Source organism: Micromonospora sp. CNZ285 (genome assembly GCF_004637285.1).
Genome location: NZ_SPQD01000001.1, coordinates 3,980,502 through 4,035,532 on the forward strand (window position 1 = coordinate 3,980,502; position 55,031 = coordinate 4,035,532).

The 55,031-nt window shown below is 72.8% G+C and carries 56 protein-coding genes, 1 tRNA gene and 2 pseudogenes (2 of these 59 cut by a window edge); 24 read left to right on the forward strand and 35 right to left on the reverse strand.

Going from position 1 to position 55,031, the window contains the following annotated elements; all coding sequences use genetic code 11:
- Together CLT75_RS17985 and otsB are read left to right on the forward strand one after the other, a co-directional pair.
- Positions 1-437, forward strand: the 3' end of a protein-coding gene (locus tag CLT75_RS17985) for an alpha,alpha-trehalose-phosphate synthase (UDP-forming) (protein ID WP_013288079.1). Its footprint begins 964 nt before the window's first position; only the last 437 of its 1,401 coding nucleotides appear in the window; its start codon lies beyond the left edge, outside the window; its stop codon occupies positions 435-437.
- Entirely contained in the window at positions 434-3,034 is a 2,601-nt protein-coding gene (gene otsB / locus CLT75_RS17990; protein ID WP_135241669.1) for a trehalose-phosphatase, read from the forward strand. Before CLT75_RS17985 ends, otsB begins: the two co-directional genes overlap by 4 nt.
- A 194-nt stretch (positions 3,035-3,228) precedes the next feature.
- Here otsB and CLT75_RS17995 read toward each other — a convergent pair whose 3' ends face one another.
- From CLT75_RS17995 to cobC, 4 genes are all read right to left on the reverse strand, one after another.
- Entirely contained in the window at positions 3,229-4,365 is a 1,137-nt protein-coding gene (locus CLT75_RS17995; protein WP_486485212.1) for an IS110 family RNA-guided transposase, read from the reverse strand.
- A 230-nt stretch (positions 4,366-4,595) separates the two neighbouring features.
- Complete coding sequence (gene cobA / locus CLT75_RS18000; RefSeq protein ID WP_135241670.1) at positions 4,596-5,891, reverse strand: uroporphyrinogen-III C-methyltransferase; 1,296 nt, start codon at positions 5,889-5,891, stop codon at positions 4,596-4,598.
- Positions 5,888-6,958 (reverse strand): nicotinate-nucleotide--dimethylbenzimidazole phosphoribosyltransferase, encoded by a 1,071-nt coding sequence (gene cobT / locus CLT75_RS18005; protein ID WP_135244052.1) that lies wholly within the window; start codon positions 6,956-6,958, stop codon positions 5,888-5,890. The genes cobA and cobT overlap by 4 nt, the downstream gene beginning before the upstream one ends.
- A complete protein-coding gene (cobC, locus tag CLT75_RS18010) occupies positions 6,958-8,040 on the reverse strand; it encodes an Rv2231c family histidinol phosphate aminotransferase CobC (protein WP_135241671.1) in 1,083 nt (360 codons plus the stop codon). Before cobC ends, cobT begins: the two co-directional genes overlap by 1 nt.
- Positions 8,041-8,161: 121 nt before the next feature.
- On the opposite strand from cobC, the gene CLT75_RS18015 reads away from it, so the two are divergent.
- The gene (locus CLT75_RS18015; RefSeq protein WP_135241672.1) at positions 8,162-10,294 is read left to right on the forward strand and encodes a transglycosylase domain-containing protein; all 2,133 of its coding nucleotides are present in this window, start codon (positions 8,162-8,164) and stop codon (positions 10,292-10,294) included.
- 122 nt (positions 10,295-10,416) lie between these two features.
- On the opposite strand, the gene CLT75_RS18020 is transcribed toward CLT75_RS18015, so the two are convergent.
- Entirely contained in the window at positions 10,417-10,986 is a 570-nt protein-coding gene (locus tag CLT75_RS18020) for a GNAT family N-acetyltransferase (RefSeq protein WP_135241673.1), read from the reverse strand.
- Positions 10,983-12,353 carry a cobyrinic acid a,c-diamide synthase CobB gene (locus CLT75_RS18025; protein ID WP_135241674.1) on the reverse strand — a complete coding sequence of 457 codons (1,371 nt, stop codon included), beginning with the start codon at positions 12,351-12,353 and terminating at the stop codon, positions 10,983-10,985. The genes CLT75_RS18020 and CLT75_RS18025 overlap by 4 nt, the downstream gene beginning before the upstream one ends.
- Before the next feature lie 134 nt (positions 12,354-12,487).
- On the opposite strand from CLT75_RS18025, the gene CLT75_RS18030 reads away from it, so the two are divergent.
- The gene (locus tag CLT75_RS18030) at positions 12,488-13,306 is read left to right on the forward strand and encodes an SURF1 family cytochrome oxidase biogenesis protein (RefSeq protein ID WP_135241675.1); all 819 of its coding nucleotides are present in this window, start codon (positions 12,488-12,490) and stop codon (positions 13,304-13,306) included.
- 81 nt (positions 13,307-13,387) lie between these two features.
- Positions 13,388-14,194, forward strand: a complete 807-nt coding sequence (locus tag CLT75_RS18035; protein WP_135241676.1) for a hypothetical protein — start codon at positions 13,388-13,390, stop codon at positions 14,192-14,194.
- A gap of 4 nt (positions 14,195-14,198) precedes the next feature.
- Here CLT75_RS18035 and CLT75_RS18040 read toward each other — a convergent pair whose 3' ends face one another.
- The 4 genes from CLT75_RS18040 to CLT75_RS18055 all read right to left on the reverse strand — a co-directional run bounded on the left by CLT75_RS18040 (position 14,199) and on the right by CLT75_RS18055 (position 18,196).
- Positions 14,199-15,782 carry an ATP-dependent DNA ligase gene (locus tag CLT75_RS18040; RefSeq protein ID WP_135241677.1) on the reverse strand — a complete coding sequence of 528 codons (1,584 nt, stop codon included), beginning with the start codon at positions 15,780-15,782 and terminating at the stop codon, positions 14,199-14,201.
- 89 nt (positions 15,783-15,871) lie between these two features.
- Positions 15,872-16,078 (reverse strand): hypothetical protein, encoded by a 207-nt coding sequence (locus CLT75_RS18045; protein WP_030273275.1) that lies wholly within the window; start codon positions 16,076-16,078, stop codon positions 15,872-15,874.
- A 78-nt stretch (positions 16,079-16,156) separates the two neighbouring features.
- The gene (locus tag CLT75_RS18050) at positions 16,157-17,521 is read right to left on the reverse strand and encodes a dipeptidase (protein ID WP_135241678.1); all 1,365 of its coding nucleotides are present in this window, start codon (positions 17,519-17,521) and stop codon (positions 16,157-16,159) included.
- Between the two features lie 21 nt (positions 17,522-17,542).
- Positions 17,543-18,196 (reverse strand): hypothetical protein, encoded by a 654-nt coding sequence (locus CLT75_RS18055; protein ID WP_209310343.1) that lies wholly within the window; start codon positions 18,194-18,196, stop codon positions 17,543-17,545.
- 111 nt (positions 18,197-18,307) lie between these two features.
- On the opposite strand from CLT75_RS18055, the gene CLT75_RS18060 reads away from it, so the two are divergent.
- Positions 18,308-18,709: a rhodanese-like domain-containing protein gene (locus tag CLT75_RS18060; protein ID WP_135244054.1), complete on the forward strand. Its 402-nt coding sequence runs from the start codon at positions 18,308-18,310 to the stop codon at positions 18,707-18,709.
- Here CLT75_RS18060 and CLT75_RS18065 read toward each other — a convergent pair.
- From CLT75_RS18065 to ssb, 3 genes are all read right to left on the reverse strand, one after another.
- On the reverse strand, positions 18,703-20,247 hold the full coding sequence (locus CLT75_RS18065) for a cobyric acid synthase (RefSeq protein WP_135241679.1): 1,545 nt from the start codon (positions 20,245-20,247) through the stop codon (positions 18,703-18,705). The two genes, CLT75_RS18060 and CLT75_RS18065, sit on opposite strands and share 7 nt — an antisense overlap.
- Positions 20,244-21,269: a CobD/CbiB family cobalamin biosynthesis protein gene (locus tag CLT75_RS18070; protein WP_486485213.1), complete on the reverse strand. Its 1,026-nt coding sequence runs from the start codon at positions 21,267-21,269 to the stop codon at positions 20,244-20,246. Before CLT75_RS18070 ends, CLT75_RS18065 begins: the two co-directional genes overlap by 4 nt.
- 87 nt (positions 21,270-21,356) lie before the next feature.
- A complete protein-coding gene (ssb, locus tag CLT75_RS18075; protein ID WP_135241680.1) occupies positions 21,357-22,187 on the reverse strand; it encodes a single-stranded DNA-binding protein in 831 nt (276 codons plus the stop codon).
- Positions 22,188-22,472: 285 nt separating this feature from the next.
- Between ssb and CLT75_RS18080 the strand changes: the two genes are divergently transcribed.
- Positions 22,473-22,883 (forward strand): HPF/RaiA family ribosome-associated protein, encoded by a 411-nt coding sequence (locus CLT75_RS18080; protein WP_135241681.1) that lies wholly within the window; start codon positions 22,473-22,475, stop codon positions 22,881-22,883.
- A gap of 123 nt (positions 22,884-23,006) precedes the next feature.
- On the forward strand, positions 23,007-24,023 hold the full coding sequence (locus tag CLT75_RS18085) for an alpha/beta hydrolase (protein ID WP_030273265.1): 1,017 nt from the start codon (positions 23,007-23,009) through the stop codon (positions 24,021-24,023).
- A gap of 64 nt (positions 24,024-24,087) precedes the next feature.
- On the opposite strand, the gene CLT75_RS18090 is transcribed toward CLT75_RS18085, so the two are convergent.
- Entirely contained in the window at positions 24,088-24,822 is a 735-nt protein-coding gene (locus tag CLT75_RS18090; RefSeq protein WP_135241682.1) for a hypothetical protein, read from the reverse strand.
- A 170-nt stretch (positions 24,823-24,992) separates the two neighbouring features.
- Between CLT75_RS18090 and CLT75_RS18095 the strand changes: the two genes are divergently transcribed.
- Positions 24,993-25,065: transfer RNA gene (locus tag CLT75_RS18095), tRNA-Arg, on the forward strand.
- 189 nt (positions 25,066-25,254) lie between these two features.
- On the opposite strand, the gene CLT75_RS18100 is transcribed toward CLT75_RS18095, so the two are convergent.
- Positions 25,255-26,574 (reverse strand): IS701 family transposase, encoded by a 1,320-nt coding sequence (locus CLT75_RS18100; protein WP_420891099.1) that lies wholly within the window; start codon positions 26,572-26,574, stop codon positions 25,255-25,257.
- A 232-nt stretch (positions 26,575-26,806) separates the two neighbouring features.
- On the opposite strand from CLT75_RS18100, the gene CLT75_RS18105 reads away from it, so the two are divergent.
- Positions 26,807-27,724 carry an IS5 family transposase gene (locus CLT75_RS18105; RefSeq protein ID WP_135240956.1) on the forward strand — a complete coding sequence of 306 codons (918 nt, stop codon included), beginning with the start codon at positions 26,807-26,809 and terminating at the stop codon, positions 27,722-27,724.
- Here CLT75_RS18105 and CLT75_RS18110 read toward each other — a convergent pair.
- Positions 27,719-29,164, reverse strand: coding sequence for a site-specific integrase (locus tag CLT75_RS18110; RefSeq protein ID WP_135241683.1), 1,446 nt, complete (start codon positions 29,162-29,164; stop codon positions 27,719-27,721). The genes CLT75_RS18105 and CLT75_RS18110 overlap by 6 nt on opposite strands.
- A gap of 74 nt (positions 29,165-29,238) precedes the next feature.
- On the opposite strand from CLT75_RS18110, the gene CLT75_RS18115 reads away from it, so the two are divergent.
- Entirely contained in the window at positions 29,239-29,475 is a 237-nt protein-coding gene (locus CLT75_RS18115; RefSeq protein ID WP_135241684.1) for a hypothetical protein, read from the forward strand.
- A 153-nt stretch (positions 29,476-29,628) separates the two neighbouring features.
- Here the strand turns inward: CLT75_RS18115 and CLT75_RS18120 are convergent, their stop codons facing one another.
- The 4 genes from CLT75_RS18120 to CLT75_RS18135 all read right to left on the reverse strand — a co-directional run bounded on the left by CLT75_RS18120 (position 29,629) and on the right by CLT75_RS18135 (position 31,886).
- Positions 29,629-30,126: a DUF5956 family protein gene (locus CLT75_RS18120; protein WP_135241685.1), complete on the reverse strand. Its 498-nt coding sequence runs from the start codon at positions 30,124-30,126 to the stop codon at positions 29,629-29,631.
- 116 nt (positions 30,127-30,242) lie between these two features.
- Positions 30,243-31,028 carry a hypothetical protein gene (locus CLT75_RS18125; protein WP_135241686.1) on the reverse strand — a complete coding sequence of 262 codons (786 nt, stop codon included), beginning with the start codon at positions 31,026-31,028 and terminating at the stop codon, positions 30,243-30,245.
- 175 nt (positions 31,029-31,203) lie between these two features.
- Complete coding sequence (locus CLT75_RS18130; RefSeq protein ID WP_135241687.1) at positions 31,204-31,482, reverse strand: hypothetical protein; 279 nt, start codon at positions 31,480-31,482, stop codon at positions 31,204-31,206.
- Positions 31,470-31,886, reverse strand: coding sequence for a helix-turn-helix domain-containing protein (locus tag CLT75_RS18135; protein ID WP_135241688.1), 417 nt, complete (start codon positions 31,884-31,886; stop codon positions 31,470-31,472). The genes CLT75_RS18130 and CLT75_RS18135 overlap by 13 nt, the downstream gene beginning before the upstream one ends.
- Before the next feature lie 581 nt (positions 31,887-32,467).
- On the opposite strand from CLT75_RS18135, the gene CLT75_RS18140 reads away from it, so the two are divergent.
- Positions 32,468-33,535 (forward strand): helix-turn-helix domain-containing protein, encoded by a 1,068-nt coding sequence (locus CLT75_RS18140; protein WP_135241689.1) that lies wholly within the window; start codon positions 32,468-32,470, stop codon positions 33,533-33,535.
- 298 nt (positions 33,536-33,833) lie between these two features.
- On the opposite strand, the gene CLT75_RS18145 is transcribed toward CLT75_RS18140, so the two are convergent.
- Positions 33,834-34,193: a hypothetical protein gene (locus CLT75_RS18145; RefSeq protein ID WP_135241690.1), complete on the reverse strand. Its 360-nt coding sequence runs from the start codon at positions 34,191-34,193 to the stop codon at positions 33,834-33,836.
- On the opposite strand from CLT75_RS18145, the pseudogene CLT75_RS18150 reads away from it, so the two are divergent.
- Positions 34,184-35,418: pseudogene (locus tag CLT75_RS18150) on the forward strand (IS3 family transposase). The gene CLT75_RS18145 and the pseudogene CLT75_RS18150 overlap by 10 nt on opposite strands.
- Positions 35,419-35,429: 11 nt before the next feature.
- On the opposite strand, the gene CLT75_RS18155 reads toward CLT75_RS18150, so the two are convergent.
- Positions 35,430-35,693, reverse strand: coding sequence for a hypothetical protein (locus CLT75_RS18155; RefSeq protein WP_135241691.1), 264 nt, complete (start codon positions 35,691-35,693; stop codon positions 35,430-35,432).
- Positions 35,694-35,800: 107 nt separating this feature from the next.
- On the opposite strand from CLT75_RS18155, the gene CLT75_RS18160 reads away from it, so the two are divergent.
- On the forward strand, positions 35,801-36,268 hold the full coding sequence (locus CLT75_RS18160) for an NUDIX domain-containing protein (RefSeq protein ID WP_135241692.1): 468 nt from the start codon (positions 35,801-35,803) through the stop codon (positions 36,266-36,268).
- Positions 36,269-36,396: 128 nt separating this feature from the next.
- On the opposite strand, the gene CLT75_RS18165 is transcribed toward CLT75_RS18160, so the two are convergent.
- Positions 36,397-37,125, reverse strand: coding sequence for an SDR family oxidoreductase (locus tag CLT75_RS18165; protein WP_135241693.1), 729 nt, complete (start codon positions 37,123-37,125; stop codon positions 36,397-36,399).
- A gap of 75 nt (positions 37,126-37,200) precedes the next feature.
- Between CLT75_RS18165 and CLT75_RS18170 the strand changes: the two genes are divergently transcribed.
- Positions 37,201-37,560 carry a MerR family transcriptional regulator gene (locus CLT75_RS18170; RefSeq protein WP_209310344.1) on the forward strand — a complete coding sequence of 120 codons (360 nt, stop codon included), beginning with the start codon at positions 37,201-37,203 and terminating at the stop codon, positions 37,558-37,560.
- A gap of 7 nt (positions 37,561-37,567) precedes the next feature.
- Here CLT75_RS18170 and CLT75_RS18175 read toward each other — a convergent pair whose 3' ends face one another.
- Positions 37,568-38,422, reverse strand: a complete 855-nt coding sequence (locus CLT75_RS18175) for an LptF/LptG permease family protein (RefSeq protein ID WP_135241695.1) — start codon at positions 38,420-38,422, stop codon at positions 37,568-37,570.
- Positions 38,423-38,545: 123 nt separating this feature from the next.
- Here CLT75_RS18175 and CLT75_RS18180 point away from each other — a divergent pair, with 123 nt between their 5' ends.
- Positions 38,546-38,992 carry a hypothetical protein gene (locus CLT75_RS18180; protein ID WP_135241696.1) on the forward strand — a complete coding sequence of 149 codons (447 nt, stop codon included), beginning with the start codon at positions 38,546-38,548 and terminating at the stop codon, positions 38,990-38,992.
- Here the strand turns inward: CLT75_RS18180 and CLT75_RS18185 are convergent.
- The 3 genes and pseudogenes from CLT75_RS18185 to CLT75_RS18190 all read right to left on the reverse strand — a co-directional run bounded on the left by CLT75_RS18185 (position 38,989) and on the right by CLT75_RS18190 (position 39,881).
- A complete protein-coding gene (locus CLT75_RS18185; protein WP_486485214.1) occupies positions 38,989-39,255 on the reverse strand; it encodes a hypothetical protein in 267 nt (88 codons plus the stop codon). The two genes, CLT75_RS18180 and CLT75_RS18185, sit on opposite strands and share 4 nt — an antisense overlap.
- Before the next feature lie 5 nt (positions 39,256-39,260).
- Positions 39,261-39,398, reverse strand: a pseudogene (locus tag CLT75_RS33350) (pyridoxamine 5'-phosphate oxidase family protein); the annotation flags it as partial.
- A gap of 42 nt (positions 39,399-39,440) precedes the next feature.
- Positions 39,441-39,881 (reverse strand): Rv0361 family membrane protein, encoded by a 441-nt coding sequence (locus CLT75_RS18190; RefSeq protein ID WP_135241697.1) that lies wholly within the window; start codon positions 39,879-39,881, stop codon positions 39,441-39,443.
- Positions 39,882-39,954: 73 nt separating this feature from the next.
- Here CLT75_RS18190 and CLT75_RS18195 point away from each other — a divergent pair, with 73 nt between their 5' ends.
- The 5 genes from CLT75_RS18195 to CLT75_RS18215 all read left to right on the forward strand — a co-directional run bounded on the left by CLT75_RS18195 (position 39,955) and on the right by CLT75_RS18215 (position 44,759).
- Positions 39,955-40,755: a class I SAM-dependent methyltransferase gene (locus CLT75_RS18195; RefSeq protein ID WP_135241698.1), complete on the forward strand. Its 801-nt coding sequence runs from the start codon at positions 39,955-39,957 to the stop codon at positions 40,753-40,755.
- A 147-nt stretch (positions 40,756-40,902) separates the two neighbouring features.
- Positions 40,903-42,078, forward strand: coding sequence for an ATP-binding protein (locus tag CLT75_RS18200; RefSeq protein ID WP_135241699.1), 1,176 nt, complete (start codon positions 40,903-40,905; stop codon positions 42,076-42,078).
- A complete protein-coding gene (locus CLT75_RS18205; RefSeq protein ID WP_135241700.1) occupies positions 42,068-43,264 on the forward strand; it encodes a hypothetical protein in 1,197 nt (398 codons plus the stop codon). Before CLT75_RS18200 ends, CLT75_RS18205 begins: the two co-directional genes overlap by 11 nt.
- Positions 43,234-43,950: a response regulator transcription factor gene (locus CLT75_RS18210; RefSeq protein ID WP_013288128.1), complete on the forward strand. Its 717-nt coding sequence runs from the start codon at positions 43,234-43,236 to the stop codon at positions 43,948-43,950. Before CLT75_RS18205 ends, CLT75_RS18210 begins: the two co-directional genes overlap by 31 nt.
- A 74-nt stretch (positions 43,951-44,024) precedes the next feature.
- Entirely contained in the window at positions 44,025-44,759 is a 735-nt protein-coding gene (locus tag CLT75_RS18215) for a hypothetical protein (protein WP_135241701.1), read from the forward strand.
- A gap of 40 nt (positions 44,760-44,799) precedes the next feature.
- Here CLT75_RS18215 and CLT75_RS18220 read toward each other — a convergent pair whose 3' ends face one another.
- The gene (locus CLT75_RS18220) at positions 44,800-45,552 is read right to left on the reverse strand and encodes a lysophospholipid acyltransferase family protein (protein WP_135241702.1); all 753 of its coding nucleotides are present in this window, start codon (positions 45,550-45,552) and stop codon (positions 44,800-44,802) included.
- 99 nt (positions 45,553-45,651) lie between these two features.
- On the opposite strand from CLT75_RS18220, the gene CLT75_RS18225 reads away from it, so the two are divergent.
- Together CLT75_RS18225 and CLT75_RS18230 are read left to right on the forward strand one after the other, a co-directional pair.
- Positions 45,652-46,311 carry an alpha/beta hydrolase gene (locus CLT75_RS18225; protein ID WP_135241703.1) on the forward strand — a complete coding sequence of 220 codons (660 nt, stop codon included), beginning with the start codon at positions 45,652-45,654 and terminating at the stop codon, positions 46,309-46,311.
- Between the two features lie 9 nt (positions 46,312-46,320).
- Positions 46,321-46,710, forward strand: coding sequence for a VOC family protein (locus CLT75_RS18230; RefSeq protein WP_135241704.1), 390 nt, complete (start codon positions 46,321-46,323; stop codon positions 46,708-46,710).
- A 6-nt stretch (positions 46,711-46,716) separates the two neighbouring features.
- Here the strand turns inward: CLT75_RS18230 and CLT75_RS18235 are convergent, their stop codons facing one another.
- The 7 genes from CLT75_RS18235 to CLT75_RS18265 all read right to left on the reverse strand — a co-directional run bounded on the left by CLT75_RS18235 (position 46,717) and on the right by CLT75_RS18265 (position 54,323).
- Complete coding sequence (locus CLT75_RS18235; protein WP_135241705.1) at positions 46,717-48,780, reverse strand: glycogen debranching N-terminal domain-containing protein; 2,064 nt, start codon at positions 48,778-48,780, stop codon at positions 46,717-46,719.
- Positions 48,780-49,151, reverse strand: a complete 372-nt coding sequence (locus CLT75_RS18240) for an SCP2 sterol-binding domain-containing protein (protein WP_135241706.1) — start codon at positions 49,149-49,151, stop codon at positions 48,780-48,782. The genes CLT75_RS18235 and CLT75_RS18240 overlap by 1 nt, the downstream gene beginning before the upstream one ends.
- 153 nt (positions 49,152-49,304) lie before the next feature.
- Positions 49,305-49,721, reverse strand: a complete 417-nt coding sequence (locus CLT75_RS18245) for a CBS domain-containing protein (RefSeq protein ID WP_135241707.1) — start codon at positions 49,719-49,721, stop codon at positions 49,305-49,307.
- Positions 49,722-49,786: 65 nt separating this feature from the next.
- Positions 49,787-50,464, reverse strand: a complete 678-nt coding sequence (locus CLT75_RS18250; RefSeq protein ID WP_135241708.1) for a TMEM175 family protein — start codon at positions 50,462-50,464, stop codon at positions 49,787-49,789.
- A 106-nt stretch (positions 50,465-50,570) separates the two neighbouring features.
- Positions 50,571-51,593, reverse strand: a complete 1,023-nt coding sequence (locus CLT75_RS18255; RefSeq protein ID WP_135241709.1) for an aspartate-semialdehyde dehydrogenase — start codon at positions 51,591-51,593, stop codon at positions 50,571-50,573.
- Positions 51,594-51,690: 97 nt separating this feature from the next.
- The gene (locus CLT75_RS18260) at positions 51,691-53,034 is read right to left on the reverse strand and encodes a M16 family metallopeptidase (RefSeq protein ID WP_135241710.1); all 1,344 of its coding nucleotides are present in this window, start codon (positions 53,032-53,034) and stop codon (positions 51,691-51,693) included.
- On the reverse strand, positions 53,034-54,323 hold the full coding sequence (locus CLT75_RS18265) for a M16 family metallopeptidase (protein ID WP_135241711.1): 1,290 nt from the start codon (positions 54,321-54,323) through the stop codon (positions 53,034-53,036). Before CLT75_RS18265 ends, CLT75_RS18260 begins: the two co-directional genes overlap by 1 nt.
- Positions 54,324-54,408: 85 nt before the next feature.
- Here CLT75_RS18265 and CLT75_RS18270 point away from each other — a divergent pair, with 85 nt between their 5' ends.
- Positions 54,409-55,031, forward strand: the 5' portion of a protein-coding gene (locus CLT75_RS18270; protein ID WP_135241712.1) for a phosphodiesterase. It continues 91 nt past the right edge of the window; the window shows 623 of its 714 coding nt (coding positions 1-623); its start codon is at positions 54,409-54,411; its stop codon lies off the right edge, out of view.

Below are 55,031 nucleotides of genomic sequence, written 5' to 3' on the forward strand. Positions count from 1 at the left end.
TGGAACGCGAGGTTGGCCGGATCAATGGTGAATTCGGCCGGGTCGGCGTGCCTGCAGTGCATTACCTGCATCAGTCGTACAGTCGCTCCGAACTGGCCGCGATGTACGTCGCGGCCGACGTGATGATGGTGACCCCGCTGCGAGACGGAATGAATCTGGTGGCCAAGGAGTACGTCGCATCGCGCGCCGACCAGGGCGGCGCGCTCGTGCTCAGTGAGTTCGCCGGCGCCGCGACAGAGCTGCGCCAGGCGTTCCTGTGTAATCCGCACGACCCGGACGCGGTGAAGGACGCGTTGCTGCGGGCCGTGCATGTCGAAAAGCCCGAAGCCCGCCGCCGGATGCGCGTCATGCAGCGCCATCTGCGCAGCCACGACGTGGGCCACTGGGCCAAGTCGTTCCTCAGCGAGCTCGGCGTCCCCGATACGGAGGCTGCGTGACCTCGCCCGCCCCCGCCGCCGCCCACGGCGGCGTGCTGGACCCCGAACTGCGTGCCGCCATCGGCCGTATCGCCCGGGTTCCGCAACTCCTGGTCGCCTGCGACTACGACGGCACGCTGGCGCCGATCGTCGAGGACCCCAGCAAGGCGGTGCCGCTGCCCGAGTCGGTGGCAGCCGTACGCGCGCTCGCCGCACTGCCGCAGACGAGCGTCGCGGTCGTCTCCGGCCGCGCGCTGCGCGACCTGGCCACACTCTCCCGGCTGCCGAGCGAGGTGCACCTGGTCGGCAGCCACGGCTCGGAGTTCGACATCGGCTTCGTCGAGCGGCTCACCCCCGAGCTGATCGCGGTCCGGCACCGGCTCCGCGAGGCGCTGCGCGAGATCGCCGCCGAGCACCCCGGCATCCGCCTGGAACGCAAGCCGGCCAGCGTCGCCGTGCACACCCGCGGCGTCGACCCGCACGTCGCCGCCCGGGCCGTCGAGGCGGTCCGCAACGGCCCCGCGACCTGGGAGGGCGTGACAGTCACCCAGGGCAAGGAGGTCATCGAGCTGTCTGTGGTGGTGACGAACAAGGGCACCGCCGTCGACCAGCTCCGTACCCAGCTCGCCGCGAGCGCGGTCCTGTTCATCGGCGACGACGTCACCGACGAGAACGCGTTCGGCAACCTGGCCGGGCCGGACGTCGGCATCAAGATCGGCCCCGGGGAGACCCGCGCCGACTACCGGGTGGCCGAGCCGATCGAGGCGGCCCGGGCGCTCGGGCTGCTGCTGGAGACGCGGCGGCACTGGCTGTTCGGCGAGCGGGCGGTGCCGATCGAGCGGCACTCGATGCTCGCCAACGGCCGTACCGTCGCGCTCGTCACTCCGGAAGCCAAGATCACCTGGCTGTGCCACCCGAAGCCCGACTCGGCGGCGATCTTCGCCGACCTGGTCGGCGGCAGCCCGGCCGGGCACTTCACGGTCGGCCCGGAGCGCGGCGGCATCCCGCTGGGCCAGCGCTACCGCAGCAACACGATGACCGTCGAGACCCGCTGGTCCGGCCTGACCGTGACCGACTGGCTCGACCTTCCGGTACGGGAGACCACGCCGGACGACCCCGCAGTGGTCAGCGGCGACTCGACACTGGTCCGGGTGCTCAGCGGCACCGGGCGGGCCCGGGTCGAGTTCGCGCCGCGCCCCGAGTTCGGTCAGGTGGCGGTGCAGCTCCAGCCGCTCGACGACGGGCTGCTGGTGCTCGGCTCCAATGAGCCGGTCGCGCTGCACTCCCCCGGCGTCGAGTGGGAGGTCACCAACGACGCCGGGTACGAGACCGCGAAGGCGGTGGTCGACCTGTCCGCGGCCGGCGGCCAGGTGGTGCTGGAGCTGCGCTTCGGCACGCAGAGCCTGGAGCCGCACCGGCTGCCGGTGCACGAGCGGCAGGCCGCCGCCGAGCAGCCCTGGAAGGACTGGGTGGCCTCGCTGCGGCTACCAGCCACCGCCCGGGACCTGGTCGCCCGCAGCGCGCTGACGCTGCGCGGGCTCTGCCACGAGCCGACCGGCTCGATCCTCGCCGCGGCCACCACGTCGCTGCCCGAGGAGCTTGGCGGTGTCCGCAACTGGGACTACCGCTACTGCTGGCTGCGGGACGCCGCGATGACCGCCCGCGCGCTTGTCGACCTCGGCTCGACCGAGGAGGCCGAAGGGCTGCTGCGCTGGATCGACGGCGTGGTCGACCGCACCGGCGGGCACCCGGAGCGGCTGCACCCGCTCTACACGGTGGACGGCTTCGAGCTGGGCGCCGAGGCGGTCATCGACACGCTGCCCGGCTACGCCGGCTCCCGGCCGGTACGGGTCGGCAACCTCGCCAACCACCAGCTCCAGCTCGACGTCTTCGGCCCGGTCGCGGACCTGATCGCGGCGGTGGCCGACGCCCGTGGCTCGATCCGCGACGACGAGTGGCGGGTGCTGGAGAACATGGTCGAGGCGGTACGCCGCCGCTGGCACGAGCCCGACCACGGCATCTGGGAGGCCCGCCTCCCCCCGCGGCACCACGTCTTCTCCAAGGTCATGCTCTGGATGACGGTGGACCGCGCGCTGCACGTCGTCCGCCGGCACGGCGGCGAGGACCGGCCCGAGTGGGTCGAGCTGCGCGACCGGATCGCCTCGAACGTGCTGGAGCACGGCTGGCACCCGGAGGCCGAGGCGTACAGCGTCGCCTACGGGTACGAGGAGATGGACGCCTCGTCGCTGTGGATCGGCATCTCCGGGCTGCTCGCCGGCGACGACCCGCGCTTCCTCTCCACCGTGCTCAAGATCGAGGCGGAGTTGCGCAGCGGCCCGGTCGTCTACCGGTACCACTGGGACGACGGCCTGCCCGGCCGGGAGGGCGGCTTCCACATCTGCACGTCGTGGCTGATCGAGGCGTACCTGCGCACCGGCCGCCGCAGCGACGCCGAGGAGCTGTTCACCCAGATGGTCGACACGGCCGGGCCGACCGGGCTGCTGCCGGAGCAGTACGACCCGCTGGCCGAGCGCGGGCTGGGCAACCACCCGCAGGCGTACAGCCACCTCGGCCTGATCCGCTGCGCCCTGCTGCTGGACAACATGCTCAAGCAGTGACCTGACCGAAGCACGTAGACGGCGGCGGGGACCCACGGTCCCCGCCGCCGTCCCCGTCCCACCCGCCCCGCCCCGGCCCCGGCCCCGGCCCCGGCCCCGGCCCCGGCCCCGGCGATCTTGCACTTTCTGCCCCGGCAAATGGGCCGTATCGGGCACCTGGCGGGCGCCAAGTGCAAGATCTGTGAAGGTTGGTGTCAAGTGGTGGCTTCGAGGGTGCGCCAGATTTGGCGGGCTATGTAGCGTTTGAGGCTGCGGGTGATCTCGGCTGGGGTGCGGCCTTCGGTGGTGCGGCGGTTGATGTAGTCCTTGGTGGGCTGGTGGCATCGTTGGCGGGTTTTGGCGATGGTGTGCAGGGCGGCGTTGAGGGTGCGGTCGCCGCCTCGGTTGAGGCGGTGGCGGGTGATGCGGCCGGAGCTGGCGGGGACGGGGCTGACGCCGGCGAGTGAGGCGAAGGCGGCTTCGTTGCGGAACCGGCCGGGGTGTGACCAGGCGGTCAGCGCGATCGCGGCGGTGACGGGGCCGATGCCGGGTTGGTCGAGCAGGGTGGGGCAGAGTTTGTCGACCAGGGTGCGGATCTCGGTGAGGTTGGCTTTCAGGAGTTGGTCGAGGGTCTGGATCTGCTCGGCGAGGGCTGCCAGGTGAGTGCGGCGCACCCGGTCGAGACCGCTGCCGTTGCTCGTGGTGGTGAGGGTGGTGGCGTGCTGGACCTGCCGCAGGGTGCTCAGTCCTCGCATCTGTGCGCGTAGGTCGTCGTCGGCGGTGAGGATCACCGATTTGAACAAGTTGATGGTGGCGGTGCGGGTGTCGCTGTAGTGACGGCGGCAGACGTGCAGCAGGCGCAGGGCTTCCCGGTCGCCGTCGGCGCGGGGTGAGGCGACGTGGTCGGCGGCCAGCACGCCACGAGCGGCGTGCACGGCGTCCAGCGCATCGGACTTGCCGCCTCGACGGCAGCGCCCCGCAGCGGGTTTAGGTGCTTCCAGGACGTCCTCACCCGCGGCACGCAGGACGCGCAGCAGACCGACACCGTGACAACGAGCGCCGTCCAGGGCCCAGGCCCGCCGGCCCGTTCCCAGCCCGGTCGTCTGCCGGCCGGCCCAGGCCAGCAGCACAGCGGCGCCGTCGTTGGTGGCCGGCACGGTGATCTCCGCCAGCACGGTCCCGACCACAGTGAGCACCACGGCGGTGTGCGTATCGGTATGGGTATCCACACCGATGACCGCGTCGACACGCTCGGCCAGACGTTCTGCCAGGATAGGAAACACGGACGGTTCTCCCTTGCACGGGACGACGTTCGGACGGCGTCGGCCCGGGAGACGATCAACCAGCGGCACATCTGTGATGAGTCACGCGACACGGGCTGCACACCCTCCGCGGACAGGCTTCTGATCAGGCCAACAAGGTGGGCCGGGCCGACGCCGGCAATCCACGAGGACACGTCGACGCCACGGCACACCAACTGACGGCGGCCAGATCTTGCATGAGTCACTCATAGATCACCAACGTCGAACCCTACCGATACCAACCTCCCGGAACCGGCCCACTTATAGAAGCGTCGGCGCTATCAGGCGGGCGGCGTCGGGCGAGGGCGCGAGGGCGACGGGTCAGGCGGGGGCGGCGGGGTCAGGGCGTGGACCACGTCGCCGAGCACCACGATCGCGGGCGGGCGCAGCGCGGCGGCCTCCACGTCGGCGGCGACCGCGCCCAGAGTGGAGCGCAGCATCCGCTGGGCGGCTGTGGTGCCCTCCTGGATCACCGCGGCGGGAGTCTCCGCCGGCTTGCCGTACGCGATCAGCGTGGCGCTGATCGCGGCGAGGTTCTTCAGGCCCATCAGGATCACGAGCGTGCCCCGCAGCCCGGCCAGGGCGTCCCAGCGCACCAGCGACGCGGGCGCGTCGGGCGCGAGGTGCCCGGACACCACTGTGAACTCGTGCGCCACGCCCCGGTGCGTCACCGGCACGCCGGCCACCTCGGGCACCGCGATCGCGCTCGTCACGCCGGGCACGACTGTCACCGGCACGCCCGCCTCGGCGCAGGCCAGCAGTTCCTCGCCACCACGCCCGAAGACGTACGGGTCGCCGCCCTTGAGCCGTACCACCACCTTGCCGGCCCGCGCCCGGTCCACCAGGATCCGGTTGATCTCCTCCTGGGCACGCGACGGCCCGTACGGGATCTTGGAGGCGTCGACCAGCTCGACGTCCGGCCGCAGTTCGTCCAGGAGCAGGCCGGGCACGAGCCGGTCGGCGACGACGACCTCGGCCTCGGTGAGCAGCCGCCACCCCTTCACGGTGATCAGCTCCGGGTCACCCGGTCCGGCGCCGACGAGCGCGACCCGTCCCCCGGCGGCGCCTCCCGCCTCGGGCGACGGCGGGAAGCCGGGGCCCGTCCGCGCGCCCAGCAGATCCCGCACGGCGTCGCGGACGCCCATCGCTCGGCGGGGGTCGCCACCGCCGAGGACCGCCACGGTGACCGGGCCGTGCCGGGTCACCGCCGGGGTCCACGCGCTCGCCGCCGTCCGGTCGTCGGCGCGTACGCAGAAGATCCGCCGCTCGGCCGCTGCCGCGCTGACCGCGGCGGCGGCGGCCCGGTCGTCCACCGCCACCTGGACCAGCCACGCGCCGTCCAGGTCGCCGGGGACGAACCGGCGCGGCTCCCAGTGCAGCCGCCCGGCGTCGACGTGCGCGCGCAGCGCCGGGGTCAGCTCGGGCGACACCAGCAGCACGTCCGCGCCGGCGTCGAGCAGCGCGGGAACCCGCCGGGTGGCGACCGCTCCCCCGCCCACGACCACCACGCGCCGTCCGTCCAGCCGCAACCCGAGGGGGTACGGGCTGGGCGGCGTCGGCCCGGCCGGCTCGGTCACTTCTCCGCCACCCCGGCGGAGTCGAACGTGGCGACCTCGTGCAGTACCCGGACCGCGCCGGTGACCACCGGCAGGGCGAGCAGCGCTCCGGTGCCCTCGCCGAGCCGCAGCCCCAGGTCGATCAGCGGCTCCAGGCCGAGGTGCCGCAGCGCCGCGGTGGCGCCCGGCTCGGCGCTGCGGTGCCCGGCGACCATGGCGCCCACGGCGTCCGGCGCGAACGCGGCGGCGGCGACCGCGGCGCTGACGGCGATCACGCCGTCGAGCAGCACCGGCACCCGGCGCGCGGCGGCGCCGAGGATCAGGCCGGTCAGCGCGGCGTGCTCCAGCCCGCCGACGGCGGCCAGCACGCCCAGCGGGTCGGCCGGGTCGGGCTCGTGCCGGGCCAGCGCAGCCCGCACCACAGCCACCTTGCGGGCGTACGTCTCGTCGTCGACCCCGGTGCCCCGCCCGGTGGCCGCCTCGGCGTCCACGCCGGAGAACGCGGCGATGAGCGTGGCGGACGGGGTGGTGTTGCCGATGCCCATGTCGCCGGTGAGCAGGATGCCCGCCCCGGCGTCGATCAGCTCGCCGGCGACCCGGATGCCGGTCTCGACGGCCGTGCGGGCCTCGTCCCGGGTGAGCGCCGCGGTGACAGTCATGTCGCGGGTGCCGGGGCGGACGTTCGCGGACACCAGACGCGGCCCGGCCGGGTCGGCGGATTCGGCGCCCGGGATCGGGGTGGCCACGCCGACGTCCACCACCGTGACCGAGGCGCCGGCCTGGCGGGCGAACGCGTTGACGACCGCGCCGCCGGCCAGGAAGTTGGCGATCATCTGGGCGGTGACCTCCTGCGGCCACGGGGTCACGCCCTGGGCGTGCACGCCGTGGTCACCGGCGAAGATCGCCACCGCGGCCGGCTCGGGCAGCGGCGGCGGGCAGGCGCCGGCCAGCCCGGCGAGGCGTACCGAGAGCGGCTCCAGGGCGCCGAGCGAGCCGGCGGGCTTGGTCAGCCGCCCCTGCAACTCGCGGGCCGCCGCCATGGCGACCTCGTCCAGCGGCCGGATCGCCGCGACTGTGGACTCCAGCATCATGCCTCCAGGATCCGTGCCAGCGTCTCGATGAACGCGTCTGTGGTGCCCCGGTCGCGTACGGCGATCCGGAGCCAGTCCGGGCCGAGCCCGGGGAAGGTGTCGCCCCGGCGTACCGCCCAGCCGTGTGCGCGCAGCCGCTCGCGTACGTCGGCGGCGCCGGCCACGTGGATCAGGACGAAGGCGGCGGCGGGCCGGCCCGCCACGCGTACCCCCGGCAGGCCGGACAGGCGGGCCACCAGGTGGTCGCGGTCGGCGGCGAGTTCGGCGGCGATGGCGCGTTCGGCCGCGACGGCGGCCGGCGCGGCGCAGGCGGTGGCGGCGGCGAGCGCCGGGGTGGAGACCGCCCAGAGCGGCTGCGCGGCGGCGAACCGGGCCAGCAGCGCGGCGTCGCCGAGCAGGTAGCCGATCCGCAGTCCGGCCAGGCCCCAGGTCTTGGTGAGGCTGCGCACCACCACGAGGCCGGGCAGGTCGCGGCGGGCGGCGAGCGACTCGGGCTCGCCGTCGACGCCGGGCGCGGCGGTGGTGTCGGCGAACGCCTCGTCGACCACGAGCACCCGGCCGGGGCGGGCCAGCGCGGCGATCGTGTCGGCCGGGTGCAGCACCGAGGTCGGGTTCGTGGGGTTGCCGATCATGACGAGGTCGGCGTCGCCGGGGACGCGGGCCGGGTCCAGGCGGAAGCCGTCGGCCGGGTCGAGCAGCACCCGGTCCACCCGGTGCCCGGCGGCCCGCAGCGCGGCCTCCGGCTCGGTGAACTGCGGGTGCACCACCACGGGGTGGCGGACGCCGGACAGCGCGCGGGCGATCAGGACGAAGCCCTCGGCGGCGCCGGCGGTGAGGAGTACCTCTTCCGGGGGTCGCCCGTGCCGGTGAGCGACGGCGGCGCGGGCCGGCGCCGGGTCCGGGTACGCGGCCAGGTCGCCCAGCGCGGCGGTGATCGGGTCGGCGAGCCAGTCCGGCATCGGGGCGCGGCGCACGTTCACGGCCAGGTCCACCAGGCCGGGCGTGGCCTCGGCGTCCCCGTGGTGGCCCAGGTCGGGCTCGTCGAGCGCGGCGGCGCTCCCGGTCGGTGCTGCGGGCATGTCCGCGATCCTGCCGGGTAGCCGCCGCCCGGGACAGCGCATCCCGGCGTGGGTCGCGTCACGGTCCGCCGGTTTATGAGTTCTTCTCATTTCCGAATCGGAAATGTCATAGCTTGACCCCGTGAGCAGTCGTCCCCTTGCTTCCGCTGGCCGTCTTGTTCCCCTTCTCCGCGCCGGGCTGATCGCCGGCATCGTGGTCGCCGCCGCCCTGTATCCGCTGGTCGCCGTCACCGGCATCGGGGCCAAGGCCACCGCGCACGCGATCGAACAGAAGACGAGCATCCTCAAGACCGCACTGCCGGCCGAGACCTCGTACGTCTACGCGCCCGACGGCAAGACGGTGCTGACGATGTTCTACGAGGAGTACCGGCAGTACACCAAGATCGAGAACATGTCGCCGAACATCCAGCAGGCGATCGTCGCCGCCGAGGACAACCGCTTCTACCAGCACCACGGCGTGGACCCGAAGGGCGTGGCGCGTGCTTTCGTGTCCAACGCCCGATCCGGCGGCGTCTCCCAGGGTGCCTCGACGATCACCATGCAGTACGTGCGGATGGCGCTGCGGGACAGTGCGACCACGCCCAAGGAGGTCCAGGAGGCGACCCAGCAGACCAGCCTGCGCAAGGTCAAGGAGATGCGCATGGCGCTGGACATCGAGAAGCACCTGAGCAAGGAACAGATCCTGGAGCGCTACCTCAACTCGGCCTACTTCGGTCACCGCGCGTACGGGATCTACGCCGCCTCGCAGATCTTCTTCTCCAAGACCCCGGCCACGCTCACCCCGGTCGAGGCGGCCACGCTGGCCGGGCTGGTGAAGTCGCCGTCGGAGTACGACCCGATCACCTCGGACCAGAAGGACGCCACCGGACGGCGCAACTACGTGCTGGACAACATGGCCCGCCTCGGTTACCTGTCGCCCGATGCCGCCGCCGCGGCGAAGGGCCAGCCGATCAAGCTGAAGCTGACCACCCCGCCCAACGACTGCGCCGCCATCGACGGCGGCCACCGCGCCTGGGGCTTCTACTGCGACTACCTGAAGAACTGGTGGAGCTCCCAGCCCGCGTTCGGCGAGAACCGGCTGGAACGGATGGACAAGCTGCGCCGCGGCGGCTACCGGATCGTGCTCGCGCTCGATCCGAAGACCCAGGCGGCGGCGGAGAAGAACGTCGGCGCCAAGGACAACACCGGCAGCCCGTTCGCCAACGGGATCGTGGTCGCCGAACCCGGCACCGGGCGGATCAAGGCGATGGCGGTGAACCGGAACTACTCGCTGGACCTGGCCGAGAACCCGAACAGCTCGAACCCGGAGGCCGGTCCGAAGGTCAAGGCGAACTACCCGAACACGGTGGCGCCGCTGCTCGGCGGCGGGACGCTACCGGGCTACCAGGCCGGTTCGACGTTCAAGATGTTCCCGATGCTCGCCGCGCTCAACGCCGGGATGCCGCTGTCCACCGCGTACGACTCGCCGTACACGTACAAGTCGGCCGTCTACGACGGGTGGGCCCCGTCAAACGCCAGCGGCGCGATGACCGGCCGGCAGACCATGTGGTCCGGGTTCGGCAAGTCGGTGAACACGTACTTCGTCCAACTGGAGGAGAAGATCGGCGCGGACGCCGGGGTGCGCCTGGCCGAGCAACTGGGGCTGCGCTGGCGTACCGACGTGGACAAGGAACAGGCGTCGCCGGGCAAGGCGAAGAAGTGGGGCGCGTTCACGCTCGGCGTCTCCGACGCCACCCCGCTGGAGATGGCGAACGCGTACGCCGCCATCGCCGCCGACGGGCGCTACTGCGAGGCCATCCCGGTCAACGCGATCATGAACCGGGACGGCACGCCGGCCACGTACACCACTGCCGGCGGGGTGCAGCGGGAGGTCGCCAAGCCGCGGTGCCGGCAGGTGGTGAACGCCGACGCGGCCCGCGCCGCCACCGACGCGGCGCGCTGCCCCACCGGCGACACCCCGGCCAAGGGGAGCTGCGGCGGCTGGTCGACAGCCGACAGCGTGCGGGGCACCGTGGGCCGCCCGGTCGCCGGCAAGACGGGTACGACGGACAGCACCCGGTCGGCGTGGTTCGTCGGCTACACGCCGGAGCTGGCGGCGGCGAGCTTCATCGCCGACCCGGACAATCCGTTCAACGCGGTGGGTGACGGGCAGTCGCAGATCCCGGTGAACGCGGTGGCGCAGACCCTGCGGGACTCCCTGAAGGGCCAGCCCACCCGCCAGTTCACCCCACCCTCGGACCAGATAGTCGGCTGACCCACCCACCACCCACCACCCTGTTCCGCCCGGGGGTGCGCCCGGGTAGTTGATCAAGGAGTTTGCGTCAGGGATCGCCCGATCCGCAGACGCGAACTCCTTGATCGACGTTGAGAAGCAGGTCAGCGGAGGTCGGCGGCGACGAAGGACCACAGCTCCAGGTCGACCCGGGCACCCCGGACGAAACCGGCATTGCGCAGCAGGCCCTCGTAGCTGAAACCGGCCTTCTCGGCGACCCGCCGCGACGCCACGTTGCCGGCCGCCACCCGCAGCTCCACCCGCTGGAACCCGTGCTCCAGGATCAGCGCGATGGCGACCGCGTCCACCGCCTCGACCGCCAGGCCGTAGCCCCGGGCGTGCGGCGCGATCGCGTACGACAACTCGGTGAGCCGGGCGCCCCAGTCGGTACGGCGGGCCCAGAGCGAGCCGACCACCCGCTGGTCCTCCCGGCGGACCACCGCCCAGTGGTCGCCGTCGCCGCTGTCCCGCCGCTGCCGGGCCAGCTCGGTGCACCACGCCCGCCCGTCGATCTGCCCGGACGCGTCGGCCAGCGGCAGCCAGCGCTGCGTCTGCCGGTCGGCGAACACCTCGTCCATCGCCTCCGCGTCGGCGGCGACGAGATGCCGCACCTCGATGCGCGGGGTGGAGACGGTCAGCGCCGGGAAGCGGCGTACCGCCACCTGCCCGATCACGCCGACGCCCCCACCGGTGCCAGCGCGGCGGCGACCAGCCGGGCCGCGATGTCCGGATGCGCGGCCCAGTGCGGCACGAGCTGCGAGGCGTGCACCGCCTGCCGGACGAAGCCCTCCGGGTTGCCACCCTCCCAGCGCCAGGCCGGCCGGTCACCGGCGCGCGGCGTGAGCACTGCGGCGTGCTGCTTGTGCCCGGTCACCGTGGTGCCGGCCGCCGCCACCACGCTGTCGGTGACCGCGGTGGCCGTGCGGTAGCCGACCACCAGGCCGTCCCGGACCGTGCCGACCGCGTCGAGCACCCCGCACATGGGCAGGCCGTCCAGCTCCCGGGCCAGCCACAGCAGGCCCGCGCCCTCGGCGATCACCGGGCGGCCGGAGCGGGCCAGCTCGGCCACCGCGATGCAGAGGCGGCGGTTGGCGGAGAGCTGCTCCGCGTACGTCTCGGGCAGCCCGCCGCCGATGACGAGCGCGCGGGCCCCGGCGGGCAGCGCCTCGTCGCGCAGCGGGTCGAGCGTGACCACCTCGGCCCCGGCGGCACGCAGCAGCTCGGCGGTCTCCGGGTGGCTGTAGGCGCCGGCCGGTCCGCCCGCGAGCGCCACCACCGGCCGCTCCCCCGACGGCTGCGGGGCGTCGGCCGGCTCCGGCGACCACGGCTCGACGGTGAGGGCGGGCGCGGAGCGGGCCAGCGCCAGCAGCCGGTCGAGGTCGACGGTGGCGGCCACCGCCTCACCGAGCCGGCGTACGCCGCGTCCGGCGTCGGCGTCGGCGCGCACCACGGGCCCGGTGCCGTACCGGCGGGCGGGCAGCACCGGGGGCAGCTCGTGCCGGCGCAGCGCCCCGTAGACCGGCACGCCCACGTCGTCGAGCGCCTCGCGCAGCAGCGCCTCGTGCCGGGGCGAGGCCACCCGGTTGAGGATCACGCCGCCCAGCCACAGCTCGTCGTCGTACGCCCGGAAGCCGTGCACCAGCGCGGCCACCGACTGGCCCATCGCCGCCACGTCCACCACGAGCACCACCGGGCTGCGCAGCGCGGTGGCGACTGCCGCCGTGGACTCGCTCTCGGGTCGACCGGCGACCGAGTCGTAGAGGCCCATCGTGCCCTGCACCAGCGCGAACCCGGCGCCGTCAGCGCCGTACGCGAAGAGGGGGGCGATCCGCTCCGGGCCGACGAGTCTCGGGTCCAGCGTGCGCCCGGCGCGCCCGGCGGCGAGCCCCAGATACGCCGCGTCCACCTGGTCCGGCCCGACCTTGAACCCGGCCACCGGGATCCCCCGGTCGGTGAGCGCCGCGAGCAGGCCGAGGGAGACGGCGCCGGTGCCGTGCCCCGAGGAGGGCGCACTCAGCACGACGCGCGGCACGTCGGTCATCATCGACTCCTGATGTGGGTGGTTTCCGCCCGCGTGACCATACCCGTCCGGCCCGGCGCGCGAGAGCCGCGCACACCGCCGTTTCTGCCTGGCAGCGGCGAGTGGCATCGCTCATACGGGTAGCCTTGGCCAACGTGTACCGGTTCCTGCTGACCCCGCGCTGGCTCGGCTACCTCGCGCTCACGCTCGTCGCCGCCACGGTGATGGTGTTCCTGGGCAACTGGCAGCTGGACCGCTACCGGGGGCGCACGGCCGTCAACGAGCGCATCGACGCCGGAGCCACCATGACGCCCGCGCCACTGCGCGACGCGCTCCCCGCGCCCAGCGGCGGCGACGTCGGTCCCGCGCCGTCCGAGGAACTCACCTGGAGCCGGGTCACCGCCACCGGCCGGTACGACAGCGCGAACACCGTCCTGATCCGCGGCCGGACCGTCGACCGGACGGTCGGCTTCGAGGTGCTCACCCCGCTGGTGCTGGCCGACGGCACCGCGGTGCTCGTCGACCGGGGCTGGATCCCGCCCGTGCCGGGCGCCGGCGCGACAGTCCAGCCGGAGGTGCCGGCGGCGCCGCCCGGCGAGGTGACTGTGACCGGCCGGGTGGTCGGCAGCGAGAGCGGCGGCGGCGCGGTCAGCCGGCGCGACGGCAAGCTGGAGGCCCGGCGCATCGACATCCCCCGTCTGGCCGAGCAGCTCCCCTACCCGGTGACCGGCGGCTACGTGCTGCTCGACGGTCAGACGCCGGCAGCCGACCCGGCCTTCCAGGCGGTCCAGATCGGGCACACGAACAACTGGCAGAACTTCGGCTACGTGTGGCAGTGGTGGATCTTCGCGGTGATGAGCCTGTTCGGCTACGGCTGGGTGGCCCGCCGGGAGGCCCGCCGCCGGGCCGGGCTGGACACCCCGGGCGAGCCGGTGGACCGCGCCGCCGAGCCGGCCACCCCCACCTCCGCCTGAACACGGTGCCCTCCCGGTGGACACACCGGGCAGCGGGGACGTTGTAGGGTCCGCGGATGATCGTCAATCGTGGGGGTCGCGGTGACCTCTGACGCCACGACGCCCCCGGCCGCCGAGCCACCCGCGTACGACCCGTGGTCGGCCATGCCGCCCGCCGTCGCGCCGCCCACCGAGCAGTTCCCGGTGATCGCCGCGCCGGACGCACCCGTCGCCCCGGCGCCCACCGCGCAGTTCCCCGCCACGCCGGCGGCCCCGCCGCACTCCGCGCCGCCGCACTCCGCGCCGCCGTTCTCCGCCCCGCCGTTCTCCGCCCCACCGGCCACCGCGCAGTTCCCGGCCGCGTCGCAGTTCTCGGCACCGCCCGCGCAGTTCTCCGCGCCACCCGCGCAGTTCTCGGCGCCGCCTGCCCAGTTCTCCGCGCCGCCCGCGCAGTTCTCCGCGCCGCCGATGGCGCCCGCCGGGGCGGTCGCGCCGTTCCACGGGCCGGCGGGCGCGCCCGGGCCGTACCCGCCGGCCGGGCCGGTGCCGCCGACGCAGTCCGCGGTGGCGGTGCAGATCGCCGAGATCGTGGTGACGCCGCCGGTCATCCGTACCCCGGCCGGTGTCCTGCCGCTCGCCGGCGCCTCCTGGTACGTGACCGACTACTGGCAGAAGGAGGAGAAGATCGCGCCGTGGGCCGTCGTCGCCGCGATCCTCGGCTTCTTCTGCCTCACCGTGTTCAGCCTCCTGTTCCTGCTGATCAAGGAGACGCGGCACTACGGCACCGTGCAGGTGACGGTGAGCAGCGGCGGGCACCAGTACGTCGCGCGGATCCCGGTGACCGACCAGTTCCAGGTGCAGCAGCTCAACAACCAGGTCAACTACGCCCGGTCGCTGTCGGCGGGCTGAGCCGTCAGCCGGTGACCCGGCCGGCGTGGATGGCGCGGACCGCGTCGATGGTGTCCGCCTCGGCGGCGCTCTTGTCGTCGCGGTAGCGCAGCACGCGGGCGAAGCGCAACGCCATGCCGCCCGGGTACCGGCTGCTCGTCTGCACCCCGTCGAACGCGATCTCGACCACCTGCTCCGGCCGGACCCGCACCACCCAGTCGCCCTTCTCCACGGCGAGCGACAGGAACCGTTCGGTCTGCCAGCGCAGCAGCTCGTCGGTGAGCCCCTTGAACGTCTTGCCGAGCATGACGAACTCGCCGGTGCGCGGATCGCGGGCGCCGAGGTGCAGGTTGGACAGCCAGCCCTCCCGCCGGCCGCTGCCCCACTCGACCGCGAGGACCACCAGGTCGAGCGTGTGCCGCGGCTTGACCTTGACCCAGGCCGAGCCGCGGCGGCCGGCGTCGTACGGCGCGGCCGGGTCCTTGACCACCACGCCCTCCTGACCGGCGTCGACAGCCGCGGCGAACGCCGTGGCCGCCTGCTCCGCGTCGTCCACCTCGACCCGGTCGACGAGCAGCGAACCGTCGACAGCGCGGGCCAGGGCCGCCCACCGCTCCCGGCCGGGTGCGTCGATCAGGTCGGCGCCGTCGAGGTGCAGCAGGTCGAAGAAGTACGGCGTGAGCACCGGTTCGCCGGTGCGCTCGGCGGCGGCCAGCACGGCGGGCGCGACCGGCGCCTGCCCGGTGGTGCTGGGTGTGGTGCGCCGGGCCGCCCGGCTGGACGTCTCCTGGAACGGCAGCGGCCGGCCGGCGGCGTCCAGCCCGATCGCCTCGCCGTCGAGCACCAGCTCACGGGCGGGCAGCGCGCGGACGGCTGCCACCACCTGGGGCAGCCGGCCGGTGATCTCGTCCAGGCTGCGGGTGAAGACCGCGATGTCCGCCCCGGAGCGGTGCACCTGGATGCGGATGCCGTCGAGTTTGACGTCGACCACGGCCGGCACGCCGGTGGCGGTGAGCGCCTCGTCGACCGAGGGCGCGCTCTGCGCCAGCATCGGCGCGAGCGGCCGGCCCACCTGGAGCCCGAACCCGGCCAGCGCGGCAGCGCCGCCGGTGAGCGCCGCGACCGCCACCGCCCGCAGGTCACCGGCGAGCAGCAGGGCCCGGCGCACGGCGGTCACTGGTACGTCGGCGGCACGCGCGATCGCGTCGGTCAGCAGCCCGGCCTGCGCGCCCTGACGCAGTTCGCCCCGAAACAGGCCGGTCAGCAGGCGCTGCTCGTCGGCGGTGGCGGCGGCGAAGAGGCGGCCGACCAGGTCCCGCCGCCGGGCCTGCGAGCCGGACCCGGTGACGCGGGAGATCTCCTCGATCGCCGCGTCGACGGCGGCGACGGTGAGCGTCGGCTCGGCGGCCGGCGGGGGCAGGTCACGCAGGCCCGCCCAGCCGACACCGGTCTGACGCTGGCGCAGCTCACCGGCGAGGTAGCCGGCGCCGGCCGGGATCTCGCCCGGCTCCAGCCCGCGCAGCGCGGCGGCCAGCAGCTCCACCTTGGCCCGACGGCCGCTGGTGGCGCCGACCGCGGCCGAGGTGGCCGCCAGCTCCGCGAAACGCACGTCCACATCCTGCCAGCCGCCTGTGACATCGGGGCGGATCCGGCGACCCGGCACACCGCACGGGTGCGCCGGGGTCGCCGGGCCGACGGTCAGGCCGAGACCGGTTCCTCGATGCGCAGGCCGCGCCCGCGCACGCCCTCGGCGACCCGGGTGAGCAGCGCGTCGAGCGTGACCAGGGCGGCGGAGAGCTCGCCGATCTGTTCGTTGAGCGTGTCCTCGGACCACGCGGAGACGTCGACGTCCCCCAGAGCACGGACGGCGGCCTGAAGCCGCTCCATCTCGTCGTTCGTACGCATGTTCGAAAGGCTATAACACCCCGCCCGCCGACACACCACAAACTCCGACATCGGCCCCGAAGTTACGGTTTCGACACCTCAGGCGCGGTTTCCGGCCTCCGCCACCCGGGCCAGCAGCAGCGCCTCGGCCAGGCACACCCGGGCGAACTCGCCCAGGTGCAGGCTCTCGTTCGGGCCGTGCGCCCGCGCGTGCGGGTCCTCCACACCGGTCACCAGGATCGCGGCCTGCGGGAACATCTCCTGGAACGTGGCGATGAACGGGATCGACCCGCCCACCCCGATGTCGACCGGGTCGGTGCCGTCCCAGGCCGTCCGGAACGCCGACCGGGCCGCGTCGAACATCGGGCCGGAGGCGTCGATGACGCAGGGCGCGCCGTCGTGCTCGAACGTCACCGACACCTGCGCGCCCCACGGCGCGTGCCGCTCCAGGTGCGCGGTCAGCGCCGCGTACGCCTTCTTTGGGTCGTCGCCCGGCGCCAGCCGTACGCTCAGCTTCGCCTTCGCGGACGGCACCAGCGCGTTCGGGGCCTCGCCGGTGGACGGCGCGTCCACGCCCAGGATCGCCAGCGCCGGCTTGGTCCAGAGCCGGTCGGTGATCCGGCCGGTGCCGAACAGCGTCGCGCCGTCGACCAGGCCGGCCTCGGCGCGGAACCGGTCCTCCGGGTAGTCGACGCGGGCGCCCTCGCGGCCGACCAGCCCGTCCACCGCGACGTCGCCGGCCTCGTCGTGCAGCGTGCCGAGCAGCTTCACCAGCGCGGTGAGCGCGTCCGGCACGGCGCCGCCGAACATGCCGCTGTGCACCGCGTGGTCGAGCGTGCGCACCTCCACGAAGCAGTTGACGATGCCGCGCAGCGAGGTGGTCAGCGCCGGCACGCCGACGTCCCAGTTGGTGGAGTCGGCGATCACGATGACGTCCGACGCCAGGTCGTCGCGGTGCTCGGCGAGCAGCCGCTCCAGCGAGTCCGAGCCGTACTCCTCCTCGCCCTCGATGAACAGCACCACGCCGACCGGGAGCCGGTCGCCGAACGCGCGCAGCGCGGCGACGTGCGCCATGATGCCGGCCTTGTCGTCGGCGGCGCCCCGGCCGTACAGGCGGCCGTCCCGCTCCACCGGCTCGAACGGGTCCGACTCCCACAGCGACAGGTCGCCGACCGGCTGCACGTCGTGGTGCGCGTACATGAGCACGGTGGGGGCGCCGGGCGGGGCCGCCTTCGTGCCGATCACCGCGGGCTGGCCGCCGGACCGGACGATCCGCGTGTCGAGGCCGCAGCCGCGCAGCAGCTCCGCCACCGCCTCGGCGGAACGCTCCACGTGCGAGTGGTCGAAGCCCTCGAAGGCGATGCCCGGGATGCGGACGAGTCGCTCGAGGTCGGCACGGACGCCGGGGAGTTCCCGCTCGACGGCGGCCCGCACCTCGGACTCGGAGAGGATCGGAGTGGTCATGACCGGAATCGTATGCTGGCCTTACCCCGCCACGTCGCCCGAGCCCGATCGCCGCCCCACGCGCACGTAGTAGCGGTCCGCGTCGTGCGGCAGGTCCGGCGCGCCGTCGACGACCACGTCCACCGCTGCCGCCGTACCGTCGGCGGTGAAGTGCGCCCGCTCCCCCGCGTGCCACCGGCGCAGCTCCGGCAGGATCTGCGCGCCGTCGCGGGCCAGCGCCCGGCGCAACCGCAGGTCGGCCGGCGCGGTGACCAGCACCGACAGCGTCAGCTCGGGGCGTACCGCGGCGCGGGCGGCGCTCACCCCCTCGACGATCAGCACCGGACCGGCCGGCACCGGCACCACCGGGTCCAGGAAGCACCGGCGCACCCAGCTGTAGCGGCGGTAGCCGCCCGCCCGTCCGGCCCGCAGCGGGCCGAGCACCTGCTCCTCCAGCCGGGTCCAGAACGTGAGCTGGTCGTCCCAGCCGTCGAGCAGGTCGTCGGTGTGCACGAGCGGTGGGCGCACGCCGCCCGCCCGCTCCGCGAGCGCGTCCGCGAGGCGCGTCGCGAACAGGCTCTTGCCCGCGCCGCTGGGCCCGTCGACGGCGATTAGCCGGGTACGCCCCAACCGCGCCGGACCGGCCAGCACCCGACCGGCCAACCCGGCGTACGCCTCGATCACTGCCACGTTCACCCGACCGACGCTAACGTTCCCCCGTCCGCTGGAAACTGCGACCCGGGCGGACCGTTTCACCGAGCGGCGGCGCGGCGCGCTGGGCATCATCGGGGGGTGCTCCATGACGTGATGTGTCCGGGCGTCGACGCCCTCCTGGAACAGGCCCGCGCCGGTCTCCGCCGGCTGACCCCGCACGAGGCCGTCGAGGCGGTCCGTGGCGGCGCGCTGCTTATCGACACGCGTACCGAGGCGCAGCGTCGCGAGGAGGGTGAGCTGCCCGGCGCGATCGTCATCGACCGCACCGTGCTGGAGTGGCGGCTCGACCCGGCCAGCGCGTGGCGCATCCCGGAGGCCACCGGGTACGACCGCGAGGTCATCGTGGTGTGCCGGGAGGGGTACAGCTCCAGCCTGGCCGCCGCCAGCCTCCAGACGCTGGGGCTGCGGCAGGCCACCGACATGATCGGCGGGGTGCAGGGCTGGCGGGAGGCCGGGCTGCCGATGTCCGACCGCCCGGCCGACGTGCGCTACTGAGCCGGTGGCGCGCCGGGTGGCACGAACGGCAGTCCCGGCGGTGGCCCGGACTCGATGAGCCGCCACAGCGCGTCGGTGTCGAGGTGTTCCTCCACCAGGTCGCCGAGCAGGTCCAGCGTCCGTTCCCGGGCCGCCGCGAAGGACGTGTCCGGCGCGACCTTGAACCCGGAACGCCCGGCCGCCTCCGCGACCTCGGTCAGGAACCGGCGGCGGAACGCGTCGGAGGAGAAGGCGCCGTGCCAGTGCGTGCCGTACACGGTGCCGAGGCGTGCGCCCTCGCCGGTGCCGTCGGCGTAGCGCAGCAGCGGCGCGAGTCCCGGGTCGGCGGCCGTGACCCGGCCGTGGTGGATCTCGTACCCGTGCACCGGCACGTCGCCGGCGGCGGTGCCCTCGGCCCGGCGGACCGTCTTGCGCGGCTCGAAGGTGATCTCGACGGGCAGCAGCCCGAGGCCGGGTACGGTGCCCCGGCGGCTCTCCACCGCGTCGTGGATCGCCCGGCCCAGCATCTGGAAGCCGCCGCAGATGCCGAGCAGCGGCCGTCCGGCGGCGGCGTGCGCCCGGACCGCGTCGGCCAGTCCGGTCTCCCGCAGCCAGGCCAGGTCGGCGACAGTCGACTTGGTGCCGGGGAGCACCACCAGGTCGGCGGCGGCCAGTTCGGCCGGCTCGACGGTGAGGCGTACCCGCACGCCCGGCTCGGTCGCGAGGGCCTCCACGTCGGTGGCGTTGCTGATCCGCGGTACCCGCACCACGGCGACGTCGAGCCAGTCGGTGCCCCGGGGCGCCGCCGGTCGGCCGAGCACCCGCCCGTACGCGAGCGAGTCCTCCGCGTCCAGCCACAGGTCAAGCGCCCAGGGCACCACCCCGTACGTCGGGCGGCCGGTGACCCGGCGCAGCATGTCCAGCCCCGGCTGGAGCAGGCCGCGGTCGCCCCGGAACTTGTTCACCACGAACCCGGCCAGCAGCGCCTGGTCGGCCGCGTCGAGCAGGGCGACGGTGCCGAACATCGAGGCGAACACGCCACCCCTGTCGATGTCGCCGACCACGATCGTGGGCAGCCCGGCCTGCCGCGCCAGCCCCATGTTGACGTAGTCGCCGTCGCGCAGGTTGATCTCGGCGGGGCTGCCCGCGCCCTCGCAGATCACCACCTCGTACTCGGCCCGCAACTCGGCCAGGGCCGCGTACGCCGTGGTGGCGAGCCGGGACCGGACCTCGTGGTAGTTGCCGGCGGTGACCGTGTCGACGGCTTCGCCGAGCAGCACCACCTGGCTGGCGTGGTCGCTCCCGGGCTTGAGCAGCACCGGGTTGAAGCGCAGGTCGGCGTCGAGCCCGCAGGCGGCGGCCTGCATCGCCTGGGCGCGGCCCAACTCGCCGCCGCGACCGTCCGGGCCGACCACCACGGCGGAGTTGTTCGACATGTTCTGCGCCTTGAACGGGGCGACCCGGACGCCCCGGCGGCGCAGCCAGCGGCAGATGCCGGCGGTGAGCACGCTCTTGCCGGCGTCGGAGGTGGTGCCGGCGACGAGCAGCCCGCCGCTCACCGCCCGCTCCCCCGGCCTGAGCCACGGGCCGCTCGGGTGAGGGCGCCCAGCGCGGCCCGCCCGGCGGCCCCGGCCACGCGACCTACTGTCACCGGGTAGAGCGCGGCCAGGCCGAGCGCTGCGGCACCGACCGCGCCGGAGATCCGGGCGGCCCGCTTCAGGTGCCGCGCCTCGGGGCGGGGTCCGTCGCCGAGGAACGGCCGGGTCTCGGCGCGGCCGAAGTAGACGTTGCGCCCGCCGAGCCGGACGCCGAGCGCGCCCGCCATGGCCGCCTCGCACTGACCGGCGTTCGGGCTCGGGTGGTCGGCCCGGTCCCGCCGCCACACGTGCCACGCGACGGCGCGGTCCCCGTGCGCCACCGGCGCGACGGCCACCGTGAGCAGCCCGGTGAGCCGGGACGGCACCAGGTTCAGCGCGTCGTCCAGCCGGGCGGCGGGGGTGCCGAAGCGGGCGTACCGGGGCGAGCGGTGGCCGACCATCGCGTCGAGCGTGTTCGCCGCCCGGTAGCCGAGCAGGCCGGGCAGGCCCGCGACCGCGCCCCAGACCAGCGGGGCGACCACGGCGTCCGAGGTGTTCTCGGCGACCGATTCGACAGTGGCGCGGGCGAGTTCGGGCTCGTCGAGGGCGGACGGGTCACGCCCGCACAGGTTGCCCAGACGCGCCCGGGCGGCGGGCAGGTCGGCCCGGCCCAGGGCCCGCGCCATCACCCGGGACTCGTGCCGCAGCGTGCGCCCACCCAGCACCGTCCAGGTGCCGGCGGCCACCAGCACTGCACGCGCGATCGGACGATGCCGGGTCGCCAGCGAGGCGGCGGCACCGAGCAGGACCGGCGCGCCGACGGCGAGCGCCGTGAACGCGGTGCCGGCCGCCCGGTCGGGGCGGTAGACCCGCCGTTCCAGCGCACCGGCCGCAGTGCCGAAGCCGGCCACCGGATGCCACCGGCGGGGGTCGCCGAGCAGGGCGTCGAGCGCGTAGCCCGCCACCATCCCGGTCGCGTTCGCCATGGCGGTCGCCTGCCGCACCCGTCACCACCTCCGGCCGGCCAGCCTAGTCGTACCGCGGGGTGGTGACGCCGACGTCACCACCCCGCGCCCCCGTCGGACGAAGGGTCAGGCGGGCACCGGGGTCCGCCGACGCCCGCGGCGCCCCGACGCGGTCCCGCCGGTGCCACCGGTCCCGCCCGGGCTCGCGCCGCCCGGCTCGCCCTCACCCGGCCCGGAACCACCCGGTCCGCCGACCTCCGGCGGTGCGACCTCGCCCAGTTCGTCGTCCTCGGCCGGGGCCGGCCCGTCGTCCGCCACGTCGCCCAGCTCGTCCTCCTCCTCGGCCGGGCCACCCGAGCCGGGGTCGAAACCGGTGGCCTGCCGCACACCGGGCCGGGCGTCGAACGGGTCGGGCTCGCCGGTGCCGGCCGACCCGCTCCGGCCGCCCCCGTACTCCGGCGGTGGGAAGTCGTCGTCGAAGGGCCGGTCGTCGAACGTCGCCGGGGCCTGGGCATCCGGCACCGGCTCGGTCGCCTCGCCGTGCACCCGCTGCTCGGCCTCCGCGTCCTCGACCGTGCTGGTGGCCGCGCGGGGCTGGTTGCGCAGGAAGCGGGCGCGGCCCCGGGACAGGTCGTGCCCGACGGCGACCGCCTCCAGCTCGTAGAGCGTGCGGTGGGTGCCGGACTCGTCGGTCCAGTCCCGGGTGTAGAGGCGGCCGGCCACGATGACCGGGTCACCGACCGCCACCGAGGCGGCCACCCCCTCGGCGAGGCGGCGCCAGCAGTTGACGCGTACCCGAAGGCTGTTGCCGTCGACCCAGCGGCCGCTGTCGCGGTCGAGCCGGCGGGCGGTCGAGGCGACCTTGAAGTTGGCCACCAGCGTTCCGCTCTGCGTGGTGCGGCGCCACTCCGGCGCGGTCAGCACGTTGCCGACGATCGTCACGTACGTATCGAACATCGCCCCTCCCAGGGATCGACTTGTCCCGGTGAGCGTCTGCCGAACGCCCGGCCCCGGCCACCCGCCGGCCCGGAACTGTGGATGACGAGCGGGCCTGTGGACAACCACCTGATCAAGGTCCCGATCTGCTAGGCCGACCGGCCCTACGGGCCTGACCTGCGGCGACGCATGATCGAGAGGAGCCGGCAAGCAGGCGTTCCGGAATCACGCCGGTTGGGTAAGTACTTGATCAACCGAGAGAAAGGGAGCTCCCATGCTTCTCCGAGACGTCCGCGAGGCAGCGCGATGAGCGCCGTGGCGAACCCCGCGACCGTGGCCGAGTGCCTGCGGGTCGGCGCCGGGTTCTCCCAGGGCGACCGCAACTGGATCGCCGAGCAGTTCGGGACCCTGGACGCCCGGCTCGCCGGCTTCCACGCCGACGCCACCGAGCTGGAGGTGTCCGTCAAGGATCGCGAGGCCCGGGGCCAGAAGGTGACCCTGGAGTGCTGGATCGCCGGGCGGCAGAAGATCGTCACCACCTCGACCGAGGAGGATCTGCACGCCGCGCTCAACGACGTCCGGGACGACCTGCGCCGCAAGCTCAACGACGCGAAGACCCGGCAGGAGCCGCGCCACAACAAGCACCTGCGCGCCGTCGACCAGCCCGAGGGCGCGCCGTTGCAGGACGCCGAGCGCGAGGACGCCGAGACCGCCTGACGTCCGGCACGGCCCGCCCGCACGGTGCGGGCGGGCGGGCCGTGCCGTTTGTCAACAAGGGGTTTCCTCCTTACAACCCAGCACCCCTACCGCCGGGTAGCCCGGCGGCGTACCGTCGCGGTCGTGGAACCGGACGTGCTGGGCGCCCCCTACGAGCGGCGGACGATCGAGCTGGGCACCGACGACGAGGGGCCGGTGGTCGCGACCCTCGTGCGGCGGCGCGCCGACCGCCCGACCGGCCGCGCCGTGCTCTACGTGCACGGCTTCGTCGACTACTTCTTCCAGACCCACGTGGCCGACTTCTTCGCCGAGCGCGGCTGGGACTTCTACGCGCTCGACCTGCGCAAGTACGGCCGCAGTCTGCTCCCGCACCAGACCCCGAACTTCTGCCGTGACCTGAGCGACTACTTCCCCGAGCTGGACGCCGCCGCGGAGATCATCCGCGCCGAGGAGGGACACGACACCCTGCTCGCGATGGGCCACTCGACCGGCGGCCTGATCATCTCGCTGTGGGCACACGACCGCCGCGACGCCGGCCTGGTCGACGGCATCGTGCTCAACAGCCCCTTCTTCGACATCAACGCGCCCTGGATGGTCCGTCGACCCCTCGCGGCCGCCGTCTCCCGCCTGGGCCGCAGGGCGCCGCAGCGTGTGCTGCCGTTCGGCCTGGGCACGGTGTACGGCGAGAGCCTGCACGCCGACCACCGGGGCGAGTGGCGGTACGACCTGGCCTGGAAGCCGCTCGCCGGGTTCCCGGTGCGGGCCGGCTGGATCAACGCGATCCGCGCCGGTCAGCGTCGTCTGCGGGCCGGGCTGGACATCCCGGTGCCGGTGCTGCTGGCCTGCTCGACGCGCAGCTTCCGGGGCACGAAGTGGCACGACAGCGCGACCGGCGCCGACGCGGTGCTCGACGTCGAGCACATGGTGCGCTGGGCGCCACGCCTCGGCCGGCACGTCACGCTGGCCCGCTTCGACGGCGGGCTGCACGACCTCACGCTGTCCAGTCCCGGCGTACGCGAGAAGGTCTTCGCGGAGGTCGGACGGTGGGCGGAGGGATTCCTCCGCGCCGGGCCGACCGAGCCGGAGCCCACGACGCCGCCGTCACCGCGCCGACCGGCCGACGCGACCGCCGAGGGCTGAGCCCGGCCCGTCCCGCCGGCGGGACGCCCGGCTCAGTCGGCCGTCCCGCCGCCGGACGGCCGGTTCAGTCGGCGACGACCGCCGTGAGCGCGGCGCGGATCCGGTCGAACGTGGCGATCGGATGGCCACCGGTATGCGGCGGCAGCACCACGCCCAGGCAGCGCAGCGCGGGCCCACCGTCCGGCCCGGCCTCGACCGCGAACACGGGCGCGCCCACGTAGCCGGCGGGCAGTTCCGTGGTGACCCGCACCTCGCCGCCGTCCCGGGCGACCCGCTCGACCACCGCCTCCAACGGCCGCGACCCGCCGTCGCCGACACCGAGCGCCAGCACGAACGCCGACGCAGGCGCCGCGCCGATCCGGGCTACCGAGTCGGCCGGCACGGCCACCGCCTCGGTGACCTGCTGGGTACGCCAGCGCCAGCCCCGATCGTCGGCGTGGCCGTGCAGACCGCCGGTCGGCATCGCGGCGAGCCCCAGTTCCGGCAGGTGCAGCCAGTGGTCGGCGAAGCCGGGCAGGTCGATCGGCTCGTCCGCCCCCTCGGCCGGGTCGGTGACGCTCGGCCGCAAGCCGATCTCGCCGTACGCCCGGTCGGTGAGCGCGTCGGCGGTGAGCAGCCACTCGTGCGCGATCTCGCCGTCGTCTGTGGCGCCGACCAGCTCGCTGTAGAAGAAGGCGGTGCCGAGGACGCCCGCCGGGGCGCCCGGCGCATCCGAGCCGGTGAGGGGCAGGATCGCCCGTCCGAGGAGCTGACACAGCTCGAAGACGATCTCGTTCTCGGTTTCCTGGTCGAGCAGCATCCGACGAGGGTACGGATCGCGTCCCGCCCGGCCCGCGCCGGACCCGCCGGAACTGTGGTGCCGGTCCGGGCCCCGGCGTGGGACGCTGAGGGGCGGAACGGACGCGCCGACCCGTACCCCCGGGCACGCGGGGAGCGGCGGTACCCTCTTGGCGCGACGACAGTCGGCGCGCGCCCGTAGCTCAGCGGATAGAGCAGGGGACTTCTAATCCCAAGGCCGCAGGTTCGAATCCTGCCGGGCGCACCCTCACTCAGCAGTCTTGACCTGCTGTTTCTTGCTCTTCTTGCGATCTCTCTTAACGCCATTCTTCGATGGGTTGGCCCCACGTGAGCCCGAGGTGAGCCCGGCGGTGCGCTTGGAGCCCTGGCGGGGGACCAGGCGGGCGGCTGCTTCCGCCGCTTCACGCGCTAGTACGGCAGCCGCCGTTCGGGATCATGGCTGGAGTTCGAGGTTGAGGCGTCGGGCGTAGTGGGCTTGGCGGGCTCGGGCTTGATGGCGGCGGCGCCAGTCTGACCAGCGCAGACGGTGGGTGAGGTCGCGGATCGGGCGGAGTACGAGGGTGTTGATCAGCCGGCGGGTCTCGTTGACGGTCAGCTTGATCAGTCCTGTGTCGGTGGAGTCGTCGTCGGCGTCGGCGGCGCAGATCGCCAGAACGGCGAGGGCGGCCAGGGCCAGGGTGGTGAAGCGGTGCCAGGAGTCCCAGCGGCGGACCTGGTGCTGGTCGAGGCCGACCTGGCCCTTGGCGGCTTGGAAGCTTTCCTCGACTGTCCAGCGGATGCCCGCGACCCGCACGAGTTGGGCAAGAGTGGCCTGTTGCGGGGTCCAGCAGCGGTAGAAGGCCAGCTCGCCGGTGGTGGTGTTGCGGCGGATCAGGAGGCTGTGGTGGCCGCCGTCGTCGGGGTCGGCATCGGTGCAGACGTCGTCGAGCCAGGCCCAGTCGTAGAAGCGTGGCCCTTTCGACCCGGCGCCTGCGCTGCGGCGCTGCCACACCGAGGCCGGTAGGTCGGCGGCGACCCGGTCAGCCCGCACCCGAGTCTTGCCGCCGTCGAGAGGGACCAGGTGACTGCGGGAGACGCCCAGGACATAGCCCAGGCGGTGTTCGCGCAGGTGAGCGCGGAAGACGCTGCTGTTGCCGTAGGCCTCGTCCGCAGCCGCCCACGCGGCGGGGACGCCGGCGTCGACCGCAGCGGTGATCATGTCGGCGGCCAGCTCGGACTTCGTGGCGAAGACGACCTCATCGGGAACCCCGGCGGCCTGGCATCTGTCCCGGTCATCGGTCCACGACACCGGCAGGTAGACCCGGCGGTCGATCAGCGTGTGCCCGTGCCGGCTGGCGTAGCCGCAGAACACCCCTACCTGCGCGTTCTCGATCCTGCCGGCGGTGCCGGTGTACTGGCGTTGCACCCCGACCGAATGCGTGCCCTTCTTCAGGTCCCCGGTCTCGTCGACGACCAACACCGCGTCCGAGTCGCCGAACCGGGCCACGACCACGTCGCGCAGATCGTCGCGGACGGCGTCGGCGTCCCACACCGCCCGATACAACAGCCTCTGCATCGCGTCCGGCCGGGCATGCCCGGCCTGCTCCGCCAACTGCCAACACGTCTTGACCTCGACATCCGAGAGCAGCCCGGCCACGAACGCCGTCGCCGTGCGCCGCGGCTCGACCCGCCCGAACCGTCCCGCGAACGCCTCGCACACCCCGGCCAGAACCTGCCGCCACCGGGCAGGGTTTACGCTGTGGCACGCGGCCACCGCCAGATCTGAAGTTATGTCCACAGCAGACAGACGATCACGCGGTGGCCGCACCTCGTCTACCCGGCCCCACCAGCGACATCTCAAACGGCGGCTGCCGTACTAGGCCCTGTGTCATAAGTGGTCGGCTGCTGGGATCGGGTTGACCGGTCGAGCGTGTCGGTGATCGATATGCGGTGAGGTCTCCGGTAGATGGGTTATCGACCAAGACAACCATCTGCACGGAGACCTCGTGGCCAGCGTAGCGGTGACGAGGCGGTTCGACCTGAGCGACGCGCAGTGGGCGGTGTTGGAGCCGCTGCTGCCCCGACCGAAGAAGGCAGGTCGGCCGCCGAAGTGGAGCAAGCGGCAGCTCATTGACGGGATCAGGTGGCGGGTCCGTACGGGTGCGCCGTGGCGGGACGTGCCGGACTGCTACGGGCATTGGCGGACGGTGTACGGGCTGTACCGGCGTTGGCAGCGGGCCGGTGTGTGGGCGCGAATCTTGGCCGGATTGCAGGGTAGGGCCGACGCGTTCGGGTTGATCACCTGGGACGTGAGCGTGGACTCCACGATCGCGCGGGCGCATCAGCACGCCGCCGGTGCCCGCCGCGACAGTCATACGCAGGTCGAGCCGCCGGGCGGCAGCGGCGCTGTCGAGCCGGCCGATCACGCGTTGGGCCGGTCCCGGGGCGGTCTGACGACCAAGCTGCACCTGGCCTGTGAGCAGGGCCGTATGGTGCTGGCGTTCGTCATCACCGGTGGGCAGCGAGGCGACAGCCCGCAGTTCACCACCGTGCTGCAGCGCATCCGGGTGCCTCGCCTCGGCGTCGGCCGTCCTCGGTGCCGGCCGGGGCAGGTCCTGGCCGACAAGGCTTACAGCAGCAAGGCCAACCGGAGCTACCTGCGGCGGCGTGGCATCGGCTGCGTCATCCCGGTCAAGGCCGACCAGGCCGCGAACCGGCGCAAGAAGGGCTCGGCGGGTGGCCGACCACCCGCCTTCGACCCCAGCGCATACCGGCAGCGTCACGCCGTGGAGTGCGGCATCAACCTACTCAAACAACACCGCGCCGTGGCCACCCGCTACGACAAGCTCGCCGTGCGGTACGAAGCCACCGCCACCATCAGCATGATCGACGTCTGGCTCCGGAGACTCGAACGGCACTTATGACACAGGGCCTAGTTCCGGCAGTACCGAGGTGTACGTGTCGGACGTGAGCGAGATCGAGGAGTGGCCCAACATGTCCTGAACCACCTTCATCTCGGTACCGGCCGCGAGAGCGATCGTGGCCGCGCCGTGGCGGAGGTCATGCAGGCGGATCGGCGGCAAACCCGCCTTGCGAACCAGTCGATCGAAGTAGTCCGACAGCCACGTCGGCTCCACCCATTCACCGTTGGGCCGCGTGAAGAGACGGCCACTCTCGATCCACGCCGCGCCGGCTTCCTCACGGGCCTTGCGCTGCCGCTTGAGGTGGCGCTTGGCAACCTTCACGCTGTCGGCATCCAGAGCAACGATGCGGTTTCCAGCCTCGCTCTTCGGGGCGTTCTCCTCGATCTCGCCGCTGATGTCTACGAGCTGCGTGGCAACCGTGAGGGTTTTGCCTTTGAGATCCATGTCTTCCGGCCGCAGGCCGCACGCCTCGCCCCTGCGCAGACCGCGAAACGCGATCAAGTGGAAGAGCGCGTACAGCTCATCGTCCGCGATGAAGTCAAGGAAGGCCCCCGTCTGCTCAGGCGTCCACACCATGACCGGCGACGGCCTCTCGCCGGTGACCCGCCACCGCGCAACACGCTCATCCGTCCAGATCAGCGCCTTCGGCCGGCGCACGGGGTCAAGCTCGACATGCGCCGCCGGGTTGAAGGTGATCAACTCTTGGGTGATGGCGTCATTCAAGGCGGCCCGCAGCGTGGCTCGGATGTGCCGCCGAGTCGTGGGCCCAACCGTACGGCGAAACGGCGGCATTTGAGCCATGGCAGCCCGAGCGGCACGGCGACGCTCACGCCCTTTGAGCGACTTCAACTCCTCAATCGCGGCTCGACGCAGGGCATTCGCTTCCTCGATCTCGATGTTGCGCTCAACAATCGCGTTGAACATCTCCGCCAGGTGCGACACTCGCAGCCGATCTAGACGGATATCGCCAATGCGAGGATTGAGGTGAAGCCGGATATCCCGGCCGTAGCGGTTGATGGTGCTCGGGCGAATCTTGCGGCCAACGAGCCAGGTATCGAGCCATTCTCCGACAGTGATGCGCGCGGTCAATGACTGGCCGCTACGGAACTTGCGGCGCGTCTCCTCCAGGTCGGGAAGGGGCTCCCTGTTGGACGCCACGCGCTCCAGCAGATCCCCTACGCGCTGGCGACCGTCCTCGTCGTCAGGGTCGGGCAGCGCTAGCAGCGCGCGGACGGCATCGAGTTCCGCTTGCGCCTCTGTTGCCGATGCGTAACCAGAGCGGCGGAACGTGCGGCGCTCGCCGTCAGCAGCCGGCGGCAGCTCCTGGCGAACACCCCAGGCACCGTGACGGCGCTGATTGAGCTTCGGGCAGGATTGCCCATACTGCTTGCCAGTCTCCGGATCGCGGCAGGCGCAGCGACGGAACACTGATCCTCTCAAGGCTCCTCCTTGGGAGAGGGGAAGTGGTACCTATAATGGTACCACTTCCCCGACAGATTCATGGAAGGTGAGTTATGCGACGACGCCGGGTAGTCGAAGCCGCTCAGGGATTGCCGGCACTACCCGGCGACGAGAAGCGCGATCAGCAGGTCAAGATTCGGCTCACTGCCAGCGAGGTGGAAAAGCTGGTGAGTTTGCGACCGGACCTCACCGCAGCGGGCATCGTCGCGCTCTTGGTCGATGACGTGCTATCAGGTCGGACCGTTCCTCAGTGGAGCGCCAAGTCAAGTGACGGCCCGAACGCCGAGTAGTTCCAGGATCTCCGGCACGGGCACGACGTAGCTTCGCCCGACGCGGAGCACCCGCACGGGGAACTGCCCACGCTTGGCGAGGGCGTACGCCTTGCTCCGGCCGATACCGACACCCGAGGGCTCCAAGGTCCGGCAGGCCAGCCCGTCGCCAGCTCAGCGTTGCCGGTACAACTCACCTAGCGTCGCGCGGATGGCCGGCACCGCTGCGGCGGGATGATGGTCGAGGGGTAGACGCCTGATCGCGGCGAAGACCGCTTCATCGATGTCTTTGACGGTCAGGTCATCGGGTAGACGTTGGAACCAGCGGTAGCCGGTTGGCCGCTGCGGCAGTCCCACATCGCGCAGATACGAGTTCGCGGCCTCGTCGATGATTGCTTGGTCGTCCGGGGTGCGCGGGACGCGAGACGGGTGCTCTCCGGTGCGGTCGCTAGCGGTCACCTCGACGTGATGTTGCCGGGTCTCCGGGCACCGAGTCAGGGTGGCCGGATCGGCAAGGTAGCCGAGCATGGCATCCCAGCCTGATTCGCTCAGCTCCCAGAATCGGCCCTCGGGCGTGTCGATGATGCGGCAGCGGTCGGAGATGTCCGGCGGTGAACCGGGAAACGGCCGGGCCGTGTTCCAGGCGTTCGGTGCGGCGCTGGTGTCGCCCATGCTGCTCCTAGGGGGGCGTAGCTACGGCACGGTCCCGGCCTCACCGGCGGAGAGGTCGGGACCATGGTCACGCATCCGTATTCACCTGTGATGGTACGACTTCGGGCCGGACGGGATCAGAACTTGCAGGGGTCGGACCCGTAGCACTTGAAGCGCGCCGTCTCCAATGCGGGCGCGGTGCGGGCGGAGTAGCCGGCGGGGGTGAAGTCGGTGTTGAAGGCCGCGTAGTACGCGGCGGAGTTGACCAGGTTGTTGCCGTAGAGCGTGGGGCTGTTCCAGCGCCACGAGCCGCTGCTGATGCGGCCCGGGTAGAGGGCATGGTCGCCGCAGTCGGCGTCCGGCCACAGGTCGATGACCTCGTAGCAGTTGATCCAGGAATCGCTGAACGTCAGCGACGGGCCGAGGTCCCAGATCAGCGAGACGGTCCACCGACCGCGTCGACCCTGGAGACTGTTGCGAATGATCACGTCGAAGCTGCCGATGACGCCGCTGCTGTTGCCGTAGACGGCGTTGCCCTTCGTCTCACCGATGTAACGCGAGGCGTCGATGACGCGGTGACAGGTGCCGCTGCTCTCGCACCAGGTGTCGTAGTCGTCCGCGAGAACGGCTACCGAGTCGGGGGCTGGGGCGGTCGTGGCGGCGACGGCCGTGAAAGTGGTGACGGGGGTGCCGTGGGCGTCGCGGCGGGTGCTGGTCAGGCCGGCGCTCGTGCAGCTCCACTCGGATGACTTCTGCTGCATGGCGAGCGCGATGCACGGCGCAAGCACCTGCTGAGCGCCGTCATAGGTGTTCTTCCGGTGCTGACCAGCCACCGCCGGGGCTTCCATGGCCAGGACGCCGAGTACGACGGCGAGAAGGCCGGCGACGATTGCGCCGCCACTTCTGAGACTTTGGATGTGCACGCTTTCTCCTCATGTAGATATCGGTGAATGCGGATACAAAATCATTGCGAGGTGCAAGAAGCTCAATCAACGCTTTGTCGTCTTGCTGACAAACATGGATGAATACACCTATAGGCGGCGCGGAATTGCCGCACAGGCGCAATGAATACCCGGCGGCGAAATCGCTTTGCCCTGCTTAGTCAGCCTGACCTTTCTCTGCCTGTCGCAACTTCGGCCACCCCAAGAAGCGATCAAACAACTCATCGGCGCTCGGTGCGTCGGCGCGCAGCTTGGCCAAGTCGTCCGCCGCATCGCCCAGCGTCCCGGCCAGGTACACGGACAGGCTCACCAGGTTCCGTTCGTACTCAGCCAAGAGCGCAAGCTTCGCGTCCCCACACGGCCACGGATGGCCGCAGGCGCGACACAGCCAGATCGGCCGTACCGGCGTGTGTGGCCGACGCGTCACGACGACCATCCCGACTCCGCCAACAGGCGATGCAGCTCCCGACAGACGCACCCTGGGGCCGGCTGGGTAAGGAGCTGCCGAATCTGCGCTTCCTTCTCCTGCTCCCTCAGCCGGCGCGCCAGAGCATCCGTACGCCCCCACGCGGCCAGCAACGCACCCCCGCATCCCAACGCCACGTCGCAGGCCATCCAGAACTCGCGTGGCGCGTACTGGCGCCCTACCTCCACGTTGGCGATGCTGCTGCGGGACCACCGCACCAGAACCGCCAACCGGTCCTGAGTCACCCGCGCCGACCGCCGCGACTCCGCCAAAACACGCCCCAACAGCCGGCGCGAGTCCGCCACCACCTCCGGCGTAACCGCCTCCAGGCGGCGCTGAGGAGCGGCGAGCGCGGCCACCACCGAGAGGGTCACCGCCGCCCACCGCCCTCATGAGGCAGACGACCCGATCGCCGAGCGGGCGCGTGCTCCGCAGCGGTACGCACCGGCGCTGAGCCGGAAGTCTGCCCGTTCTTGGTTCTCCACACCCGCAGCGTCTCGCCAGCGCGACTGAGCCGAGCACAACTGCCGTCCGGCTGACACCGAGAGCACGCATTCCGGTGATGGAAGTCAACGACAAAGCCCGCCATCATCACGGCAAACGGAGGCTCAGGCGGCGGCGTTCCCCCGTTCACCGCCGATCTCCACGTGACCGGTGGCCCGCCTGATCAGCGCGCCACATGCCACCCCGCGTTAACAAGGGCCGATCATCTAGCAGCAAAGTGGGACTGTTCCAGCCGGGCGCTGAGCGGACGCGGCCGACGTAGAGACCGCTACATTGCGCACGCGCCGAGCGCTCTGAGACGTCTCCGGGGTTCTGCTTGCGCCGAAACCACTTCCATCGAGGCACGTTCCTCTACCTCCCATCGCGTCGGCCGTCTGGTCTCAGCCTGCGATCAACGGACTACGCTCGGAAGGAGGTCGATGCTTTCAGAGGCTTTCAACAGGGGGACCCCGTGGACGACCTTGGCGCGCAGTTGCGGCAGGCTCGTACCGAGGCCGGCGTGACGCTGGCCTCGGTGGCGGCCCGCTCGTGCTACTCGGCTTCGCACCTGAGCAACGTGGAGGCAGGACGGAGGGCCGCGACCCCTGACATCGTGCTCGCCTATGCGCGGGCGCTCGGGGAGGGTGATGTGAACCGCCGACAAGTACTCGGACTCGCGGCCGGCGTCGTGGGCCCGGTCGTGGCTGGAGAACTCATCCGAGCTGGCTTCACCGCCGCACTTGATGGCCGAGGTGCCGAGGAAGACTGGCGCGAGCGGGTTGACCAGTACGGCCGGGACTACATGGCCGTAGGGGCGGCCGTTCTCCAGGCCAGACTTGCGAGTGACCTCGTGATCCTTCAACAGCACCTCGACACGCCGCACATGTGGTCACACGCCGCGCGAGCCCTGGTCACCTATGGGAAGACCACACCCAACCCGGCTGAAGCGATCGGTTGGTACGACCTGGCGGCAACGGCGGCGGACCGGTCCGACGACCTCGGAGTTCGCGTGTGGGTTCGAGGCCGGGCAGCGATCGCACTCGCCTATGAGGGCGCGGCGCTTCCAACGGCCAGGCGGTACGCCGACCAGGCCCTAGCCCTGTCCGACCGGCCCTCGCTTGGCCGCGTCCAGGCCCTCATGGCCGGCGCGCATGTCGCGGCGGGGCGCGGCGACCAGGCCGGCGCGATTGCGCTTGACACCGAAGCGCGGCGAGCCTTCGATCACGTCGCGTCACCGGACGGCGAGATCTCCGACACCGCCGTTCCGCCATGGCGTATGGCGACCTTCCGTAGCATGCTGTACGCCCGCTTGGGGATGCCGGAACCTGGAAGCGGGGCTCAAGATGAGGCCGACCGGACACGGCCGGCAGGGCTCCCGCGCTTCGCGACGCACATCGAGCTACATCGGGGGCTGACGATGGCAAAGGCCGGCGACAAGGCTGGCGGCGTCATGTACGCCCGGCGGGCTTGGGACGCGCTTCCGGCCGAGCGGCGGTCACAGAGCCTCGCGTTAATGCTGCGCGAGGTCGAGCGAGCCTGACGGCGAGGCGGAGCTCACTGCGGCTGAGAGCACTCAGCCGACCGGCGTGGGGGCTTAACGTGAGCCCGGTGTGAGCCCGGACGCCTGCGGACTGGCCGCTACAAGCAATTACCGGCCGACAGCAATAGGGGTGTCTACCTGGACAGATAGACACCCCTATGGACTGTCAGTCAGCCGCAACTATGATCGGGATTCAACTTCTAATCCCAAGGCCGCAGGTTCGAATCCTGCCGGGCGCACCACCCTCCGCTCGACTCGGCGGCACGTCAGACCAACCCGGGGGCACCGGGCCGCACGGCTACTCAAGCATTGACCTGTAGCGTTCACCAGCGTCGCTGATCGGGCGGTAGTGCTCGTCGGCCGCGGCTGCGTGCAGCGCAGCCAGGAGCTCGTGCGCGGGCGGCAGATCGAGTGCTTCCCGGAGTCGATCCCGTTCCATGTCGAGCTGCGGCCAGTCATCGCGAATGTCGTTGTCGGCCTCGGCCAGCCAGTCCCGCAGCCGACTGCCTTCGTCAGTGAACGGTTTCGCGATCGCGTCGTGGAGACTGGGCAGCCCGACGACAAGTGCCAGCGCGTCGCGCACGGACAAGGCGATCTGTCCCGCACCGGGTTTGATGGAGACATCGAAACCTGGGAGGAACACCAGCGATGCCGGCACCGAAGAAGTACAACGATGAGTTGCGTGAGCGTGCGACCCGGTTGGCGGTCGAGGCCCGTCGGGATCCGGCGTCCGCGGTCGGAGCGATCCGTCGGATCGCCGGTCAGCTCGGGGTTCACCCGGAGGCGTTGCGCACGTGGGTGAAGAAGGCCGAGACCGACGCCGGCGACCGGCTGGGCACCACCAGCAGCGACGCGGAACGCCTCGCCGCGTTGGAACGGGAGGTGCGTGAGCTGCGGCGGGCGAACCAGATCCTGAAGTCCGCGGCGTCTTTCTTCGCGGCGGAGTTGGACCGTCCGTCGCGATGAAGGTCGAGTTCGTCGACTCCCAGCGGGTCGAACACGGTGTCCAGCCGGTCCTGCAGGCGCTCGAAGACACGCCGGCACAGATCGCACCGTCGACCTACTACGCCGCCAAGACCCGCCCGGCCTCGGCCCGGTCGCGGCGCGATGAGGAGCTGACCGCGGTGATCGAGCGGATCCACGCGGAGAACTACGGCGTCTACGGGGCACGCAAGATCTGGCACGAGCTGCACCGACGCGGTTTGCCAGTGGCCCGGTGCACCGTCGAGCGGCTGATGCGCGCCTGCGGGCTGCGCGGGCTGCTGCGCGACAAGTCGCCACGCACGACCCGGCCAGCGGCCGAGACCAACCGGCCCGCTGACCTGGTCAAACGGGACTTCACCGCGAAACATCCGAACCAGCTGTGGGTCGCGGACCTGACCTACGTGCGCACCAGTGTGGGCTGGGTGTACGCCGCGTTCGTCCTCGACGTGTACTCCCGCATGATCGTCGGCTGGCAGGTGTCCACGAGTCTCTACACCGAGCTGGCTCTCGACGCGCTGAAGATGGCGATCTGGCGCCGCGAAAATCAAGGCGCTGACCTGGGCGGACTGGTCCACCACTCCGACCGTGGCGCCCAATATCGAGCGATCCGCTACACCCAGCGGCTCGCCGAGGCCGGCGCCGTCGCCTCCGTCGGCTCCAAGGGCGACTCCTTCGACAACGCGATGGCCGAGGCGTTCAACTCCCTGTACAAGGCCGAACTCGTCCGGAACAAGGGCCCGTGGCGCGGGCTCGACGACCTGGAGATGGCCACCGTCGAGTACATCGACTGGTACAACAACCGCAGGCTGCACGGCGAACTCGGCCACGTCCCACCCGCCGAGCACGAGGCGCTACACGCGATGACCCACCCGGTCACCGCACCCCTGAAAACCAGCTAACCAACTCTCCATCAAACCCGGGGCTTGACAATCAGCCCGCCTTCGCCTTCCGACCCGACGTACACGACTGGTCGTCGACTACCCGAGCCGGCCAGCATGAATGCGCCGCCCGAGGCATCTCCGGCGATCATCTCGAGGGTTTCGCCGCCGGGCAGATGAACCGGCTCGACCGGACCGTATGCCACCCGGGAGACGTCGAAGTCGAACCGCGCCAACAGGGCGACGATCCATGCTGTGGTGCGGATGTGATCCAGCAGAGCGCCATCGGATTGCACGTCGGCGACGGTACCGCCAGGGTCGACGTGCCAAGATCGTGCCTCAGCAATCGCCGCCTCCGCAAGAATCCGGCCGAGGGCACGGACGGAGGGTCTACCGTGCCCTGATGGCCATCTCCCCGCACCTGGCCCGGCTCCGCACGATGATCGGCCACGAGTTGATCCAGATGCCGTCGGTGTCGGTCGTCGTCGTCGACGATCGCGCACGGATCCTGCTGGTACGTCACGCCGAGGACGGGAACGGGTGGGCGGTGCCCGGCGGCGCTGTCGACATAGGAGAGTCCCCGGCCCAGGCGGCCGTGCGCGAGATCCGCGAGGAGGTCGGCGTGCGGATCAGCCCGCCGCGGCTGCTGGACGTGCTCGGCGGCCCTGATTACGAGGTGACCTACCCCAACGGCGACCAGGTCGCGTACGTCACCGCGGTCTACCAGTCGACCATCGCCGACGGAGAGCCGATCCCCGACCACGAGGAGATCAGCGAGCTGGACTGGTTCACCCCACCGCAGCTAGCTGGTGTCGATCTCAACCGCTTCTCCCGGGCGCTGCTGCGAGCCACCGGCCACCTGGCCGGGTGACGGCGAAGGCCCCACGCAGCGACTCCGGCCGACGACGGCCGACGGCCCCCGTCGAAGGCGGCCAGGACCGGGAGAGTACAGCCGGGCCCGTACGCGAGTACGACCAGCGGACGGCCCGGCTGAACAACTCAGGCCGCCGCCAGCGCCGCCAAAGCCCGGTCCATCGCGGCGTTGAACTCCTCCGGCGTCAGCGTCAGCCGGGACTTGACGTCGCGGCTCCACTGGTCGGCCAGCACTTCGGCGGCACCTGCCTCGACGCCGTCGAGCGCCGCGTCGGCCAGGTCCGACGGTGCGATCTTGTCCACGGGCCAGCCGGCTGACATGTCGGTGTCGGCCAGGCCGAGGTGCACCGCCGTCACGAGCGTGCCCTGGTCGGCGAGTTCCAGGCGTACGCCGTTCGTCATCGCCCACGCGGCGGCCTTGGTCAGGTGGTACGCGCCTGCGCCCCTGGTCCCGAACCACGACATGGCGGAGAGCACGTTCACGATCGCGCCCCCGCCGTTGCGGGCCAGCGTCGGCGCGAACGCCCGGATCATCTCCAGGTGCCCGAGCACGTTGGTCTCCACCTCGTGTCGCACCGCGTCCAGCGAACCGGTCACCAGGTCGGTTCCGGTCTGGATCCCGGCGTTGTTGACGAGCAGGGTGAGGTCCGGGGCGATAGCGGCGACGGCGCGTACGGATGCGGGACTGGTGATGTCCAGCGGCAGCACCTCGACGCCCGGCAGGTCCACGGTCTTCGGCCGGCGGGCGGTCGCGTAGACCTTGCGGGCGCCGCGTTCGCGCAGGCGCTGGGCGAAGGCGCGGCCCAGGCCGCGGTTGGCGCCGGTGACGAGAGCGACCGAGTCGTTGATGTCCATGCCCGGTACGCTAAAACCTGACGTTGACGTCAGAGGCAAGTGTTGCCCGCCGGGACCGGGGTGAGAGGAGTCAGCGTGACCGAGCCGCTGATCCGCATCGGCGAGGTGGCGCGCGACGCCGGTGTGTCGGTGCGCGCCGTGCGCTACTACGAGGAGCAGGGTCTTCTCTTCCCCCGGCGCAGCGCGTCCGGCCAGCGCCTCTACCGGCCGGACGCGGTCACGCTGGTGCGCTTCATCCAGCAGATGTACGCGGCGGGCCTGACCAGCAGCCGGATCGCCGAACTCCTGCCGTGCTGGGACTCCGGGCACACCGACCCCGTACAGCGGGCCATGCTGCGCGCCGAGCGCGAGCGCATCCAGGCCAAGGTCGACGACCTGCGGGCCGCCCTGGACCGCCTCGACGAGGTCATCGCGATCACCGACACGCACCCGTAGGCGCCCGCTATCCGCGGCCCTCGGTCTCACGGAGGGCGCGCAGTGCGCCGGCGACCGCCAGCCCCACGCCGCCGAGTGCGACAGCCGTCTCCACTGACGACGACACCTCAAGGGCGCTTCCCGGTGAAGCACCCACGCTCACCATGAATCCCGGTTGCAGGAAGGCGTCCCTGGCGGGCTCGACAAACGTCCGCCAGCTCGCCCACGTGGAGGCGAGATCCGCGCAGGCCCGCACGGTGACCAGCGACAGCAGGACCATCCCCGCCGGGAGAAGCCCGCGCCGGTCGCCCCGCCGTCCGGCCAACGCCAGCACCCCGGCCGTCACCAGCACGGCGAGCAACGCCGGCCACACCGCCGCGAACAGGTCGGGCAGCGGCGGTTCGCCGGGCGTCAGCGCCACGCTCGACACGCACCAGACGAGCGCCGCCACCGCCAGGACCGTCGTCACCACACCCCGCCGCCCGCCGCGTGCCGGCAACGCCGACACGGCAGCGCCAAGCAGGAGTACGCCGAGAGCCATGCCCCCGGCTGTCAGCCGCTGCCGGTCGATGCCGTACTGCCAGCTCTCCAGCAGGTACGTGCCCGCCCCAGCCTGGCCCCGTGCCGGCTCGCCCACCTCCGCCGCCTGTTCCCGATACCAGTGCAGGTTCGCCACCGACACCAGGGCGAACAGCCCGGCAGCGGCGGCGACACCCCACGTCACCCGGGGCATAGGCGAGGCGGTGAGCGCGTGGCCGGCCAGCGCTGCCAGCGTGACCACTGCCCACAGAAGCGATGCCTCCCGCATGGCGAGCAGCGCCGCTCCGACCGACAGCAGACCGGCCACGACCGCGGCGACTCCCAGGCTTGGCGACAGACGCATGGCGGAGAGAGTGGCACAGGAATCCTGGTCGCGATGGCCCGCCGGTTTCGTCGGTGGTCTCGGGCATGATCGCGTGCGCCGTCCGACGGCGGCGGTCGACGAGCGGGATCACCGGGAGGCAGCGTGGGCGCATCGGGCTGGAACTACTTCGTGGCGTATCAGCCGGATGCGCAGGCCGCGTTGGACGAACTGCGCCGGCAGGTCTTCGAGGCCGGTGACTACTGGTGGGCGGTGCCGGGCGAGTTCGGTGCGTCCGCCGCCGACTTCCCGGACCGTCCCCGCAGTGAGGAGGAGCTGTGGGCGGACGAGCGGGTGCAGGAGTCCGGCACACACTCCATCCTGGACATGACGCGGGTGCTGGCCGACGGCGAGGAACCCGACTACGGGACGTTCCAGCGGGTGACCGAGGCCGAGGCGCTCGCCCGAGCGGGCGTCGCGAGACCGAGCCGCACTCACGTCGAGGCGCTCGCCCCGCTGGCCGAGCAACGCTGGTTCGGCCGGTACGCCGTGCTGCACGACGAGGCGGGCGCCCCGAGTGAGCTCTACTTCTGGGGGTTCTCCGGCGACTAGCGTGCCGTGCCGGCCAGCAGCCACCGTCGGACGGGGACCTCCAGCAGCACCCGGTCCCCGTCCGTCGTGACCGGCTGCCGGATGTCCCATCCGCCGTACTTCTCCGCGAACGCCGCCACGATCGCGGGCGGGAAGTCGGCGCGGTGCACGCGAGCCTCGCCCTCCGCGACGACCGGATGGACGCCGCCCTCCAGGGCGAGCGAGACACGGGGTCGGCCGCCACGTTGCGGGCCTTGACGCTGCGCCCCTCGCAGCCGATCCACCAGACGTCATCGGCGTAGACGAACCACACCGGCGTGACGTGCGGGGAGCCGTCACGGCGAAGCGTGCAGAGCCAGACGTTGCGCTCGCGGGCGAGCCGGTCCTCGACGGCCGGCGGAAGTGGTGTGGCGGGAGATGAGGCCATGCGACAAGTGGATCAGGTGCGCGCGGGGGCCCGCTGCCCGGCTCACTCGCAGATCCGCCACTCCCCGTCCTCCTTGACCATCGGGAACGACTGCGTGACGTTGGTGCCGACCGCCGGGGTGAAGCGGATGGTCGTCGACCCGCTCACCCGGCCGTTGTTGTTCGACACGTTGAGCCCGGTGATCTCGTAGCCGGTGAACTCCGGCTGGGAGGACTGCTGCCGGGTGAAGTCCGCCTCGCTGACCCGGTCGCGTACGCGGGTGCAGAGCTGCCGGTACGCGGCCGGATAGTCGCGGTCGACGATCGCCTCGGCGAACGTCTCCGCTGTGGACCGCGCCGGGCCGGTGGCTTCCTGCACGGCCCGGAAGAGGAAGAAGCCGGCGAGCACACCGCCGGAGCAACAGATCGCCAGCACCACGCCGAGCACGATGAACAGGGTTCGCTTGGACTTCTTCGGCGGCACCATGGCCGGCTGGTATGCCATACCCCGCAGGGTAGGGAACGCCGGCAACCGTAAACCGGATGCCGCGGCTCCGCTTCTCGGCGACCATCGATCGATGCCCGCACACCGCCCGGCCGAACCGGACATCAGTCGCTACTACACCGAGGTCTACGTCGAGGCCGACCGGCTGGAAGGGTCACCGCAGGGCCGGCTGGAGGCGCGGCGTACCCGTGATCTGCTCGCCCGGCTGCTGCCCGCCGCACCCGCGGACTTGCTGGACGTCGGCGGCGGTCCCGGGGCCTACGCGGGTCCGCTCGCCGCGGCCGGATACCGGGTGCACCTGGTCGACCTGGTGCCCGCGCACGTGGCGGCGGCGCGGTCCGCGTACCCGCTGGTGACCGCATCGGTGGGTGATGCCCGCGCGGTGCCCGCGCCCGACGCGGCGGCGGACGCGACGCTGCTGCTCGGCCCGCTCTACCACCTGCCGCGGCAGGCCGACCGGGTGGCGGCGCTGCGCGAGGCGGCGCGGGTGACCCGGCCGGGCGGGACGATCGTGGCGGCGGCGATCAGCCGCCACGCCGCGCTGATCGACCTGAGCGTGCAGGGCCGCCTGGACGAGGACAACCGGCGGTCGTTGCGCGCCCAGTACGAGACCGGGGTGAACGACCCGCGCACCGGCTTCACCACAGCGTTCTTCCACCGGCCGGAGGAACTGGCCGCCGACTTCGTCGCGGCCGGACTGCCCACCCCGGAGGTGTACGGGGTGGAGGGTCCGCTGTGGCCACTGCTCAACGCGCTCGGCACCGGGCCGGACGAGCGGTTGTTCGCCGACGCGCTGGCCTGCGCCGAGACGTTCGAGCGGGACGCCGCGATCCTCGGCGCCAGCGCCCACCTGCTCGCCGCCGCGCGCCGCTGATCGTCGGGCCGACCGCCGCCCGCTTTACGCCGGAGCGAAACTCGTCAAGCACCAAGGGTGACCAGTTCCGACAAACCGTGTTATTCTCCAGCGTCAATCTATGCCGCGCGGACCCGGCCGGGTCGCTGCCGGAAGGACATCCCCCCGATGCCGGTCGCTGCCGCCATGCCCCTGTCCCGGGCCCCGCTGGCCCGCCCGGCGGGTGACGCTCTCAGCCTGATCTTCACCACCCTGCCGGCTCTGCTGCGGCTCACCTGCGGCCTGGTCGGCGCGGTGGTCGCGCTGTCGGTGCGTACGCCGCCGGTGCGGGTGGCGCTGCTGGTCCCCACTGTCGTCGTGCTCACCGCCTGGTCGGTCTGGTACGCGTTCCGCGCGTTCCGGCACGGCATCGGCGGCGCGCTGGTCGCCGGTGACGTGGCGCTGACCACCGCCGCCGCGCTCGCCGTCCCGTGGCTCGTCGCGCCGGAGGTGCTGCCGGGCGAGGCGAGCTGGATCGCGGTGCTGGCCAGCTCGACAGTCATCAACGCGCAGGCCACCGCCCCGGCCCGCTGGTCCGTGCCGGCCGGCCTGCTGGTCACCGCCGCGTACGTCACCGGCACCACGCTGGCCGGCAACCCGGTCGAGGCGCGGGCGCACGCCGGGACGCTGCTGGTGCAGACCGGCAGCGCGGCGGTGATGGCGGTGGTGATGCGCCGCCGGATCGCCCGCGCCGACGCCGCGTTCGCCGACTACCAGCGGTTGTCCCACGAGGCGGTGGTGGCGCGCGCCGCCCGCGAGGCCGAACGGCGGCACAACCGGGACCTGCACGACACCGTCCTGGGCACGCTCACCATGGTCGGCCTCGGCGCCGTACCCGACTCGACGACGTTGCGCGAACGGTGCGCGGACGATCTGCGTACCCTCACCGCCCTGGCGGGCGGGCGGACCGCGACCGCGGCCGGCCAGGCCGACCTGGACGAACGGCTGCGCGCAGTGCTCGCCGCGACGCCCGGGCCGGCGGTGACCGCGACGCTCGCGCCGTGCCGGCTGCCGGCGGAGGTCGCCACGGCGCTCGCCGACAGCGCCGCCGCCGCGCTGGTGAACGTGGCACGGCACGCGCCGGGCGCGGCCACGTCGCTGCGCCTGGCCCGCGAGGGCGGCACCGTCGTGGTCGAGGTGGTCGACGACGGTCCCGGTTTCGACCCGTCCACGGTCCCGGCTCACCGGTACGGGCTGCGCGAGTCGATCCACGGGAGAATGAGCACTGTGGGCGGCCGGGCGGTGGTGACTTCCGCCCCTGGCGCCGGTACCCGGATTCGGCTGGAGTGGTCCGATGGCGAGTGAGTCCGGTACGGCCGTGGCGGCCGGCTCCACGCTGCGCCCACTGGCCCGGCCGCGGGTGGCGACGCGCCCCGCAGCGGCCACGGCCCCGCCGGAGGCGCACGCGGTGGCCGACGCGTCCGACGGCGGCGCGCGGATCGCCGCGATCGTCATCGCGGCGGCCTGGCACCTGGCGGTGGCGCTACCGGCCGTGTTGCGGGCCGGACCGGGGATGGCCTTCCCGGCCGTGGTGGCGATGGGCTGGCTGGTGACGGCGCTGGTCGGGGTCGGGGCCGGCGTACGGCTGCTGCGCGGTGGACTGCCGGCGGCCGGGCCGCTGGCTGCGGTGCTGCTGGTGGTCGACGCGGCGGTGGTCGCGGGGGCCGGCGAGCGGTTCCTGTTCAGCACCGCCAACTGGGTGTGGGGCGGCCTGGCCTGGTTCTTCCTGCTGGTGATCTGGCGGCGGCCGGTGCGCTGGCTGCTGCTCATGCTCGCCGCGCACGGGACGATCGCGCTGGCGGCGGTGGTGCTGTACGGCGCGACCGCCTCGGCCGACCTGAGCCGGGCCGCGATGTACGTCTACGGCACCTCCACCCTGCCGGTGGCGGTCTTCGTCGGCGCGGCGGCGCTCACCGCGCAGGCCCGGGACCGGGCGGCCACCGCCGCGGCGACGCTCGCCGTGGCGGCGGAGCAGGAGGCGGCCGAGCGGGCCCGCACCGAGCGGCAGGCGCGGCTGGCGCTGGTCAGCGGCACCGCCGAGGAGGTGCTGGCCGGGCTGGCGGCGGGCGACGCCGACCCGGCCGACCCGGCGGTACGACGGCGCGCGGTGCTGGCCGCGGCCCGGCTGCGCCGGCTGATCGCCGAGTCGGACGACGTGCCGGACGCGCTGCTGCACGAACTGCGCGCGGCGGCCGACCTGGCCGAGCGCAACGGACTGCCGATCGACCTGGTGTCGGTCGGCACGCCACCGGAGCTGCCGGTGGAGATCCGGCGCGGGCTGGCCGACCCGCTCACCGCGGCGCTCACCGCCGCCGAGGGCTGGGCCCGGCTCACGGTGGTGGCGGGCCCGGACGAGGTGGTCGTCAGCCTGGTGACGCCGGATCACGACGGCCCGGACGAGCCGGCGACCGGCGGGGACGGGCCGGTGGAACACCTGCACGAGCGGGACGGGGAGATCAGATGGACGCAGACCCGCTGGCGGCGGACGTGAACGCCGGCACCCCGATCGGGGTGGCGATCGTGGACGACCATCCGGTGGTGATCGACGGGGTGCGCGCCTGGCTGGCCGGCGAACCGCGGTTGCGGGTGCTGGCCACCGGCGACGACCCGGACGAGGTGCTGCGGGCCGCGCCGGACGCCGAGGTGGTGCTGCTCGACCTGCGCCTGCACGGCCGGATGGTGCTGGACAAGCTGGCCGAGCTGAGCGCGGCCGGGCGCCGGGTGGTGGTCTACTCCGAGCACAGCGACCCGCAGACCATGCTCGCCGCGTTGGACGCCGGGGCGGTCGCGTTCCTGGCCAAGCACGAGGGACGCGAGCACTGCGTGGCCACGGTGCTCGCGGCGGCGAGCGACCGGCCGTACGTGCCGCCGGCGCTGGCCGGAGCGATGGTCGGTGACGCCCGTCCGGACCGTCCGTCCCTGTCGGACAAGGAGCGCGAGGCGCTGCTGCTGTGGTTCCAGTCGATGTCGAAGGCGTCGGTAGCGCGCCGGATGCAGATCAGTGAGCACACGGTGAAGCAGTACGTCGACCGTGCGCGGATCAAGTACACCCGAGCGGGCCGTCCGGCCGCCACGAAGGCGGCGCTGCTCGCCCGGGCGATCGAGGACGGACTCGTCCGACCGGAAGATATCGGCATCTACCGGTCGCAGGCGTCGGCCGACCGGCCGACCCCCTAACAGGTGTCATGACAGTCACCCCAGGAATCGGGCAGGCTCACCGGTACCGCCAACCGTCACCGGGAGGTCGTACCGTGCCGGAGGACGCCACACCCTTCTTCGTCGGGCCGCATCGGTTCGACGCCGACGGCGACCCCACCCGTCCCGTGCTCGACCGGCGCTACGAGCTGGTGCCCGAGCCGGGCGAACGCCTGCTCGGTCAGCACTGCCTGCGCGTCGCCGGTCACCTGCTCGGCCCGACCGAGGACGTCCGCTGCTGGTCGCTGCCGACACCGGCCACGATCACCGTGACCGAGCGCCGGGTGGCGTACGTCTGCACCGGCTCGGACCTGTCGGTGGTCTCCGGGCGGGACGGCCGGGCGGCCGCCCGGCACCGGCGTCCGGTCCGGTTGTCCCGCCTGGTCAGCGGGCAGATCCGCTGGCAGTGGCCGTCCCGGCTGGAACTGGCCGAGGTGGGCGACGGCACCGCCGAGCTGCGCGTCGTCTGCGACGCGCTGCGCACCATCCGGCAGCCGGCCCTGGCGCTGACCGGCCCGGTCGGTCAGGTGGCCGCGCTGGCCCGGCAGGTACGCCGCGCGGTGGCCGGTTTCCGGCTGGCGAACGCCGAACTGGTGGACCTGTCCCCGCCGGAGCGGGACGTGCTCGCCGTCCGGGTGGCCGCCTCCCCCGGCCCGACGCTGGGCACTGTGACGCTTCCGGGCTCGCTGCCGGTGGAGTTCCTGTCCCGCGACGACTACTACCGTCCGGCGGAGGCCGAGGCGTCGCCGTGGGGATGGTCCGGCTTCCCCCAGCCCGGCTCCGCCTGCTGACGCTCCCCCGTCGCGGCCGGCCGGGCGCGGGCGCGGGCCTTCAGGAGGCGCTGCGGGAGCGGCGCTCGGACCGGTCCAGCTCGACCGCCTCCTCCGGGGTCGGCGCGCTGCCGCCCAGGTGGGCCGGCTGCCACCAGGTGTCATCCGGGCCGGACGGCTTGTCCGGGTACTCCCGCTGGGCCCGGTCGACCAGCGCCGACAGGCGGGTACGCAGGTTGGCGGTCATGACCGTGGCGTCCGGGTAGGCGGCCGGGTCCATCGGCTCGCCGACGATGATGGTGATCGGCGTGTGCCGGCGGGTCAGCGTCCGCGGGCGGCCCTTGGTCCACAGCCGCTGGGTGCCCCAGAGCGCGACCGGCAGCAACGGCACGCTCGCCTCCTGCGACATCCGGGCCGCGCCGTTCTTCAGGTCCTTCACCATGAAGGAACGGCTGATCGTCGCCTCCGGGAAGACACCGACCACCTCGCCCCGGCGCAGCGCGCCGACAGCCGCGGTGTACGAGCCGGCGCCGGCGGCCCGGTTCACCGGGATGTGCTTCATGCCGCGCATCAGCGGCCCGGAGACGCGGTGCCGGAAGACGCTGTCCTTGGCCATGAACCGGACCAGCCGCTTGGCCGGGTGCGCGCCGTAGCCGCAGAAGATGAAGTCGAGGTAGCTCACGTGGTTGGACGCGAGCACCGCGCCGCCGCTGTGCGGCACGTGCTCGCTGCCGGACACGTCCAGGCGCAGGTCGAGGAGCCGGAACATCGTCTTCGCGGCGGTGATCACAGGTGGGTACACGAGTTCCGACATGTCGAAACTTTACCCCGAGTAGGTTACGCGACCGTAGGGCCGATCTGCCCTCGGCAGACCCGGGTCGCGCACCGGCCCCGGCGCGGCGACGATGGCCTCATGACCGAACGCGCGGTGCTGCTCTGGATCCACGGCGGAGGCTGGCGGGCCCGCGCCGAGGAGGACGGGGCGACGCTCGCGTCGCTCGGGCTGCGCGTCGTCGAGGCCACCTACCGGTTCTCCCACCAGGCGCGCTGGCCCGCCCAGCTCGACGACGTCCGCGCCGCGGCCCGGGCGGCCCGGGCCGGGGCGGGCGGCCTGCCGCTGCTGGTGGCCGGTGACTCGGCCGGCGGGATGCTGGCTCTCCAGCTCGGCCTGCGCGGGGTGGACCGGCCCGGCGACGTGGCGGGCGTGCTCGCGTACTGGGCTCCCATGGACCCGCTCGACCCGGAGCAGCGGCGCCGGCGCGCCCCCGGCGACGACCCGTGGGCCGACCTGCTGGGCCACCCGCCGGCCGCCGGCGACCCGGCCACCGCCGACGCGACAGTCGCCACCCACCTCGGCTCCGGCGTGCCGGTGCTGCTGGTGCAGGGTCACGACGACGTCGCGGTGCCGGCCGCCCAGCCGGTGGAGCTGACCGCCCGGCTGCTCGCCGCCGGTCACCCGGCGCATCTGTGGCTCACCCACGGCGGTCACGCGCTCGACCTGGCCCGGCCCGACCTGCGCGCGGCCGCCGCCGCGTTCCTGGACAGCGTCCTGACCGGAGTCGCGGACGACTAGGTTCGAGGCATGCCCGACCTCGCCGCGATCGTCATCCACTGCCGCGACCCCTACCTGCTCGCCCCGTTCTGGAGTGCGGTCACCGGGCTGCCGGTGGTCGAGGAGGACCGGGTGAAGCTCGCCGAGGGCACGCTCGCGCCGACGGAGGCGGTGCTGCTGCGCGACCCGCACGGACGGCGTCCGGACCTGTGGATCAGCCCGGCCGAGATGCTGCCGGAGCCCGGCCGGATCCACCTGGACCTGGTCGGCGACGCCGAGGAGCGGGCCGCGGTGCTGGAGGCCGGCGCGACGGTCGTGCGTGAGCTGCCGCGCTGGACGGTGCTGGCCGACCCGGAGGGCAACGAGTTCTGCCTGCTCCCGCCGAACGAGGCGCACAGCGCGCCCCCGCCCGGGCACTGACCGGGCTCAGTCGGCCGGTTCCTCGAGGTCGAGCCGGCCCCTGGCGAACGCGTCCACCCGGCCCCAGCGGCCCGGGATGTCCAGCACCTCGATCCGTCCCATGCCCACCGGCAGCCGCGGGTCGACAGCCAGGTGCTGCTCGTGCGGCTCCAGCCCGAGCATGGTGCGCAACAGCAGCAGCGGTGCCCCTGTGGACCAGGCCTGCGGACTGCACGCGGTCGGGTACTCCACCGGGAACTTGGTCAGCTCGCGCTGGTAGCCGCCGAACGCCTCCGGCAGCCGCCCGTCGAAGTAGGTGGCCGCGTCGAGGATCCCGTTGGCGACCGTGGCGGCCTCCTCGGCGAAGCCGTACCGGCGCAGACCCCAGGCCACGAACGAGTTGTCGAACGGCCAGATCGTGCCGTTGTGGTAGCCGATCGGGTTGTAGCGGACCTCGCCCTCGGCCAGCGTCCGCACCCCCCAGCCGGACCAGAGCCGGGGACCGACCAGATGCTCGGCGACCTTCGGCGCCCGCTCGTCGTCCACGATCCCGCTCCACAGCAGGTGGCCCATGTTGGAGCTGAGCACGTCGCACTGACGCCCGTCCGGGTCCAGCGCGAGCGCGTAGAAGCCGCGGTCGGCGACCCACCAGTCGTTGTTGAAGCGCCGCTTCAGCTCCGCCGCCTCGCGTTCCAGCTGATCGGCGTACGCGGGGTCGTCCCAGAACAGCCGGGCCATCCGGGCGGCCCGCGTCTTCGCGTCGTACGCGTACCCCTGCACCTCACAGGTGGCGCGGGGGAACGGCGGCAGCGTGCCGTCGGCGTACGAGATGGAGTCCCACGAGTCCTTCCAGCACTGATTCTCCAGGCCGGTGTCGGTGTTGCGCCGCTCGTACCAGATGTAGCCGTTGCCGAGCAGGTCGGCGTAGTCGTCGATCCACTTCAGCGCCGCCCGGCACTCCCGTTCCAGCTCCTTGACCAGCGCGCCGTCGCCGCTCCACCGCTCGTACTCGTCGAGCAGCACCACGAACAGCGGCGTCGCGTCCACCGAGCCGTAGTACGGCGAGTGCGGCTGCTCCTCGAACGCGGCGGTCTCGCCGTACCGCATCTCGTGCAGGATCCGGCCCGGGTCCTCGTCCCGGAAGTCGTCGAACCGGGTGCCCTGGAGCGCGCCGAGGATGCGCAGCGTGGTCTTCGACATCTCCGGCGCGAACGGCAGCACCTGAAGGCAGGTGAGGATGCTGTCCCGGCCGAACATGGTCATGAACCAGGGCAGGCCGGCCGCCGGTAGCGTCTGCCCGCCCAGCGACAGCGGCGAGAAGCGCAGTGCGGCGAGGTCGACCAGACTCCGCCGGTATGTGGCCGCGAGTTCCTCGTGCTCGCTGTTGAGCTTGGGCGCCCGGTTGATCCAGTCGTCCAGGTCGTGCTGGAGCGCGAGCCGCTCGCCGCCGTGCGCGCGCAGTCCCATCCGCAGGTCCCGGCCGCCGGGACCGATGGCGAACGTCTGCACGTCGATGACGGCGTCCCACTGCTCGTTGGGTTCCAGCCGGATGCTCCAGGCGAAGCCGCGCTGGTCGTAGCGGGCCGGCTGGTTGGCCGAGACGAGCGTCTCGCGCCGGAAGTTGCCGCGCCGGTAGCCCAGGCGCAGCCGGTCCGGCTCGGCCTCGGCGTACAGTTCGCCCTTCTTGTTCAGGATCTCGTCCTTGACCTGGAACAGGTCGGCGAAGTCGGACCCGGCGTCCATCCGGACCTGGAGGTCGACGGCCTTCTCGTCGTGGTTGAGGATGGTCAGCGTCTCGCGGAAGCTGCCGCCGACCGCCCGCTCCCGGATGACCGACAGCTTCGCGTCGATGTAGTGCGTGGCCATGCCGGGCACCAGGAAGAACCGGGCCTCGTAGTACTGGAGGTCGTCGTAGGACAACGCGTTGAGCCGCTCACCGTTGACGGTGAGCACCCACTTCGACAGGTAGCGCGTGTCGAGCGAGAACAGGCCGGTCGGCTCGCTCGGTGTGGCCTCGATGTCCCCGGTGTCCTCGCACACCACGAACGTGTTGCCGTCCAGGATCCGGACGGTGTTGCTGCTGCCGGGCATCAGGCACCCCTCCCGCCGAACGTGTGGTGCGGTCCCCGGGAATCCGGCGGGCCGGGGAAGACCCGCTCGACCTGCAACACGAGCCGCAGGTCGCCGACGACAGTCATGTCACCGCGCAGCAGCGCCGCGATGGCGTTCTCCTCACCGCCGACCAGCTCGGCGAACAGGCGCGGCTCGGTGCCCACCACCGCGTCCGCCTCGCCGTCCTCCTGCCGGACCCGCAGCTTGCCGTGATCGATCTCCAGCAGCCAGTGCGTGGTGTGCGGGCCCTCGTGCAGGTCGAACCGGAGCGTTCCGGACACCTTGACCAGCAGCGGCTCGAACCCCCGCCGGTCCAGGTCCTCGAAGAATCTCGTGGTCATGTCCACCATCCGGGCGACTCCTCCCGCGATCCGCGGTCTCCCTGTCCGAGGCTCCGTGTCCCCACCCGTTGCGCGGCCAACCTCGCCCGAACCGGGTGAACGCGGTGCGCACGCGCGACGCCGGCCCCCGAACCGGGAGCCGGCGTCATCGCGGCGGACAGGTCAGTTGTTGGGGTCGTCGGCGCTGATGTCCGCGAGCACCGACTGGGGTTCCCGCTCCACCGCCAGGTCACCCATCGAGATCAGGCCGATCAGCCGGCCGTCCTCGACCACCGGGAGGCGGCGGACCGCGTACGTGCGCATCAGGTCGGCGGCGGCCACCGCGTCGTCGTACTGGCTCACTGTCACCAGGTCACGGCTGGTGATCTGGTTGAGCCGGGTGGCGGTGGGGTCCATGTTCTCGGCCACGCCCCGTACCGTGATGTCCCGGTCCGTCACGATGCCGACCACGTTGTCGCCGTCGGTCACCACCACGTCGCCGATGGCGCTGTCGCGCATCTCCTGCGCCGCGGCGATGAGCGTGTCGTTGCCGTCCATCGTCACCAACCGGGTCGTCATGAACTCTCCGACCGTTGTCATGGTGCTTCCCCTCTCGGTGTCGGCAGGGCCGTCTACCCGCCGCCGCAGGCGGGGTAACGCGCGCGTCACCGCCGGGGGCGCAGGCGTCGGCGCAGGTCGTAGAAGCCGTTGCTGGACAGCCCGTAGAAGATCGGCAACAGCAGGAGCACCACGAGCGCCGCCGGCACGCTCAGCAGCACGCCCACCAGACCGGCGATCGCGTACGCGAGCACGCCGAGCAGCGCCCGGACGCGTTCGGCCTCGAAGAACCGGGCGGTGACGTGCGGCTCCAGCAGTTCCCGGTGCCGGCTCAGGTAGTGGTAGAGCCAGAGCCAGGTGATCGACAGGATCACCCCGACCAGCGCGTACGCGGACACCGCGACCCGCTCGTCGAAGACGTCGCCCTCCTCGACGGCCCGGGAGACGAGCGCGGTGACGAACGGCAGCAGTGCCACGCTGAACAGCACGCCGAGGTTCGCCCAGTGCAGTCCCCGGTCGGCGCAGCGGACCCGGTGGAACGTCCCCTTGTGGTTCAGCCAGTTGACCGCCACGTACAGGTAGGACGTGACGTAGGCGAGGTAGACCGGCCACTGGTCGAGCAGCGCGCGCAGCATCCCGCCCGGCGCCGTCTCGGGCACCCGCAGGTCGAGTATCAGCAGCGTGATGACGATGGCGAAGACCGCGTCGCTGAACCCGATCGCCCGGCCCGTGTCCGAGCGCATCCCGTCGGACGCGGCGTCCCCGGTGTCCCCTCCGGCCGTCATCGGCACCCCCGCCCTGCCGGCACGGGGCGGCCGGCGACCCGGCGGGCATACCCGCTGTGCGGGCGTCCGTGCCCTGCCGGGTGGCGGGGCACGGACGCCCAGCGGGTCAGCGCTCGGCGGCGACCAGCTCGGCGAGCTGCACGGCGTTGAGGGCCGCGCCCTTGCGCAGGTTGTCGTTGGCGCAGAACAGCGCGAGCCCGTGCTCGACGGTCTCGTCGGCGCGGATCCGGCCGACGTACGTCGGGTCCTGGCCGGCCGCCTCCAGCGGCGTGGGCACGTCGCGCAGCGCCACGCCGGGCGCGCCGTCGAGCAGCTCGCGGGCCCGGGCCGGGTCGATCGGCCGGGCGAACCGGGCGTTGATCTGCAGCGAGTGGCCGGTGAAGACCGGGACGCGCACGCACGTGCCGGAGACCTTCAGCCCGGGGATCTCCAGGATCTTGCGGCTCTCGTTGCGCAGCTTCTGCTCCTCGTCGGTCTCGAAGGAGCCGTCGTCGACGATCGAGCCGGCGAGCGGGAGCACGTTGAAGGCGATCGGGCGGGCGAACGAGCGCGGCGCCGGGAACTGGACCGCCGAACCGTCGAAGGCGAGCCCGGCGGCGTCCTCGGCCACCTTGCGGACCTGCTCGTCCAGTTCCGCCACACCGGCCAGGCCGGCGCCGGACACCGCCTGGTAGGTGGCGACGACGAGGCTGACCAGTCCGGCCTCGTCGTGCAGCGGGCGCAGCACCGGCATGGCGGCCATCGTGGTGCAGTTCGGGTTGGCCACGATGCCCTTCGGGCGGTCCGCGATCGCGTGCGGGTTCACCTCGGCCACCACCAGCGGCACCTGCGGGTCCATCCGGAACGCCGACGAGTTGTCGATCACCACGGCGCCGGCCTCGGCGACCCGGGGAGCCAGCTCCTTCGCGGTGCCCTTGCCCGCCGAGAAGAGCACGATGTCCAGGCCGCGGTAGTCCGCGGTGGCCGCGTCCTCGACGGTGACCTCGCCGTCGCGCCAGGGCAGCGTGCGCCCGGCCGACCGGGCCGAGGCGAACAGGCGCACCTGCTCCGCCGGGAACTCGCGCTCCGCCAGCACCTGCCGCATGACGCCACCGACCTGGCCGGTGGCTCCCACAATGCCGATCCTCATGCCCGCGAGGCTACCCAGCCGGGCGGTACGGGTGGGAAACGTTTCCCACCGCGCGGATGCGGGGCGACGGGAATCACAGGCCCGCCGCCCCGTCCGGTCACGTGTGGTCGACCACCTCGCCGAGACCGCTGGCGACCAGCTCGTCCCGGATGACCGCCGCGTCCCCCTCGATCACCATCGTCAGCGACTCGGGGTGCAGGTAGGTCGCCGCGGCGGCGGAGACGTCCTCGACCGTCGCCGCGAGCAGTTGCTCCCGCAGCCGCGCGTGGTAGTCGTCCGGCAGGTCGTGCACGACGAGCGTGCTCAGGGCCGCGGCGATGGCCCGCGGGCTCTGCAACTCGACCGAGAGCTGCCCGGCCCGCCAGGAGCGCGCCACCTCCAGCTCGTCCTCGGTGACGCCGGTGAGCTGGGTACGCGAGATCTCGCCCACCGACTCGACGAGCGCCGGCGCGGTCACCGCGGTCTGCACGCCGGAGCTGACCGCGAACCGGCCGAACCGCCGGGACGAGGCGAAGTCGCCGCGGATCCCGTACGTGTAGCCCCGCACCTCGCGGATCAGGTGGTTGAGCCGGGACGTGAACGCGCCGCCGAGCACGGTGCCGGCGAGCGTCATGGGCACGTGGTCCGGGTGGGCGCGGTGCGGGGACGGGTGGCCCAGCCGCAGCGTGGACTGCACCGAGCCGGGCCGGTCCACCAGGATGATCCGCCGCTGCCCGGCCAGCGGCACGTCGATCGGGCCGCCGCGTTCCACCGGGCCGCCGCCGGCCCCGGCGAACGCCGTCGCGGCGAGCGCGTCCAGGTCGATCCGCTCCAGGTCACCGGCGACGACGAGCGTGCCGGGGCGGATGAACCACTCCGAGTGGAAGACGGTGACGTCGTCCACCTCCAGCGCGGCCACGCTGTCCGGGTCGCCGTAGAGCGGGCGGCCCCACCGGTGCTGCGCGCCGAACAGCTCGGCCCGCAGCACCGCGTCGGCGCGCGGGCCGGGGTTGGCCCAGTCCATCCGCAGCGCTGTCGCCTCGTCGTCGCGGACGCGCCGCACGTCGGCCGGGTCGAGCCGGGGCGTACGGACCGCCTCGGCGAGCAGCTCCACGGCGGCGGTCAGCCGGTCCACCGGCACCTGCACGCTCACCTGGAACGAGTCCCAGTCCAGCCCGGTCGACAGCTCGGTGCCGAGCGCCTCGATGGCCAGCGCGTACGCGGTGGCGTCCCGCTGCGCGGTGCCCTCCTCCAGCGCCTTGGCCAGCACCGCGCCGAGGCCCTCCTTGCCGACCGGCTCCCGGCCCGCGCCGCCGTCGAGCAGCAGCAGCGCGACGGCGAGGTTCTGCCCGGGCAGGTGCGCGGCGACCACCTGACCGCCGGCCACCGTCCGCCGGACCACCTGCGGGAACCGGTAGGCGCGGGCGGCGCCGGGGCCGGGACGGGTGGCGATCAGCGACATCACTTCTCCTCGGGCAGGTAGGTCAGGATCACCCGGTCGGCGGCACCGAGCAGCTCGGCGGCCTGCTCGGCGATCTGCTCCGCGGTCACCGCGAGCCAGGCCGGCAGCCGGTCGGCCGCGCGGGCCGGGTCGCCGAACTGGGTGGCGTAGCGGCCGAGCGTGTCCGCCCGCCCGTCCACGGTGGACATCTGCCGCCACCACATGGTGCTCAGCAGCGCCTTGGCGCGGTCCAGCTCCGCGGCGGTCACCGGCACCGTGGCCAGCTCGTCGACCACGTCGGCGAGCCCGTCGCGCAGCCGCTCGGCGCTCACCCCGGGGCGGGCCGTGGCGGTGGCGATCAGCGGGGCGGGCGCGTGCGCCAGGTCCACCCCGTACGCGCCGACCAGGTCCGGCTGGGCGATCCGCTCACCGTCGGCGAGCCGCTGGTAGAGCCGGCTGCCCCGGCCGCTGCCGAGCACAGTGGCCAGCACCGTCGTCACGTCGTACCCCTGGGTGCCGAACGGGTGGGTGCGGTGCGCGACGTAGACGCGGGGGGCGGGCACGTCGGCGGTGACCGCCTCCACCGCCGCGCTGCCGGTGGCGGGCACCGTGCGGCCGTCCGGCGCGGCCGGGATGTCGGCCCGCGCGGCGAGGCCGCCGAAGTACTTGTCGGCGAGCGCGAACACCTCCGCCGCTTCTGTGTCGCCGACCACGGTGAGGACCGCGTTGTTCGGCGCGTAGTAGGTGCTGTGGAACTCCTGGAAGGTGGCCAGGTCGGCGGCGTTCAGGTCGGCCATCGACCCGATCGTCGCGTGGTGGTACGGGTGGCCCGGCGGGTAGAGCAGCGGCAGCAGGCGCAGCCACGCGTCGCCGTACGGCACGTTCTCGTAGCGCTGGCGGCGCTCGTTCTTCACCACGTCGCGCTGGTTGTCCAGCGTCTCCTGGGTCAGCGCCGGTACCAGCCCGCCCATCCGGTCGGCCTCCAGCCAGAGCGCCAGTTCCAGGTGCTCGGCCGGGACCGTCTCGAAGTAGTTGGTCCGGTCCGGGTTGGTGGTCGCGTTGAGCGAGCCGCCCGCGCCCTGGATCAGCTTCATGTGCTCGGTCTTCGCCACGTTCACCGAGCCCTCGAACATGAGGTGCTCGAAGAGGTGGGCGAAGCCGGTCTGTCCCGCCGGTTCGTGGCGTGAGCCCACGTCGTACCAGAGGTTGACCGCCACGGCCGGGGCGGTGCGGTCCTCGCTCACCACCACGCGCAGGCCGTTGTCCAGTCGGGTCGTCTCGATCGGCCAGGGGAAACCGCTGTCGGGCATGAGACGACGCTATCCGATCTCGGCGGCGGAAAGGTGACACGCGCGCCGGAGCATCGTCGGTGCGCGCCGGGGTACCCGTGCGTGCATGGCCGCCACCACACCCTCCGCCGTCGAGCGCGCCGCCGCCGCGCTGGCCCGGCTCCGGCACGCCCGGCTGCTGCACCCGGCCGGGCGCACGTTCGCCGGTGAGACCCGGATCTGGGGTACGCCGGGACCGCCGACCGGGGTGCCGCTGCTCGACCTGCCGGGCCGGTGGCCGGCCACGATCCGCCTGTCCAAGGGCGTGCCGACACCGGGTGCCTGGCCGGACGTGCTGGGCGTGGCGGTACGGCTGCACCGCGACCCGGAGCCGCCGGTGGACCTGCTGTGGAGTTCCAGCGGCGCCGCGCCGGTGCTGCGGAACCTGCCGCTGCCCCGGCGGCGCTTCACCGGGACGTACACGTCGATCATGCCGTTCCGGGCCGGCGGGCGGCGGCTGTTCCTGGCCGTGCTGGCCGACCCGGAGTCGCCCGACCTGGGTCGCGGCCTGGCCGAGGCGGGCGCGGCGGTCGCGGCCGACGCGCCCCGGCTGGTGCTGGCGGTCGCCTCGGCGGTGGGCCGGTGGCGGCCGTTCGGCGAGGTACGCCTCGACGACGAGCGCGGCGCCGCCGAGGACGCCGCGCTCGCGTTCGACCCGATCGGCAACGTGCCGCCGGGGTTGCGTCTGAC

Bases quoted from the DNA above. Each gene is read 5' to 3' on its own strand.
- cobT (WP_135244052.1), bottom strand. From the start codon at position 6,958: ATGCTGGAGTCCACAGTCGCGGCGATCCGGCCGCTGGACGAGGTCGCC.
- cobC (WP_135241671.1), bottom strand. From the start codon at position 8,040: ATGCCCGCAGCACCGACCGGGAGCGCCGCCGCGCTCGACGAGCCCGAC.
- CLT75_RS18025 (WP_135241674.1), bottom strand. From the start codon at position 12,353: ATGACCGACGTGCCGCGCGTCGTGCTGAGTGCGCCCTCCTCGGGGCAC.
- CLT75_RS18045 (WP_030273275.1), bottom strand. From the start codon at position 16,078: ATGCGTACGAACGACGAGATGGAGCGGCTTCAGGCCGCCGTCCGTGCT.
- CLT75_RS18050 (WP_135241678.1), bottom strand. From the start codon at position 17,521: ATGACCACTCCGATCCTCTCCGAGTCCGAGGTGCGGGCCGCCGTCGAG.
- CLT75_RS18060 (WP_135244054.1), top strand. From the start codon at position 18,308: ATGTGTCCGGGCGTCGACGCCCTCCTGGAACAGGCCCGCGCCGGTCTC.
- ssb (WP_135241680.1), bottom strand. From the start codon at position 22,187: ATGTTCGATACGTACGTGACGATCGTCGGCAACGTGCTGACCGCGCCG.
- CLT75_RS18080 (WP_135241681.1), top strand. From the start codon at position 22,473: ATGAGCGCCGTGGCGAACCCCGCGACCGTGGCCGAGTGCCTGCGGGTC.
- CLT75_RS18090 (WP_135241682.1), bottom strand. From the start codon at position 24,822: ATGCTGCTCGACCAGGAAACCGAGAACGAGATCGTCTTCGAGCTGTGT.
- CLT75_RS18115 (WP_135241684.1), top strand. From the start codon at position 29,239: ATGCGACGACGCCGGGTAGTCGAAGCCGCTCAGGGATTGCCGGCACTA.
- CLT75_RS18120 (WP_135241685.1), bottom strand. From the start codon at position 30,126: ATGGGCGACACCAGCGCCGCACCGAACGCCTGGAACACGGCCCGGCCG.
- CLT75_RS18130 (WP_135241687.1), bottom strand. From the start codon at position 31,482: ATGGTCGTCGTGACGCGTCGGCCACACACGCCGGTACGGCCGATCTGG.
- CLT75_RS18160 (WP_135241692.1), top strand. From the start codon at position 35,801: ATGGCCATCTCCCCGCACCTGGCCCGGCTCCGCACGATGATCGGCCAC.
- CLT75_RS18165 (WP_135241693.1), bottom strand. From the start codon at position 37,125: ATGGACATCAACGACTCGGTCGCTCTCGTCACCGGCGCCAACCGCGGC.
- CLT75_RS18175 (WP_135241695.1), bottom strand. From the start codon at position 38,422: ATGCGTCTGTCGCCAAGCCTGGGAGTCGCCGCGGTCGTGGCCGGTCTG.
- CLT75_RS18190 (WP_135241697.1), bottom strand. From the start codon at position 39,881: ATGGCATACCAGCCGGCCATGGTGCCGCCGAAGAAGTCCAAGCGAACC.
- CLT75_RS18195 (WP_135241698.1), top strand. From the start codon at position 39,955: ATGCCCGCACACCGCCCGGCCGAACCGGACATCAGTCGCTACTACACC.
- CLT75_RS18200 (WP_135241699.1), top strand. From the start codon at position 40,903: ATGCCGGTCGCTGCCGCCATGCCCCTGTCCCGGGCCCCGCTGGCCCGC.
- CLT75_RS18205 (WP_135241700.1), top strand. From the start codon at position 42,068: ATGGCGAGTGAGTCCGGTACGGCCGTGGCGGCCGGCTCCACGCTGCGC.
- CLT75_RS18210 (WP_013288128.1), top strand. From the start codon at position 43,234: ATGGACGCAGACCCGCTGGCGGCGGACGTGAACGCCGGCACCCCGATC.
- CLT75_RS18220 (WP_135241702.1), bottom strand. From the start codon at position 45,552: ATGTCGGAACTCGTGTACCCACCTGTGATCACCGCCGCGAAGACGATG.
- CLT75_RS18225 (WP_135241703.1), top strand. From the start codon at position 45,652: ATGACCGAACGCGCGGTGCTGCTCTGGATCCACGGCGGAGGCTGGCGG.
- CLT75_RS18230 (WP_135241704.1), top strand. From the start codon at position 46,321: ATGCCCGACCTCGCCGCGATCGTCATCCACTGCCGCGACCCCTACCTG.
- CLT75_RS18235 (WP_135241705.1), bottom strand. From the start codon at position 48,780: ATGCCCGGCAGCAGCAACACCGTCCGGATCCTGGACGGCAACACGTTC.
- CLT75_RS18240 (WP_135241706.1), bottom strand. From the start codon at position 49,151: ATGGTGGACATGACCACGAGATTCTTCGAGGACCTGGACCGGCGGGGG.
- CLT75_RS18245 (WP_135241707.1), bottom strand. From the start codon at position 49,721: ATGACAACGGTCGGAGAGTTCATGACGACCCGGTTGGTGACGATGGAC.
- CLT75_RS18250 (WP_135241708.1), bottom strand. From the start codon at position 50,464: ATGACGGCCGGAGGGGACACCGGGGACGCCGCGTCCGACGGGATGCGC.
- CLT75_RS18255 (WP_135241709.1), bottom strand. From the start codon at position 51,593: ATGAGGATCGGCATTGTGGGAGCCACCGGCCAGGTCGGTGGCGTCATG.
- CLT75_RS18260 (WP_135241710.1), bottom strand. From the start codon at position 53,034: ATGTCGCTGATCGCCACCCGTCCCGGCCCCGGCGCCGCCCGCGCCTAC.
- CLT75_RS18265 (WP_135241711.1), bottom strand. From the start codon at position 54,323: ATGCCCGACAGCGGTTTCCCCTGGCCGATCGAGACGACCCGACTGGAC.